This is a genomic window from Pseudomonas sp. Z1-12 (assembly GCF_051132015.1).
GTDB classification, from domain to species: domain Bacteria; phylum Pseudomonadota; class Gammaproteobacteria; order Pseudomonadales; family Pseudomonadaceae; genus Aquipseudomonas; species Aquipseudomonas zanjanensis.
In genome coordinates this window covers 2,582,468-2,640,138 of sequence record NZ_CP071647.1, presented here as the reverse complement: position 1 = coordinate 2,640,138, position 57,671 = coordinate 2,582,468, and the positions used below count along the sequence as shown (strand labels likewise).

Below are 57,671 nucleotides of genomic sequence, written 5' to 3'. Positions count from 1 at the left end.
ATGTGCCGGCGGCACGATCACGCCACCGGCACCTTGCACCGGCTCGGCAATCAACGCGGCAATGGTCTGCGGGCCGAGCAGCGCGATCTGGTCTTCCAGCTGGCGAACGCAGTGAGCGGTCAACTCCTCTGGATCACGGCAATTCCAGGGGTTGCGGTACAACCACGGCGTATCGAGCAGATGACAGCCGGCCAACAGCGGCCCATGGTTGTAGTGATACACGCCGTTGCCACCCACTGAGGTGCCGCCCATATGCACGCCATGGTAGCCATTGCGCAACGACAGGAAACGCGTGCGCCCTGGCTCGCCGCTGGCGATCCAGTACTGGCGGGCCATTTTCAGGGCCGTTTCGACCGCATCGGAACCACCGGAACTGAACAGCACCCGCGCCATGTTTTCCTGGGCGAACATCGACGTCAGCCGCTCGGCCAGGTCGAACACCCGCGGATGGGCAATGCCGTCGAAGGTCTGGTAATAAGCCAGTTCGTCCATCTGCGCGGCGATGGCCGCCTTCACCGAAGGCCGGTTATGGCCCACGTTGACGTTCCACAGGCCACCGACACCGTCGAGCATGCGATGCCCCTCGATATCGGTGATGTAGTTGCCGTCGCCACGGGCGATGATCAACGTCTTGGAGCGGTTGGCGGGCGCCGAAGAACTCATCGGGTGCCAGAACTTCTTCTGTGCTGTCTTGTAGTGCTCGTACATGGTTGCAGTCCTCATTCTGTTTCACGCTTGCGTACGTACAGCAGTTGCTGGCCGGTGAACTCCAGCAACCCTTCAAGGCCGAACTCGACGCCGAACCCGGACATCTTGCTGCCGCCAAACGGCGTATTCGGCTGGATCTGCGCATGGCAGTTGACCCAGGCCATGCCGCATTCCAGGCGGCTGGCCAGCGCCTGGGCCTGCTCGCTGTCGCGGCCCCAGACCGACCCTCCCAGGCCCATGTCGCCGGCATTGGCGCGACGCAGGACGTCCTCGACATCCTGGTAGGCAATCAGCGGCAACACCGGACCGAACTGTTCCTCGTCCACCAGGCGCTGCCCGTCGGTCACATCGGCGACCAACGTCGGCGGGTAGAAAAAGCCCGGGCGGTCCAGACGGGCACCGCCGCACAACACTCGCGCGCCATGGGCACGGGCATCGGCCACCAGCTCCTCAACCAGCTTCAACTGTTCGAGGTTCTGCACCGGGCCAAACGTGACCCCAGGCGCCAAGCCGTCACCCACCACCTGACGCTGGGCGATCCGGGCCAGGGCCTGGGCAAAGGCTTCGTACTGGGATTGGTGGATGTACAAACGCTTGAGGGCCGCGCAGGTCTGGCCCATGTTCAGGAAGGCCGCCTGGAAAATCTCTTCGGCCACCGCCTCCACCGGGGTATCGGGCAGCACGATGGCCGCGTCGTTACCGCCCAGTTCCAGGGTCAGGCGCTTGAGGTTGCCGGCAGCACCGCGCATCACGCTTTGGCCGGTGGCGGTCGAACCGGTGAAGACGATTTTCTGGATACCGGCATGGGCCGTGATCGCGCTGCCAAAACCTTGTTCGCCGGTCACGCTATTGATCACCCCTCGTGGCACATGGCGCGCGATGATCTCCACCAGGCGCAGGGTGCTCAGGGGCGTCAGGCTTGACGGTTTGCTGATCACACAGTTGCCGGCCCGCAACGCTGGCATGATGTGCCAGACGGCGATCATGAACGGCCAGTTCCAGGGCGTGATCGACGCGACGACGCCCAACGGCTTGCGGTGCAGCTCAATGCGCTGGCTCGGGGTTTCTTCCACCAATTCCACAGGGATCTGCTGCTCGGCGGCGTAGCGCGTCCAGGCCACCGCCCCCATCACTTCAGAGAACGCCAGTTCCAGCGGTTTGCCCTGCTCCAGGACTATCAGCCGGGCCAACGACTCGGCGTCCTGCTCGATGTCCGCCGCGACGTCCAACAGGCGTTGGCGGCGATCTTCATGGGTGCTGTGGCGCCACTCGACAAAGGCCGCTTGCGCCGCCTCGACGGCAAGGTCCAGTTGGGCCAGGGAACCGGCCGGACACCGGGCGAACACCGTGGCGGTGGCTGGATTGAGCACATCGAAGTGGCCGTTCTCGCCGTCGACTCGAATCCCATCGATGAGCATTTGATAATCGTGCATGACACCTTCCTTTCGCGCGCTGCCGGACCGTCCCGAACGGCAGCGGATTTATTGTCTGGATAGATTGATGGGGTCGCGCGGTGCCCTAGAGCTTGTGGCTGCCCAACGCCATGAACCGCTCGGACGAGGCCTTGCGCAATCGGGCGGCAAGGTACACGCCGACGATCAGCGCGACGGGAATCACCGCGCAAAGTCCGTAGGACAAAAGTTGGCTGGCGCCGGTCAGCACGTCGAAATGAATCACTGCAAGGGCCAGGACCGCCAACAGGGCCAGGCACGAGAAGCCCGGAAGAATCCGACCGCGCCAGAGCCCCAGCTTCAACTCCGGATGCGCGCGGAAATAAACCAATACCGCCGCCGAGGTCAGGGCCATGAGCAGGATCACGCACAGCGTGGCCAGGTTGGAAAACCAGGCGAACAGTTGCAGGATCGGATCGGCATCCAGCGCGGCGAAGATCAGCACCACCACCGCAGCGATCAGGCTTTGCAGGACCGAGCCCATGTGCGGGCTTTGATGCACGCGATGGGTGGTGCCCAAGCGGCTGTGCAGCAAACCGTCACGCCCGATGGCATAGAAGTAACGGGCCGCGGCGTTGTGGAACGCCAGCAGCCCGGCGTAGATGCTGACCATGAACAGCACGCGGATGATCTGGGTCAGCTGCGGGCCGACAAAGTGGTCGGACATGCCGTAGATGAACGTGGTGGGATCCTGCAGCGCTTGCAGGGTCGGCACGATCTTGTCCGCCCCTACGCCAATCACCATGGCCCAGACCGACAAGGCATAGAAACCACCGATCAACAGCACCGAGCTATAGGTGGCGATGGGAATCGTACGGTGCGGATTCCTGGCCTCCTCGCCGTAGATGGTGGTGGCCTCGAAGCCAATGAACGCCGCGAAGCAGAACAGCAAGCCGATGGATGGCGTACCGCTGAACACATGGCTGCGATCGAACGAATCGAGGTTGATGCCGCTGTCGCCACCGGTCTTGAGGATGGCGAAATCCAGCGTCAGGATCGCCAGGTATTCGGCAATGACCACCACCGACAGCACCCGGGCCGACAGGTCGATCTTGCGATAGCCGAGAATCGCGATGCTCGCCATCGCCAGGAGCGAATAGGTCCACCACGGCAAGTCCAGGCCAAAGACACTGGCCATCGTGCCGCTGACCACGCCGCCGAACATGCCGTACAGGCCGATCTGCAGGATGTTATAGGCAAACATCGCCAGCACCCCTGCCGCGCCTCCGGCCAAGCCCCCCAACCCACGGGAGGTGAACGCATAAAAACCACCGGCATTGGTCATGTGCCGGGACATGGCGGTGTAGCCCGCCGAAAATGCCAACAACACCAACAGCGCCAGGAGCAGCAACGCCGGTGTGCCGGCGCCGTTGCCCAGCATGATGCCAATGGGGAAGCCACCGGCGATGACACTCAAGGGGCTCGCCGCCGAAATCACGAAGAAGATGATGAAGCCGACACCCAGGGCACCGCGTTTCAACTCCGTCGAGCTGCTGATCGGGAAAGATACGCTCATTGTTCTTGACCTTATTGTATGAGGCAGTTGTTGCTGGATTGCAGACGCCAGCTTCGCCGACTTCCAAAAGCTGATTGCTCTGCTTGCACGCTGGATTCGATGCTAGGCCCTGACCAAAACCCTTCGCTATCCCAAAACGGCAGCATCCGAAGCGCTGCCCCAAAACAGGTCAGCCCAGCTGTAACCCTATTCACTTAGGACCAACGACATCCCTGTGGCGAGGGAGCTTGCTCCCGCTGGGTCGCGCAGCGGCCCCTCTTTTTTGGGCCTGCTGCGCAGTCCAGCGGGAGCAAGCTCCCTCGCCACAAGTTTTATGTTTTCTTGGCGGAGTCGCATTGCCCTATGCCGGCGCACAACCGCTGCCGATTCGGGATAACGGGAAAGTGCCCCCTGCCGCAAGATAACCTCGCCCACCGCTCAAACCGTGCTGGGCACAGAACAATAAAAATCCCCACGCGCAGGAAAACCTCAGCATGTCCTTCACTCGTCTCTCTATCCAATGGCGGATCACGCTCCTGAGCGGCCTGTGCCTGCTGGCCGTCGTCGGCGCACTGACCGGTGCCTCGCTGTATCAGAGCCAGCAAAGCGCAACGTTGCTCAAGCAGCAAAGCAGTCAATTGCTGGGGCGCTCGGCCCTGGAAGGTTTGCAGGCACAGGGCTTGGCACACGGTCAGCGGGTGGAACGGTTTTTCAGCGAAACGGCGATCTATGGGGAAGGTTTTGCCCAGCAAGTCCTGCAACTGCGCGCCCAGGCGTGGAAGAGGCGACTGACACCGGGGCAACTGCGTCGGGACTTGATCGCCGCGACTCGCCAGGCCCTTCAGAACCGCGAAAAAGTGCTGGGCTTCTACGTGGTGCTGCTTCCCGACGCGCTGGTCGGTGAAGATGCCGGCTTCACCGGCCAACGGGATCTGGCCGGCAATGAAATAGGTCGCTTTGCCCTGTACTGGTCGCAAAGCCAACCCGGCCATCTGGTGCAAGAAGTGCTCAGCGAAGCCCAGATCAGTGCCAACACCGCGCCACCGGGCAGCGAGCCGGCCAACGCCTGGTACGTCTGCCCCCAGACCCAAGGGCGCACCTGCGTGACCGAGCCCTACGCGATCGAGGTCGAAGGCCAGAAGACGCTGATGAGCAGCATATCCATACCGCTGCTGGACCAGGGCAAAGTCATCGGTGTCGTCGGCATTGACATCAGCCTCGAAACCCTCCAGCAGCTCGCCGCCAGCCTGGCCAACGACCTGTATCCCGGGCACAGCGAAATCAACATCCTTTCCCCATCCGGGCAAATTGCCGGCCACAGCGGCACCGTGGCGGGTACGTCTGTCGATGTGCAGCAAACCGTGCAAACCGCTCCGGCAAACGCCCCCTGGCAATTGCAGATACGCGTGCCGGAAACGCTGGTACAAGCGCCGGCCCTGCACATGCAGGCCCAGTTGGACGACAAGCATCGCCAGGCCAATTGGTTCAATCTCAGCCTGGGCTTGCTGGCTGCCGGCTTGGGCCTGTTGCTCATCTGGCTCACCGCCTACGGCGTGACCCGGCCGCTGCTGAGGGTGGCGCAGATGCTCGATGCGATTGTCGACGGCGACGGCGATCTCACCCAGCGCCTGCCCGACGACCGTCACGATGAATTGGGCCATCTGGCCCAGGGCTTCAATCGTTTTCTCGATAAACTGCAGCCCATCATCCGCGATATCCAGCAAGCCTCCCTCGACACCCGCAACACCGCCGACACCTCGGCGCAGGTGGCCCGGGAAGTCAGCGCGGGCATGCACACGCAGTACCGGGAAGTTGAACTGGCGGCAACCGCCTTGCATGAAATGAGCACCAGCGCCCAGGAAGTGGCGCGCCACTCCCACCAGGCGGCCGATGCCGCCACCGCCGCCGAAAATGCTAGCCGATCAGGGCGGGAACTATTCGCCAACGCGGTCAACAGCATCGACAGCCTCGACCGCTGCCTGGAAACCACCCTCGAGCAAGTGCAGGCACTGGCCGGCAACAGTCAGCACATCGGCCAGGTGTTGGATGTGATTTGTGCGATTGCCCAGCAGACCAACCTGCTGGCATTGAATGCCGCCATCGAGGCCGCCCGCGCTGGCGAACAGGGCCGTGGCTTCGCGGTGGTGGCCGACGAAGTCCGGCATCTGGCGAGCAATACGCAGAATTCGGTCGAACAAATACGCTCGGTGATCGAAGCGTTGCAGCAACTGAGCCAGGACGTCGTGCACAGCACCCAGTCGAGCCGCGAGCTGGCCAGGGACAGCGTCGTTCAAGTCGATCAGACCCAGGCGGCGCTGCAACGCATCACCGATGCCGTGGAAGTGATCGAACACATGAACCAGCAGATCGCCAGCGCGGCCCTGGAGCAAAGCGCTGTCGTGGAAGACATCAGCCATCGCGTCAGTGACATTCGCGGCATCAGTGAAACCTTGACCAGCCGCATGGAGGACGCTTCGCAGGCGAGCCACTCGTTGCATGCCATGGCCAACCACCAGCAGCAGTTGGTGGGGCACTTTCGGATCTGATTACACAATTTCACAGAGCGCCTACAAAGCTTCACCCCTGCCGCAGGCCCCCGTCCCTACCATGGGCGGCTCAATCGTGGGGAAGCACCATGTCCAAGACTCCTTTCGTCACACTGGGCCTGTTGGTCGGCGCACTGCTGCTCAGTGGCTGTGACAGCGCCTCGAACCCGCAAGCCTCCGTCCCGCTGCCCAGCGTGCGTGTCGAAACCGTCCAGGCCCGGCCATTGTCGATCAGCAACGAACTGAGCGGGCGGATCGCCGCGCCACGGGTCGCCGAAGTCCGGGCGCGGGTGGCCGGCGTGGTCTTGCAGCGGGTGTTCCATGAGGGCCGCGACGTCAAGCAGGGCGAGGTGCTGTTTCGCATCGATCCGGCACCGTTCAAGGCCGACCTGGACAGTGCCGAGGCGGCGTTGCGCAAGGCCGAGGCCAATGCGTTCCAGGCCCGCTTGCAAGCCCAGCGTTATGCCCAGTTGATCGATGACAAGGCGATCAGTGGCCAGGACTACGACAACGCCCGGGCCAACGTGCGCCAGACGGCCGCTGACGTCGCCGCCAGCAAGGCTGCGGTGGAACGGGCGAAACTGAACCTGGGGTATGCCACGGTGACCGCACCAATTTCCGGGCGCATCGGCCGCGCCCTGGTGACGGAAGGCGCCTTGGTGGGGCAGAACGAAAGCACGCCGTTGGCGCTGATCCAGCAACTGGACCCGATCCACGCCGACCTCACGCAATCGACCCGCGAACTCAACGACCTGCGCCGCGCCTTTCGCGCAGGGCAGTTGCAAGCAGTCGGCCAGGGCCAGGCCAAGGCCACCTTGATCCAGGACGACGGCAGCCCTTACCCGTTGCCCGGCAAGTTGCTGTTCACCGACCTCAGCGTCGACCCGAGCACCGGCCAGATCACCCTGCGCAGCGAATTTCCCAACCCCGACCTGGACCTGCTGCCGGGCAGTTTCATCCGCGTGCGCCTCGAACAAGCGGTCAACAGCCAAGGCATCACCGTGCCGCAACGGGCCATCCTGCGTGACAGCGCCGGGGTCGCCCAGGTGTTGCTGCTGGACGCCGAGCAAAAGGTCAGCCAGCAACCGGTGCAACTGGGCGCCGCGCAAAACGATCGCTGGGTCGTTACCCACGGCTTGAAACCGGGCGACCGCATCGTCATCGAAGGCCTGCAACACGCCCGTCCCGGCGAGCAAGTCCGGGTCGACGATTCCCCACTTCCCCTCGCCCAGGTTCCCGGGCCACAGGCAGGACACTAAGCCATGCCGCAATTCTTCATCGACCGTCCAGTGTTCGCCTGGGTCGTCGCCTTGTTCATTCTATTGTCCGGTGTCCTGGCCATTCCACAACTGCCGGTGGCCCAATACCCGGTCGTGGCCCCGCCACAAATCGAGATCTACACGGTGTATCCGGGCGCTTCGGCGCAAACCGTGGACGAAAGCGTGGTCAGCCTGATCGAGGAAGAACTCAACGGCGCCGACAACCTGCTGTATTTCGAATCCCAAAGCAGCCTGGGCAGCGCGACCATCACCGCGACTTTCCAGCCCGGGACCAACCCGGAGCTGGCCCAGGTCGATGTGCAGAACCGCCTCAAGGCGGTGGAGTCGCGCCTGCCGCAAGCGGTCACGCAGCAAGGCTTGCAGGTGGACAAAGTCTCCGCCGGCTTCCTGCTGCTGATCACCCTCACCTCCAACGACGGCAAGCTCGACGACGTTGCCCTCAGCGACTACCTGGCGCGCAACGTGATGAACGAGATCAAGCGCCTGGACGGTGTCGGCAAGGCCCAGCTGTACGGCGCCGAGCGGGCCATGCGGATCTGGATCGACCCCCGGAAACTGGTGGGGTTCAACCTGACCCCGGCCGATGTCAATGCCGCCATCGTGGCGCAGAACGCCCAGGTGTCGGCCGGCAGTCTGGGGGATCTGCCGAGCCGCAGCACCCAGGAAATCACCGCGACCATCGTCGTCAAAGGCCAGCTCAATACGCCGCAAGAGTTCGCCGACATTGTGCTCAAGGCCAACCCCGATGGCTCGACGGTGCGCATCGCCGACGTGGCACGGGTGGAAATCGGCAGCCAGGAATACCAGTTTTCCACGCGTCTGAACGGCAAGCCATCCACTGCCGTGGCGGTGCAACTGTCACCGGGAGCCAACGCGCTGAACACCGCGACCCTGGTGCGCAACAAGATGGACGAGCTGTCGCGCTACTTCCCGGCCGGCGTGGAATACAAGATCCCCTACGACACCTCGCCGTTCGTCAAAGTCTCGATCACCAAGGTGATCTATACCCTCGGCGAAGCGATGCTGCTGGTGTTCGCGGTGATGTTCCTGTTCCTGCAGAACATTCGCTACACGCTGATCCCGACATTGGTGGTGCCGGTGGCGTTGATGGGCACCTTCGCGACGATGCTGGCGCTGGGGTTCTCGATCAACGTGCTGACCATGTTCGGCATGGTGCTGGCCATCGGCATCCTGGTGGACGATGCCATCGTGGTGGTGGAGAACGTCGAGCGAATCATGGCCCAGGAAGGCTTGTCGCCCAAGGAAGCCACGCGCAAGGCCATGGGGCAGATCACCGGTGCGATCATCGGCATTACCCTGGTGTTGGTGGCGGTGTTCATTCCCATGGCGTTCATGCAGGGCTCGGTGGGGGTGATTTACCAACAGTTCTCGCTGTCGATGGCGACGTCGATTTTGTTCTCGGCCTTTCTCGCCCTGACCTTGACCCCGGCCCTTTGCGCGACCTTGCTCAAACCGGTCACCCAAGGTGATCACCACGGCAAAAACGGTTTCTTCGGCTGGTTCAACCGTGGTTTCGACCGATTCGGCGACCGCTATCAAGGATGGGTGGCCTACGCGCTGAAACGCAGCGGCCGATACCTGCTGATCTACGGCGTGCTGCTGGTGGGCATGGGCCTGCTGTTCAGTCGCCTGCCCTCCTCGTTCCTGCCGGTGGAAGACCAGGGCTACACCATCACCGACATCCAGCTGCCACCGGGCGCGAGCAAAAACCGGACGGTGCAGGTGGTGGAGCAGATCGAGGCGCACAACGCCGGTGAGCCGGGAGTCGGCGACAGCACGGTCATCCTCGGTTTCAGTTTCTCCGGCAGCGGGCAGAACGCGGCCCTGGCGTTCACCACCCTCAAGGACTGGTCGCAACGCGGCACCAAGGACTCGGCGGCATCCATCGCCGACCGCGCGAACCTGGCACTGAGTCAGGTCAAGGACGCCATGGCGTTCTCGGTGTTGCCGCCGCCCGTGGACGGCCTGGGCACCTCCAGCGGTTTCGAGTTCCGCTTGCAGGACCGTGGCGGCCTCGGCCACGCCACGCTGATGCAGGCCCGCGGCGAATTGCTCGCCGCCGCCGAAAAAAGCCCGATGCTGATCAATGTCCGCGAAAGCGCCCTGGCGGAGGCGCCGCAGGTGCAACTGGAGGTCGACCGCAAGCAGGCCAATGCCCTGGGCATTTCCTTTGCCGACGTCGGCAGTGTGTTGTCCACGGCGGTGGGTTCGGCCTACATCAACGACTTCCCCAACCAGGGGCGGATGCAGCGGGTGGTGGTCCAGGCCGAGGGCGACCAGCGCAGCCAGGTCGAGGACTTGTTGAAGATTCACGTGCGCAACAGCGGCGGGAAAATGGTGCCGTTGTCGGCCTTCGTCCAGGCCCGCTGGACCCAGGGGCCGGCGCAATTGACCCGCTACAACGGCTATCCGGCGGTGAGCATTTCCGGCGAACCGGCACCGGGCTACAGCACCGGGCAAGCCATGGCCGAAATCGAACGGTTGGTGGCCCAAGGGCCGACGGGACTGGGCCAGGAATGGACCGGGTTGTCCTTGCAGGAACGTTTGTCCGGCAGCCAGGCGCCGATCCTGCTGGGCCTGTCGCTGCTGGTGGTGTTCCTGTGCCTGGCGGCGCTGTACGAGAGTTGGTCGATCCCGACCTCGGTGCTGCTGGTGGTGCCGCTGGGTGTGCTCGGCGCGGTGCTTGCCGTGTCGTTGCGCGGCATGCCCAACGATGTGTTCTTCAAGATCGGGCTGATCACCATCATCGGCCTGTCGGCAAAGAACGCGATCCTGATCATCGAGTTCGCCAAGAGCCTGTACGACGATGGGCATGACCTGATCGACGCCACGCTCCAGGCCGCCCGCCTGCGCCTGCGACCGATCATCATGACGTCCCTGGCGTTCATTCTCGGCGTGGTACCCCTGGCAATCGCCACCGGTGCCAGCTCGGCGAGCCAGCAGGCCATTGGCACCGGGGTGATCGGCGGCATGATCACCGCCACCCTGGCGGTGGTGTTCGTGCCGGTGTTTTTCGTGGTGGTGATGAAGCGTGTCAGGCGTGTTGATCCAAAATGAGGCCAGGCCGGGCCGGGCCACCGCTATCGCGAGCAAGCTCGCTCCCACAGGGATTTGAGTTGAACGCCTATCCGGCGCTCACCTCGGACAAACTGTGGGAGCGAGCTTGCTCGCGAAGAGGCCGGCACATTCAACATTTTTATTGACTGTGACGCCGCCTTCGCGAGCAGGCTCGCTCCCACAGGGATTTGAGTTGAACGCCTATCCGGCGATCACCTCGGACAAACTGTGGGAGCGAGCTTGCTCGCGAAGAGGCCAGCACATTCAACATCTTTATTGACTGTGTCGCCGCCTTCGCGAGCAAGCCCGCTCCCACAGGGGATCTTCAGCAGGCACAATATCTGCGTGCATCCGAAGTCCTTCTGTGGGAGCGAGCCTGCTCGCGAAGACGGCCGCAAGCCCAACGATCAGTCCGCCTGCACCGTGACCTGACGCTGTTCACCCAAGCCCTCAATGCCCAAGCGCATGGTCTGGCCCGGGCGCAGGAATACCGGGTTGGGCTTGATGCCCAGCCCAACGCCAGGCGGTGTGCCGGTGGAAATCACATCCCCCGGTTGCAGGCTCATGCAGCGGCTCAGGTAGGCGATCAGTTGCGGCACGCTGAAGATCAGTGTCCGGGTATTGCCGTTTTGATAGCGATGCCCGTCGACTTCCAGCCACAGATCCAGCGTATGGGGGTCGGCGATTTCGTCCCGGGTCACCAACCAGGGTCCTAGAGGGCCGAAGGTGTCGAAGCCCTTGCCCTTGTCCCAGGTGCCGCCGCGCTCCAGTTGCCACTCGCGCTCGGACACATCGTTGATGACGCAATAACCGGCGACATGTTCCATGGCATTGGCTTCGTCGATGTAGCGCCCGCCCTTGCCAATGACCACGCCCAGCTCGACTTCCCAATCGGTCTTGAGCGAGCCACGGGGGATCTGGACGTCGTCGTTCGGCCCGCAAATGGCACTGGTCCATTTGTTGAAGATGATCGGCTCTTTCGGCACGTCCATGTTCGATTCGGCGGCATGGTCGGCGTAGTTCAGGCCAATGCAGATGAATTTGCCGACCTGGCCGACGCAGGCCCCGATGCGCGGCTGGCCGGTAACAAGCGGCAGGCTGCGGGGGTCGAGGGCGGCGAGTCGCGCCAGGCTTTCCGGGCCCAAGGCCTGCCCGGCGATGTCCGCCACGTGGCCCGACAGGTCGCGGATCTGCTTGTCTTCGTCCAACAGCCCGGGTTTTTCCGAACCTTTTTCGCCGTAACGCAACAGTTTCATGAAGTGCTCCTGCTCAAGTGAAAATTCAGAGGCTCATGCCGCCATCAATCACATGCACCGTCCCGGTGGTGTAGGCGGACGCGTCGCTGCCCAGGTACAACGCCATTTGCGCGATTTCCTCGGTGTGGCCAATACGTCCCATGGGCTGGCGGTCGAGAAACTGCCGATAGACCTCTGCTTCTTCGACACCTTGTCGCGCAGCCTGGTCGGCGATGCGCTGGCGTAGCGAAGGCGAGTCCACCGTGCCGGGGCAGATGGCGTTGCAGCGAATGCCCTGGCCGACAAAGTCGATGGCGACGGATTTGGTCAGCCCCACCACCGCCGCCTTGCTGGCAGCATAGGCGAAACGATTAGGCACGCCCTTGATACTGGACGCGACCGACGACATGTTGATGATCGAGCCGCCGCCACGGGCCAGCATGCCCGGCAGGAACGCGCGGATCATGCGGTACATGGCCGTGACATTGAGATCCATCGAACGTGCCCAGGACGCTTCATCGCATTCCAGGATGTTGCCGCTGTGCACATAACCGGCGCAGTTGAACAGCACGTCCAGCCCGCCGATGTGGTCGCGAGCAGCGTCGATGGCATCGGCCGAGGTGACATCGAGGATCATCGGCGTGATGCCTTCGATACCCGCCAATGCGCCAATATCAATGTCGCTGGCGAACACTTCGGCGCCCGCCTGGACGAAGGCAATGGCGCTGGCCAAGCCGATGCCTTGCCCGGCCGCCGTCACCAGGACTCGCTTGTTTTGCAGACTCATGCGGTCTCCAGTTGCGCTGCCGTGGGCGCGGTCTTGGGCGTCCTGCCGAGCATCGAGGCAGGGATCGCGAGGATCAATCCACCGCTGACCAACAGACACAAGGCCAACACGTAAGTACCGTTATTGATATTACCCGTCAGCGTTTCCGCCACGGCGGTGATCATCGAACCGGTGAAGCCCGACAGGTTGCCGATGGCGTTGATCATGCCGATCCCGGCCGCGGCGGCAACGCCCGACAGCACGGTGCCCGGCAGCGTCCAGAAAATCGGCATCAGGCTGAGGATCCCCGAGGCGGAGACACTGAGGAACAGGACCGACAGCACCAGGTTATCGGCGAAAAACGCGCTGAGGATCAGCCCGGCGCCGCCAATGAAGGCCGGGATCGCCGCATGCAGGCGCCGCTCGCCGGTACGGTTGGAATGACGGGCGTTGAGCAGCATCGCCACCACCGCCACCGAGTAAGGAATGGCAGTGAGCAAACCGATATGCAGGCTATTGGTGATGCCGGTGCTCTTGATGATCGACGGCATCCAGAACGCCAGGCCATAGAAACCGGTGTTGAAGGTCAGCAGGATCAACACCAGCAACCACACCCGAGGGTTGAAAAACACTTCGCTCAAGCGCGTGGCCTTGCCCTGGTTGTCGGTTTGCAGATTGGCCTTGAGCAAGGCTTTTTCCGCGACGGAGAGCCATTTGGCCTTGTCGATGTTGTCGGCCAGGCAGACGATCACCACGAACGCCATGATGATCGACGGAATGCCTTCGATGATCAGCATCCATTGCCAACCGGACATGCCGTGGACGCCCTGCATGCTGTTCATCAGCCAGCCGGAGAGGATGCCACCCAGGGTCAGGCTGACCGGCAGCGCCAGCAGGAACCCGGACATCACTCGGCTCTGCCGGTGGGTTGGGAACCAATAGTTGAGGTAGAGGATCACGCCGGGGAAAAAGCCCGCCTCACAGATACCCAACAGGAAACGCAGCACATAGAACATCGTGCTCGATTCGAGATGGAAAAACGCCGCCAGCGGCACGGTGTAGGCCACGGCCATGGAGATCACCGCCCAGCTGAGCATGATCCGGGCGATCCAGAACCGCGCGCCAAAGCGATGCAGCAACAGGTTGCTGGGGACTTCAAAGAGGAAATAGCCCCAGAAAAACATACTGGCGCCCAAGGCATACACGGTGTTACTGAATTGCAGCTCGTTGAGCATGTCGAGTTTGGCGAACCCGATGTTCACCCGATCGAGGTACGCCGCCATGTAGCACAGGAGCAGGACGGGAAGGATGCGCCAGATGACCTTGCGGTAGGTCCGGTCTTCGAAGTCGAGCTCGCCAGCTTGCGCCTGGGCGGGCAACTGCTCGGAGATGGTTTGCATAAGTAACCCCTGATTGTTTTTATTGGGTCACGTCGAATGAGCGAGTCATCCGGCGATTGAACGAGGACTCTACTGTCGGGGATCGATTCTTTCCCAATGGCATTTTTGGATTAGTTGATAACGAGACGTTATCGAGATAGCCGTCGGCTCTCTCCAATGCCGCCAAATCCCCCCGGTCGTGGCAGCATGCTTTAAGTTTGTATGAGTTCTTGTGGCGAGGGAGCTTGCTCCCGCTGGGGCGCGCAGCGGCCCTGAAACCAGGCAACTCGGTGTACCAGGCAAGTTGAGTTCACGGCTTTGGGTCTGCTACGCAGCCCAGCGGGAGCAAGCTCCCTCGCCACAAAGCGACCTTGCCAACCTAAGCCCTCCGCAGGATGGAGTCAGCGCGCCCCCTAAGTGGCCAATATTGCGGCCAGGCGGGCGTTGTCCTTGAGGATCTCGGCGAACTCCAGCGCCGCGCCCACCAACGGCTCATCCTTTCGCGTCAGGATCCCGTAATCCTGTGGGACCAGGTGCAGCGGCGTATCGAGGGTCTTGAGCTGGCCGCTGTCGAGCAGCGGATCGACCATGGCATTGGGCAGCATGCCGATCATGGGGCCGCGTTGCAGGACTTGGAGGAAGGTCTGCATGGAAATGGTGTCGATGGTGTTGCGCGGCATTCCCACCCCGGCTTCGGCGAAGGCCAGTTCCATGCGGGCGCGGATCGGCGTGCCGACCGGGTAGAGAATCCACGGCTGGTCCACCAGTTGCTGCAAAGAGGTCGGCCCGGCGCTCGCCAGGGGGTGACGGTCGTTGACCACGATGCAGAACGGCTCCGGGGCCAGGGGCTGGAAATCGTAGCGCTGTTGCTGGCTTTGCTCGGTAAACCGCGCCACGGCCAGGTCAAGTTTCTTTTCTTCAAGCATCTTCATCAGATGGTTGCTGGTCTGCTCCACCACCTCGATGGACAGCAAGGGCCAGCGTTGCTTGATCTGCAGGATCGCCTCGGGCAAGGCCACCGCCGTCGCGGCAAATATACCGCCGACCTTGAGGTAGCCATGGCCTCCTTCGCGCAGGCTGCTGATTTGCTCGACGAACGAACGGGCGTCGTTCAAGGCGATCTGCGCGTAACGCAGCACATGTTCGCCCAGTGCGGTGGGCGGCATGCTCCGGGGTCGGCGTTCGAACAGGGCAAAGCCGAGCAGGCTTTCGATTTCCTTGAGCATCTTGCTCACGGCCGGCTGGCTGAGGTTCATCTGCTCGGCCGCCAGATGCATGTTGCAGGTGCGCCCCAAGGTATCGATCAGCAGCAGATGGCGAAATTTGAGCCAGCCGCAGAAGCTGGAGAAAGACAGATCGGACATGGGCAATCCTCGACGATGCAATAACCGGACGTTATCAGATACTGAATATATCTCATTGGAGTTCATCAACAGCGCGCCCTAGCTTGAACGCTTTACCCACCAGGAAGACTGCCCATGTCGCTGATGCTGACTCCCGAGAACACCCTGCCCGTCGATGGCGTCGCCGGCACCCTGATTGGTCGTGCCTGGGTGCCAGGCCGGATCGCCGGCCCTTCACCCGTGGTGCTGCGCAGTGACGGGGTGTTCGACCTGTCGGAGCGTTTTGCGACATTGAGCGACTTGCTGGAAACAGAATCCCCCCTGGCGGCCGTCAGGCAGACGCCCGGTACCTTCATCGCCAGCGTCGAAGCGTTGCTGGCCAATACCGGCATTCAGGCCGACCCGACCAAGCCGTTCCTCTTGCCGCCCCTGGACTTGCAAGTGATCAAGGCCGCCGGCGTGACCTTCGCCGCCAGCATGATCGAACGGGTGATCGAGGAACAGGCCGGCGGTGACGCGGCAAAGGCCGAGGCCGTCCGTGCCACCGTGCACAGCGTGATCGGCGACAACCTGCGGGCCATCGTGCCGGGGTCCGAGCAAGCCATGCGCCTGAAAGCCTTGCTCATCGAACAGGGCATGTGGTCGCAATACCTGGAAGTCGGCATCGGCCCGGATGCGGAAATCTTCACCAAGGCACCGGTCCTGGCCGCCGTGGGCAGCGGCAGCCGCATCGGCATTCATCCGATCTCGCAATGGAACAACCCGGAACCGGAAGTGGTGCTGGCGGTGAACAGCCGTGGCCAGATCCACGGCGCTACCCTGGGCAACGATGTCAACCTGCGGGACATCGAAGGCCGCAGTGCGCTGTTGCTGAGCAAGGCCAAGGACAACAACGCGTCTTGCGCCATCGGCCCGTTCATTCGCCTGTTCGACGAACACTTCAGCCTCGATGACGTTCGCGCCTGCGTGGTCGATCTCAAGGTACAAGGCGAAGATGGCTACCGCCTGCACGGTTCGAGCTCCATGAGCCAGATCAGCCGTGACCCGCAGGACCTGGCGGGCCAGACGCTCAACGCCAACCACCAATATCCGGACGGGTTTGTGCTGTTTCTCGGTACGCTGTTCGCCCCCACCGAAGACCGCGATCATCCCGGCAGCGGTTTCACCCACAAGCGCGGGGACGTGGTCAGCATCAGCAGCCCGTTGCTCGGCGGCCTGCATAACCAGGTCGCCCATAGCTGCGACGCCGCCCCCTGGACCTTTGGTGTCGGTGCCCTGATCCGTAACCTCGCCGCCCGAGGACTGCTGGGCCGCTGACGCCACCACCGTGACCGATTCATCCAATTACAAGAGAGACATGAATCATGAGTGACACGCCTAAACGCCGCCTGCGCAGCGAGCAATGGTTCAACGACCCGGCCCACGCGGACATGACCGCGCTGTATGTCGAACGCTACATGAACTACGGCATGACCCGCGAAGAGCTGCAATCGGGACGCCCGATCATCGGCATCGCCCAGACCGGCAGCGACCTGACGCCCTGCAACCGCCATCACCTGGAACTGGCCCAACGGGTCAAGGCCGGCATCCGCGATGCCGGCGGCATCCCCATGGAATTCCCGGTGCACCCGATCGCCGAACAGTCGCGGCGGCCCACGGCGGCGCTGGACCGCAACCTGGCCTACCTGGGGCTGGTGGAAATCCTTCACGGCTACCCGTTGGATGGCGTGGTGCTCACCACCGGTTGCGACAAGACCACGCCCGCCTGCCTGATGGCGGCGGCGACCACCGACTTGCCCGCCATTGTCCTGTCCGGCGGGCCGATGCTCGACGGCCATCACAAGGGCGAACTGATCGGCTCCGGCACCGTGCTCTGGCACGCGCGCAACCTGATGGCCGCCGGCGAGATCGACTACGAAGGCTTCATGGAAATGACCACCGCGGCCTCGCCCTCGGTGGGTCACTGCAACACCATGGGCACCGCCTTGTCGATGAACGCCCTGGCCGAAGCCCTGGGCATGTCGCTGCCCGGTTGCGCGAGCATCCCGGCGCCCTATCGCGAGCGCGGGCAAATGGCCTACGCCACCGGCAAGCGTATCTGCGAATTGGTGCTCCAGGACGTGCGTCCTTCCCAGATCATGACCCGCCAGGCCTTCGAGAACGCCATCGCCGTCGCCTCCGCCCTCGGCGCTTCGAGCAATTGCCCACCGCACTTGATCGCCATCGCCCGGCACATGGGCGTCGAACTGAGCCTGGACGATTGGCAACGGATTGGCGAAGACGTGCCGCTGCTGGTCAATTGCATGCCGGCGGGCAAGTACCTGGGCGAAGGGTTCCATCGGGCCGGCGGCGTGCCCTCGGTCATGCATGAACTGCAAAAAGCCGGACGCCTGCACGAAGACTGCGCCACGGTCAGCGGCAGGACCATCGGCGAAATCGTCAGCAGCAGCCTGACCAGCAACGCCGATGTGATCCATCCCTTCGAGACGCCGCTCAAGCACCGTGCCGGTTTCATTGTCCTCAGCGGCAATTTCTTCGACAGCGCGATCATGAAGATGTCGGTGGTGGGCGAGGCGTTTCGCAAGACCTACCTGTCCGAGCCCGGCGCCGAGAACAGTTTCGAAGCCCGGGCCATCGTCTTCGAAGGACCGGAGGATTACCACGCCCGCATCGACGACCCGGCGCTGGACATCGATGAGCGCTGCATCCTGGTCATTCGCGGTGTCGGCACGGTGGGCTACCCCGGCAGCGCGGAGGTGGTGAACATGGCCCCGCCAGCCGCACTGATCAAACAAGGCATCGACTCCCTGCCCTGCCTGGGCGACGGTCGCCAGAGCGGCACCTCGGCGAGCCCATCGATCCTCAACATGTCCCCTGAAGCAGCCGTCGGTGGCGGCCTGGCGTTGCTGCAAACCAACGACCGGCTGAAAGTGGACCTGAACACCCGCACGGTGAACCTGCTGATCGACGACGAAGAAATGGCCCGGCGCCGACTCGCGTGGACGCCGAACATCCCGCCGTCGCAAACGCCCTGGCAGGAGTTGTACCGGCAACTGGTGGGACAGCTTTCCACCGGGGGCTGCCTGGAGCCGGCGACGTTGCACCTGCGGGTGATTGCTCGCAGTGGTGAGCCGCGTCATTCGCACTGAGTGGCCGATTGTTCAGTTACGTTGAATGCAGATGCCAACCCAGAGGGATTTATTCCACGGACCTAAAGGAGAAAGATGCGCGCCAGGGGCCCTCGCCCCTGCCGAATCCTTCACACCCACGGAGTCGATCCATGCCATTTGCCAACTACAAATTTCCCGAAGGAATCCTGGACCACGCGCGCAAGGAAGAGATCATCCATCGCACCACGGAGATGTTCGTCGAATATTTCGGCGAGGGGGTGCGTCCGTTCACCATGGTCCTGGTGGAAGAGGTGGCAGACGGTGGCTGGGGGCGCGCCGATGAAACGCTGACGCTGGAAAAGATGGGGCTGCCGGCCAAAGGGCAATAGTGCTGTTCACTTAAGACCTGTTTGAACCCCTGTGGCCAGAGATTGCTCCCTCGCCACAGGGCGGGTGTTTGGCTGGAACAGTCAGCTCTATGAGCCTCAGAAAAACCTGTGGGAGCGAGCTTGCTCGCGATGCCGGCCATATATTCAGTACCTTCATCGACTGTCATACCGCTATCGCGAGCAAGCTCGCTCCCACAATTGGATTTGCGGCGAAACGCAGGCCACAGGTTCATCGTTTTTCTTAAGCGAATAGTTTTCACAGGGTGGCCCTTGGCTTGAGCCACCCCTGCCCTGCCTCAGAAATCGACCGTGGCCGACAACTGCAAGGTACGCGGAGAGCCTGGCGAGAAGGCACCGTACGAGGCGACGCCCGACCAGTATTCACGGTCAAAGACGTTCTGGACCGTGGCCCTGAACGTCGTCGGTCGACCCTCGATCCTGGTGGCGTAGCGAGCCCCCGCATCGAAGCGCGTCCAGGCATCCAGCTCCTGGGTGTTGGCCTGGTTCACGTATTGGCTGCTGGTGTAGATCGCACCGCTGGTGAGGGTAAAGCCTTCCACCCACGGGGTGTCCCATTCCGCCCACAGGTTGGCTTGGACGTCTGGCACGCCGACCGGTTTATTGCCACGGTTGGCTGCGGTGGCGGAATCCGTCAGTTCGCCGTCGAGCAGTGTCACGCCACCCATCAAGCGGGTACCGGGAGCCACTTCGCCGAACACACTCAATTCCACACCACGGTTGCGTTGTTCGGCCTGCACCGAGAAGACATCGTTCGCGTCGAGCTCGCCACTGGGTTTCTCGATCTGGAACAGTGCCAGGGTGGTCATGAACGTGCCGTGCTCATACTTGACGCCCATCTCGTGTTGCTTGGAGACATAAGGTGCGAACATTTGCCCGGAATTGGTCGCGTTAGCCGGCGCGGCGTCACCCTTACTCAGGCCCTCGACATAGTTGTAGTAGAGCGATACGTCTTCCCAGGGCTTAACGACGACACCGAACATTGGCGTAGTTTTGCTTTTGTCGTAGGACGGAGTGACAACGGGGGTGTTGTAGTTTTCCGACTTGACGTTTTGCCGGCGCAAACCCAGGGTCAGTTGAACGCGGTCATCCAATGCCGACAACGTGTCACTCAAGGCAAAGCCGGACAACTGCGACTCGGAAACGCGCAGTACTCTGGGCGCATTTATGGCTGGTTTGGGTACGTCCACCGGATGATAAATGTTCGAGGGAATATCTGTCCCTCGGTTGATGCCCCGTGACAGCTCATCCTGATAAGTGCTCGCCATCAGCGTCGTCGTGTGGGTGACAGGGCCGGTGTCGAACACCCCGCGAACTCCCACGTCTGCTGTCGAACGATCCACGTTGAATTTGTAGTACCCCGGCCTGTTGGTGATATCGCCGGCATTATTAATGATTTCTGGCACCTGGTCCGACATCCGCTTGACGTCCGACCGACCGCCACCGGCATGGGCGAACACCGTGACCGCGTCCGTCAGGTCATATTCGCCACCCAGCAATGCCGACTGCTCCTTGGTGTCCGACCAACCCCATTTCTGCGACGCGTTGGTGCGACCGTTGGGGGCAGATGGAACCTCAACATTGCGCGCGACGGTGAAGGGTCGCGAAGCACCTTCGAAGCTTTCTTTCTGGCTGATGAAGTCGAGGTTCAAGCGCAGGCGCTCGCCGCGATAATCGAAGGCGATGGCGCCGATATCGAGCTCGCGCTCCTGGTCATCGACGGCCGTGTCGCCACCCTGGAGGCTGCCGTTGAAGCGCACGCCGAACTGGTTTTCCGAGCCGAATCGGCGGCTGACGTCCAGGTGCCCGCCCACGTAGGAGTCAGACGCATAGCTGCCGGTAAAGCGCGTCAGGTCTTCGTCCAACGGCCGCTTGGGGACGATATTGATCACCCCGCCCACGCCGCTGTTGGGCGACATGCCGTACATCAGCGCACCCGGTCCCTTGAGCACTTCGATCCGTTCGGCATAGTCGGTGAACACCCGGTAGTTGGGCGCCACGCCGTAGACACCGTCGTAGGCCAGCTCGCCAAGGTTGCCCTCGCCGATGGGAAAACCACGGATGAAAAACGAATCGACGATGCCGCCCACCTGGCCCGTCGAGCGCACCGAAGGGTCGCGTTGCAAGGCATCGGCCGCGGTCACGGTTTGCAGGTCGGCCAGCGTCTTGGCGGTGTAGCTGGTCACGCTGAATGGCGTGTCCATCACGTCCTTGTTGCCCATCATCCCCAGGCGCGCGCCACGCGCCACTTGACCACCGGCCAGCTCGGCCGGCAGTGCGCTCGGGTTGTCGTGGGTGCCGGTGATGTTGGTGGCGTCAAGGGTCAAGCCTGGGCCGCTGTCGACCGCAGGGACGTCCGAGGTTTGCTCGGCGGCGGGCTTTTGCCCGGGGGTTGCCGCCCAGGCGGTGGCGCTTCCTGCGACCAGCATGAAACTCAGGGTGGCGGTACGAATCGCGAGGGATAACGCAGACTCACCACAAGGTCGACGTGCAACAGACATGGCTTAAGGATCCTTTCCGACGAGAGAAAATGGTAATCACTCCTATTGCCAGTCGACCTGCGGAAAAGTATCACCCCCCGGCGGTTATTTTTTCAGGCGGCACCCGAACGCTCGGGCACACAGCCGCTGTTGCGCTATCGACGCCTTGCAACCTTTCGTGCAGCCGGGCATCTTGCCGACCGAGTCATCGCCCGCAGCACACCCACCCGCTTGCCAGCGATTAACCACCGAGGTCGAGTCATGTCCCACGCAGGTGCCCTCCAGGGTTCGAACGTCAGAATCCTGGTTTCCCTTCTGTTCGCGATCCAGCTTATCTCCATGGGCGCGATGGAAATGAGCGGGCCGTTCTGGCCGGTGCACCTGCGCGGGCTGACGTCGTCGGAGTCGGTTTTCAGCTTCGCCAGCATCGCCGTGTATGTCGGGCCAATGCTGGGCATCATCCTGACCAGCGCCTTCTGGGGCCGTATCGGTGATCGCTACGGCCATAAGCTGATGATGATCCGCGCCCTGGCGGGCTTGTCGCTGACCCAGCTCGGGCTGGCGCTGAGCAGTGACATCTGGGTCATCCTGATCCTGCGTTTCCTGCAAGGCGCCTTTGCCGGTTACATCGCCCCGGCGCAGGCCTACGGCGTCAGCATCGAAGCCCCGTCACGACGGGCGCGGCTGTTTGCGATCCTGCAGATATCCACCAACGTCGGCTCATTGCTCGGCGCGGTGGTCGGCGGCCTGATCCTCGACTACGCCACGTTCTTCTGGATCAACATCATTGCCTCGGCCTTGTGCGCGGTGTGCACGGTGGTCGCCGCGATGACCTTGCCGGACGTGCCACCGGTGACGAAATCCGCGACCGGCCAAGCCCCGGCGGCGACCCGTCGTACCGACAGCGTCTGGCAAGGCACACCGTTGCTGTCGTTGCTGTGCGTCATGGGCATCCTGCTGTTGGCGCGGATGCTGCCGCAGACGTCATTCTCCTTGTACGTAAGCTCGGTATTCGACGTCAGCAATTCGGTGGTCGGTCTCTGCTACGGCTTGCTGGCGCTGGGTTTCATCCTCTCGGCCACGGCCTGGTCGCGCTATTTCGAGCACCGTACCCAGCAGGACACCTTGCACCGCATTCTCTATGTCGTGCTCGGTTGCATCGCCCTGACCGCCCTGGCAGGGACTACGCGCAACGCCATCGTTTTTGTCGTCGCCTACTTCATCTGGGGGGTGCTGCTGGGCGCCACCACGCCGGTGCTGATGGCGCTGATCTCGAAATCCGCCGACAGCTCGCGACAAGGCCATGTGCTGGGCATTGCCCAGGGCACCGCCCAATTCGCGTCGATCGCGGGCATTTCCGCCGGTGGGTTGCTCAGCCAGGTCTACGGCTTGCAGTACACCTACCTGTTCGTTTGCCTGGCTTATGGGTTGGCACTGATTCCCGTCGTCGCGTTGCGATACTGGCCGATAAACCCGTCGCCTACCTGAAGCAGGGTTGTCGAATGCCGCTTGCGTCCCGGACAAGTTGTCCTTTAGCATTGGGAATACTTCTCAATTGCAAAAAAACGCAGCCATGAGCGAAACCCTGCCCGCGAACAACGACCATCATCTGCGCGTGATCGAAGCGCTGTACGCCGGCCATCATGGCTGGCTGTACGCCACGTTGAAGAAGAAACTGGGCAACGCCATGGATGCAGCAGACTTGGCCCAAGACACCTTCACGCGCATTCTCGCCTCCCAAGTCACCGTCATTGACCAGCCCCGGGCCTACCTGAGCTGCGTCGCCAAGGGCATTCTCATCAACTGGTATCAGCGCAAGGCCCTGGAACGCGCCTACCTGGACGCGCTCGCGCATTTGCCGGCCCAGGAAGTACCGTCTCCTGAATTGCGCTTTTTGGTGCTGGAAACCCTGCACGAAATCGACGCCATGCTCGACACGCTGCCGGCGCCGGTCAAACGGGCCTTCCTGCTGTCGCAGATCGGCGGCCTGAAATACGACGACATCGCCCAACAGCTGGACGTCTCGCTAATCACGGTCAAGCGCTACATGAAGCAGGCGTTCGTGCAGTGCCTGATGCTGGTGGAATGAATGCTCACCCGACGTCATGAGCCGCCGCTCGATCCCAAGGTCCTCGAAGAAGCCGCTGAGTGGCTGATGCGCTTGAGTGAGCGCGACCTCAGCGACAGCGAGCGCGCCGAGTGGGAATGCTGGAGGGCCAGCAGCCCCGAGCGCGGCCGAGCCTGGTCCCGGGCGCAAGTGCTGCAAGGCAAGCTCGGCGGCTTGCCACGCTCGCTGGCGATGTCGGCGCTGGATCGCCCGAGCAGCCCCGAACGACGCACGGCCCTTGGCAAACTGGCGTTGCTGCTGGCCGTGGTGCCTGCCGGTTGGGGCAGTTGGAAACTGGCGCAATCGCAGCAATGGTCCGCCGACTATCGCACCGCCGTGGGCGAGCGTCGCGAGCTGACCCTGGCCGACGGTTCCCACATCACCCTCAATACCGACACGGCCATCGACGTGCTGTTCGACACCCGGCAGCGGCTCATCCAGGTGCGCGAAGGGGAAATCCTGGTGCAGACCGCGCCGGATGCTTCACCCCAGGCGCGACCGTTCCTGGTCAGTACTCGTGAGGGGCGGATGCAGGCCCTGGGCACGCGGTTCACCGTGCGCCAACTGCCATCGACCACCCATCTGGCGGTACTCGAAGGCGCTGTGCGGATTGAATTGGCCGATGCTCGCCAGGCCGCGCCGCTCGTTGTCAACGCCGGGCAGCGCACTGATTTCTCGGCACAGGCCTTCGGCCCGTTGAGCCCGGCAGACCGCAACGTCGGTGCCTGGACCCAAGGCATGCTGATGGCCGACAAGATGCGCCTGGCGGACTTCGTCGCCGAGCTGGCCCGCTATCGCCGGGGCTTCGTGCGTTGCGACCCGGCCATTGCCGGACTGCGGGTTTCCGGTGCCTTTCCCATCAGCGATACCCAGCGCACGCTCAATATGCTGGCGCAAACCTACCCGATCCTGGTCAGCGGCCATTTGAGCGGTTATTGGGTGACGCTCTCCCCTGCCTGACCCCGCAAAAAAAATTGCTGCCCTTGGTGATACTTTTTTTGATCTCAACTGGCAAAGAAAGGAATAACCATTTCATCTCGTCCATAGGGTCATCCATCCATGCTCGTTGCACGGCCCCTGCATTCGGATCGTCCGTCCAAGCTCGTCATGCGCAGTGTGCTGTTGAGCCTTGCCTTGGGCACGGTCACCGGGTCGTTCGCCTTGGCCGCCGTGCCCGCGCAACTGGAAGCCATTGCCCCCCGGGCCTATGACATCGCCCCCGGGCCGCTCGGCGCCGCCCTGTCGAGCTTTGCGATCACCGCTGGCATTGCCTTGTCGTTCCAGCCGTCGATCACCGAGGGGCTGCTCAGCCCGGGACTGTCCGGGACTTATCCGGCCGCGCAAGCGCTCACACGCCTGCTGGGTGACAGCGGCGTGGAGATGATTGCCCGCGACGATGGCAGCTACACCCTGGTGCTGCGCCAAGTGTCCCTGCCGGAGATCAACGTCGGTGCCGCCGGCAGACCCAATACCGACTTGCCACCCACCGACGCCAGCGGCCAGGTCGCCCGCGGCGCACGCCTCGGCCTGCTGGGCAACGCCGATGTGATGGATGCGCCGTTCAGCGTCAGCAGCTACACCTCGACGATGATCAACGATCAACAGGCGGTCACCGTGGGCGATTTGCTGGAGCGCGATGCTTCCGTGCGCGCCACTGGCCAGGCGGGCGGCATTGTCGACTCGTTCTTCATCCGCGGTTTGCCGCTGGGGGAAGGCAATCTCGGTGAGTTGGCGTTCGACGGTGTGTATGGCGTGGCGTCCAACTACCGGGTGTTCACCGATTACGCCGAGCGTATCGAACTGGTCAAGGGGCCTGCCGCCCTGCTGTATGGCATGTCACCCAACAGCGCCGTGGGCGGCGTGATCAACGTGGTCCCCAAGCGCGCCCTCGACGAGGACCTGACCCGATTCACCAGCCGCTACGCCACGGATTCGCAACTGGGCGGCCACCTCGACGTCAGCCGGCGTTTTGGTGAAGAGCGCCGGTTCGGGATCAGGTTCAACGGCAGCCTGCAGCAGGGCGACACGGCCATCGACAAGCAGTCCCGAGAGGTCGGTACTGGCGCCATCTCCCTGGATTATCAAGGGGATCGCCTGCGCACGAGCCTGGACCTGATCAATCAAAAGGAAGCCTTCGACGCCGCATCGCGGCCCTTCAGGATCGCCCCCGGCGTGCAGATTCCCTCGGCCGCCAACGGCCGGACCAGTGTCAGCCAGGATTGGGGCCGCTCCCAAACCCGGGACAAGTCGGCGTTGCTGAGTGGCGAATATGACCTCAGCGACCAACTGATGCTGTTTGCCCACGCCGGCGGCGGAAAATCCGAGGTCGAGCGCATGTCCGACCAGACCCCGACCATCATCAACGCGGCCGGCGACACGTCATCAGATCCCGGCTATTACCAATTCAAGGTCCGGCGCTACACCGTCGACGCCGGCGCGCGCCTGGGCTTCGACACCGGGCCGGTCAGCCACCGTGCGGTGCTGCAAGTCAGCCGTTATCGCGACGAGTTGTCCCGGGGCATTATTTCCGGCCCCGCCATCCTCTCGAACATCTATCACCCGATCGACCGGCCCCGGCCCAACCTCGCCGAACCCAACACCCCGAAAGTCTCCGAGAGCCAATTGTCCGGCGTTGCCCTGGCCGACACCCTGTCAGTGCTCGATGAACGCCTGCAAGTCACCCTCGGGCTGCGCAGGCAGAACGTCCAGTCGGAAAACTTCAGCACCACCGTTGTCATCCCGTCCTACGACAAAAGCAAAACCACGCCGCTGTTCGGTATCGTTGCCAAGCCCTGGGACCATGTCGCGCTGTACTACAACTACATCGAAGGCCTGAGCAAGGGCGACATTCCGCCGTCCGCTGCAACCAATGCGGATGAGGTTTTCTCACCCTACATCTCCCGCCAGCAGGAGATCGGTATCAAGCTCGACTACGACCGTTTCATGGCCACGCTGGCGCTGTTCCAGATCAAGAAGCCCAGCGGTGAATTGTCGAACAGGGTGTTTTCGGTCCAGGCCCAGCAACGCAACCGTGGCGTGGAACTGAACCTGTCCGGCGAGGTGGCCCGAGGCACGCGCCTGCTCGGTGGCGTGACGCTGCTCGATGGGGAGCTGACCCGCACTGCCGTGGCCGCCAATCGCGGCAACACACCGGTGGGCGTGCCCAAGGTCCAGGCCAACCTCTGGGCCGAGTGGGACACTCCGGGCATCGAAGGGCTGACGTGGACCAGTGGCGCGATCTTCACCGCCAGCCAGTACGTCGACCAGGCCAACACCCAGGCACTGGATGCCTGGACCCGCTTCGATGTCGGCGCCCGCTATGCCACGCGCATCGCCGAGCGGCCCACGACTTTTCGCGCCACGGTGCAGAACGTGTTTGACCGCGCCTACTGGTCAGGGGTCGCCTCCTATGGTGCGTTTTCCCAAGGCGCACCGCGCACGCTGCTGTTGTCCGCCACCGTTGATTTCTGAAACCCGCGGGCCGGGCTGGCGGTTTGCGCCGTTGTCCCGGTCGGCTTCTGTAAAGGCCTGAACCATGGTTACCGTTTTGCGTCATCACACGCTCGCCACCCTGCTGTTCGCCGGGTGGCTCGGCTTGTCGTTGTTTTCCCTGGCGCCACGCAACGCTGTCGCCGCCGAGACGGATCCGGCCCTGGGCAGTGTGACCGATCTGCTCGGGCGCCAGGTCAAGGTGCACCTCCCGGTCCGGCGGGTGATCCTCGGCGAAGGTCGCCAGTTGTACCTGGTGGCGGCGCTGGACACGCAAAACCCCATCGAACGTATCGTTGGTTGGCGCAAGGACCTGATCCAGTCCGATCCGGACACCTACGGCGCCTACCTGCGCAAATATCCCGACATCGCCAAGATCCCGACCTTCGGCGGATTCGAGGACGGCACCTTCGACATCGAGCAGGCGATTTCCCAGCGTCCGGATGTGATCATCCTCAATATCGAAGCCCAGCACGCCACCGAGGACGCGCGTTACATCGAAAAGCTCGACGCCTTGGGCATCCCGGTGGTCTATGTCGACTTTCGCAACAACCCGATGCAGAACACCGAGCCGACCATGCGCCTGTTCGGCCAATTGTTCGGTAAGCAAGCCCGGGCCGAGGCGTTCATCGACTTTCGCAACCAGCAGATTCGACGCGTCACCGACGTCATCGAGGCGCGCCACCCGGCCCGGCCAAAGGTCTTCATCGAACGCATCGGCGGCTACACCGATGATTGCTGCCTGAGCTTCGGCAACGAGAACTTCGGCCTGTTCGTCGAAATGGCCGGTGGCGACAACATTGCCAAAGGCATCATCCCCACCACGTTCGGCCAGTTGAACGCCGAACAAGTGGTGGTCGCCAACCCGGCGCAGGTGGTGGTCACCAGTGCCAACTGGGAAGCCTTTGCCCCTGGCGGCCATTGGGTCGGCGTCGGCCCGGGGGCGGACATGGCCCAAGCCAGGCAAAAACTGGCGTGGTACACCCAGCGGCCGGCCTATGCCGGCATCAAGGCTCAGGACGACCAGGCGTTCCACGCCATCTGGCACCAGTTCTACAACAGCCCCTATCAGTTCGTCGCCATCCAGCAATTGGCCAAATGGTTTCACCCGACGTTGTTTGCCGACCTGGACCCGGACGCCTCGTTCCGCCAATTGCACGAGCAGTTCCTGCCGGTCCCTTATGAACCGGGCTACGCCGTCAGCCTGCGCCAGGCCGAGGACAAGCCATGACCACGCTGAACGAAACCCTGGTGATGCAACGTGACACCTACCGACGCCTGGTGCTGCGCAAGCGCCTTATCCTTGGTGGCCTCGCGCTGCTGCTGATCTGCAGCGTGCTGCTTGACCTGGCCCTCGGGCCGGCGCGCTACAGCCTCGACGAAGTGCTCGGCGCGCTGTTTTCACCGGACAGCGCATCGCCCCAGGTCCGCGTGGTGATGTGGGATATCCGCCTGCCCGTGGCGCTGATGGCCGTTGCGGTCGGTGCGGCGTTGTCCCTGGCCGGCGCGCAGATGCAGACGATCCTCAACAACCCGCTGGCCAGTCCGTTCACCCTGGGCATTTCCGCCGCCGCCAGTTTCGGTGCGGCCATGGGCCTGGCGTTTGGCGTGGCCTTGTTCCCGTTGGCGGCGCAGTACATGGTGCCGCTGAACGCGTTCATCATGGCCATGCTGTCGGCCTTGCTGATCCACTTCCTGAGCCTGCGCCGCGGTGTCACCGCCGAGACCATCGTGCTGCTCGGCATCGCCCTGGTGTTCACCTTCAACGCGCTGCTGGCGCTGGTGCAGTTCTTTGCCACCGAGCAAGCCGTGGCCGCCGTGGTGTTCTGGACGATGGGCAGCCTGACCAAAGCCACCTGGCCCAAGCTCGGGGTGATCTGCCTGGTGATCCTGGTCACCCTGCCGATTTTCGCCCGGCGTGCCTGGGCCTTGACCGCGCTACGCCTGGGAGACGACAAGGCCGCGAGTTTCGGCATCAACGTGCGCAGCCTGCGTTTTCAGACGCTGATCATGGTCAGCCTGCTCGCCTCGTTCCCGGTGGCCTTTGTCGGCACCATCGGCTTCATCGGCCTGGTCGGACCGCACATCGCACGAATGCTGATCGGTGAAGACCAACGGTTCTTCCTGCCGGCGTCCCTGCTGACCGGCGCACTGATTCTGTCCGCCAGTTCGGTGATCAGCAAAACCCTGATCCCCGGGGCCATTTTCCCCATCGGCGTGGTGACGTCGCTGATCGGCGTGCCCTTCTTCATATCCTTGATTCTCGGCGGAAAGAAAAACTCATGGTAACGATCCGGCTGGAGAATCTCGGCGCACGCTACGGCCAGCGCACGGTCATTCGCGGCGTGACCACGGCAGCCTTTGTCGGCGGCCAGGTGGTGGCGGTGGTCGGCCCCAACGCGGCGGGCAAATCCACTTTGTTCAAGCGCATGGCTGGCTTGATCGACGGCCCCGGGCAAGTGGTATTGGAGGACTCGAAAAAGGGACCGCAGGGCATCAGCTACATGCCCCAGGGCTTGAACGCCAGCGCCCGATTGACGGTGTACGAGTCGGTGCTGCTGGCGCGCAAGCAGCTTACGCCGGGCTGGGTCGTCCACGATGATGAGCTCGAGTTGGTGGATGACATTCTCGCCGCGCTGGGCATCACCGAACTGTCGTTCCGTAATCTCGGCGAGCTCAGCGGCGGACAGCAGCAACTGGTGTCGATCGCCCAGACCCTGGTGCGCGAACCGGAAATCCTGTTGATGGATGAACCGACCAGCGCCCTGGACATGCACCGGCAAGTCCAGGTGCTGAACTTCATGCGGGCCCTGGCGCGCAAACGCCAGGTCATTGTGTTCATCGCCATCCATGACCTGAACCAGGCCCTGCGCTTTGCCGACCAGGTGCTGGTCATCGCCGACGGCACTGCCCAGGGCAGCGGCCCGAGCGCCGAGGTGATCAGCGAATCGATGCTGCGCAAGGTCTACAAGGTCGAGGCGCGGATCGAGCAATGCAGCCGCGGCGAGCGCCATATCCTGATCGACGATATCGTCTGAGCGCACACCCGGGCCATGCGTCGAAGGCCCGAGGTTGCAAGACCTAGGCGACCTTGAAGCGATTGACCAACTGTTGCTGGTGCTCGGCCAGGCGCGCCAGTTCCTGGCTGGTGATGGCCGTCTGCTCGGCGCCGGCACTCACCTGGATCACCAGGTCGTTGATCTCGTTCACGTTGCGATTGATGTCTTCGGACACCGCGCTCTGCTCTTCGGCCGCGGAGGCGATCTGGATGTTACGGTCGCTGATCGTCGCCACCCCCTCGGCGATCTCCACCAGCAACGCCCCCGCGCGCTCGACTTTGCTCGCCCCGTCCTGGGCCTTGTCCAGGGTCTGCCGCATGGACAAGGCCGCGCGATCCGAACCGGCCTGCAGGTTGCTGATCATCTGTTGAATGTTGCCCGTGGACTCCTGGGTCTTTTGCGCCAGGGTGCGCACTTCGGACGCGACCACCGCAAACCCGCGACCATGGTCACCGGCCCGCGCCGCTTCAATCGCCGCATTGAGCGCCAACAGATTGGTCTGTTCGGCAATGCCGCGAATCACATCGAGCACCGAGGAAATGGCATCGCTTTCCAGCTTGAGATCACCAATGATTTGCGCGGTCTCCTCGGCCTGCCCGGACAATTGGCGGATCAGCCCGATGGTGCTTTCGATTTCCACGCGCCCTTGAGCCGTGCTGAGGTTGACCTGTTGCGACATGTGCGCCGCATCGTTGGTACTTTGCGCCACCTCGCGCACCGTGGCACTCATCTGATTGATCGCCGTGGCCACCAGCTCGGTGCCTTGGCGCTGTTGCTCGACACTCATGCTGGTCTGGACCGTCACCGTGGAAGACTCTTGCGCGGCGGTGGCCACTTGCGCCGTGGCGTTGCCGATTTCCTGCACGATCTCGCTGATCTCCTGCGCCATGCGATTGAGGTTGCGCGAGATCTGGCCGAACTCATCGCGGCCTTCATAGGTGGCCCTGGCGGTGAGGTCACGCTGTGCCAGGCCGTTCAGGGCCTGGTTCACATCGCGCACCGCCAGATCGATCAGGCGGATGATCACATACGACAACGCCGTCACCGCCAGCAGCGCCACGACGACCGCAGCGACGGTCAGCCACAACGCACGACTTGCTTCATCGCGGCCGTGAATCGCCAAGCGGCTGATGCTTTGGCCGAGGGCGTCTTCCACCTGGCTCATCATATCGATGCGCTGAGTGGAGAGTTCAAACCAGGCCTCTGGCTTGATGCCCAGGGACTGGCCCAATGGCACTTCGAAAGCCAGGCGCTGCAACTTACCGACTTCGACCGCAGCGGGCTTGAGCATCTGCTCGGTGAACTGTTGAAGCAAGACGGGTTGGGCCTGTCGGCGGAACGCGTCGGAATACGCAGAGAACTCACCAAGATTGCGGCTAAAGCGCGACAACAAGGTCTCATCGAAACGATCCTGGCTGAATACCAGGCCCAGCACGACCCGTTCGCGTCCGGCCCGCTCTTTCATCTCGATAAACTGATTGAGGGCATTGAGCGCATGAACAATGGCGGCGTTGTTGATCGTCGCTTCCAAAGAGTGGGTATAGCCCATGAGCGCTTGAATGATCTCGGTATAACGAACACCGGATTCGGTGCTGCTGATACCCAACTTATCCACTTGCCCACGAATGACGGGCAACTGGTCCAGTGCCTGGAGAACATTGTCCAATTGCGCACTGTCCGACCCAGACAACCCGCGCACCACCTTGGCCGAGGCATTGGAATCCTGGCGCGCCAGGGCCATCCGTTCGCCCATGGACTTGCCGCCGCTGCCCAGGAAAACCCCGCTGGCGCCGCGCTCGCGCTGCAATACCGTGATCAGTTGACTCAACTTCTGTGCCGTGGCGCTGGCGGCGACCGTGGCGTCCATATCGCGCAGGGTCTTGTAGTTGTCCACGATAAAGACGCCGGCCAAGGACAAGAATCCCAACAGGGGAAGTAGCAGGATCAATAAAAGTTTCAGACGCAGCGGTGCATTCCTGAGCATTTCCGTTCAAGCCTCATTTCATATTGAATTAGTGACGCGTGAACTTGTTGTAGGAAGGCTTTTATACACGCTGACTTGGCGCGATCTTAGCGCAATACCAAATAGCCATCACCCCTGATAGAGCGCTGCCTGGCACTTATAACGGCAATGACGCGGGCATTTCGATTTGCCTTGATCAGGGTCAGGCTTTCGACAAATAACGGTAAGCATCCGGTAAGGGAAAGTGCTCAACGATAGGCGCGTATTTCATCCTGTCCCGTTGGAGCACTCCATGCATTTGCTGCGCTTAGCCGTTTCAACAATCCCGAGTGTGGTCCTGCTCGCCGTAGCCAGTTCGGCGATCGCCGCACAGGCCGCTGAACCTGAAACCGCCGAACCGTCTTCGTCCTGGGGGCTGGGAGTCGGCGCAATCAGCAGCCAGCAGCCCTATACCGGCATCGATCGTGACAACAAGGCGATCCCGCTGATCTACTTCGAGAACGAATACTTGCGGGTGTTCGGCCCAAACGCCGAGGTCAAGCTGACACAGCTCGAACTCAACGACACCCAGCACATCGATTTCAGCCTCGTGGGCCAGTACGACTTCAGTGGTTATGATGCCGATGACTCACGGGTCTTCGATGGCATGAGCGACCGTAAAAGCGGCTTCTGGGCCGGCGCCAAAGTGCAGTGGCGCACCGACTGGGTGGACGTGCACGCCGAGTGGCTGGCGGATGCATCGGGCCATAGCGACGGCCAACGTTTCAACCTGGGTCTGGAGCGATCCTGGCGGCTCGGCGACCACATCACCCTCACGCCCCATGCAACGGCGATGTGGCAGGAAAAAAAATACGTCGATTATTATTTTGGCGTGCGTGACAGTGAAGCGCGCATTGATCGCGCGGCCTATGATGGCAAGTCTGCCCTCAATACCGAGTTTGGCGTCCGGGGAAACTATATGTTCGATCAGCACCACTCTGTGTTCCTCGACCTGAAGGCGACGCGCCTGGACAGCGAAATCAAGGACAGTCCGCTGGTAGACCGTTCTACCGAAAACAGCGCGCTGTTCGGCTACCTGTACCGCTTCTGATGAGCCGCATTCTGCTGGTCGAGGACCACGAACGCTTGGCACAGCTGGTCTGCACGGGACTGACGAACGCCGGGATTGCCGTCGATGTGATCAACCGCATGGATGGCGCGTGGGCGGCCATCCAACGGGTGCCCTACCAGGCGTTGATCCTTGATCGCGGCTTGCCAGACGGTGACGGGCTCGTCTTGTTGAAGCGTCTGCGCAGCGCCGGGCTTGGCCTGCCTTGTCTGGTGCTGACGGCACGGGATGCCTTGCATGATCGGGTACAGGGGCTCGATGCCGGTGCCGATGACTACCTGCCCAAGCCGTTCGCCATGGATGAAATGATCGCCCGTGTACGGGCCTTGCTACGAAGGCCCGTGGACTGTCGTCCTCTCGCACCCAGCCATGGTGACCTGAGCCTGCAACCCGATACAGGCCTGCTGTACTGCGCGGACGAGAGCATCGCCCTGGCACCGGCGGAAATGCAGATCATGTTGCTGCTGTTGCGCAAGCCCGGTGAAATCGTCCGCCGCCCCCACATCGAGGCGGCAGGCTGGGGCTTGAGCGAAGCAGTCACGCCGAACGCCCTGGACGTGGCCCTGCACCGTATCCGCCGCAAGCTGCTGGCCATCGGCTCGCGCCAACGCATTGTCAACGTGCGAGGTCTTGGTTATGCGCTGCGCCAGGTCGACGTGGTTGAATAGCCTCAGGTTCAAGGTGCTGCTGGCTTACATTGCCGGCGTGGCGCTGAGCATCCTGCTGATCGTGTCGGCGGTGTTGGCCCTGGCCACCTCACAGAGCGACATCCTGTCGGTCACGAACATGGCCGAACGCACCCAGGAGCTGGCGGAAAAACTCCAGTTCGATGCTGGCGGGCGCCCGGTGGGATTCGATCACAGTGAGGCCGATCGGGCCTGGACCTATGAAAGCATGCGGCAGGAGATCGGCTACCGCGTGCTGGACCTTTCGGCAAACGTGGCCCTGACGTCCACCGATGCGACTTTCTGGCCTGCGAGCACCTCGGTGCGTCCGGAAGAGCTGGGACAATTCAAGTTCGAGCGCCAGGGCATCCTGATGTATGGCGCCACCGCGCCGGTCGAACACGACGGCCAGACCTGGTTCCTGCAACTGGCCGCCAGCGAACGGCTGATGGACCTCTTCCATGGGGCCTTCGCGTTGCCCTTCATGGGCGCCGGCATCGTCCTGTTCAGCCTGCTACTGCTCTTCGTCTTTGGCGCCTGCGCCTATGTCATCCTCGGCTACACGCTCAAGCCCTTGCGCGAGGTGTCCGAGTCAGCCGCGGCCATCTCGCCACGCTCCCTGCATTCACGGCTGCAGGTCGACCGCGTGCCGTCCGAAGTCGTGCCACTGGTGGACAGCTTCAATCGGGTCCTCCAGCGCCTGGAAAATGGCTACCGGATCCAGCAGGAATTCCTGGCGACCGCGGCGCACGAACTGAAGACGCCGCTAGCACTGATACGGGCGCAGATCGAATTGATGGAAGACAGCCAAGGTCGCAATGCGCTCCTCAACGATGTGGCCCACATGACCCGTCAAACCCAGCAACTGCTGCTCCTGACCGAAGCCAGTGAAGCCCAGAACTACATTTTTGCCGCCGTCGAACTGACAGACGTCGCCAAGGAGGCCATCGAATATTTGCAGCGCATGGCCGAAGCCGTCGACGTACGCCTGGTGCTGGCCGAGGATTGCACGGGCGTTGGCCCTTGGCAGGCTGATCGCAGCGCCCTCTTCACGTTGCTGAAGAACCTGCTGGAAAACGCCCTCCAACATGCTCCTCGAGGCACCGAGGTTCGACTGGAGATCGGCAGGGATTACCTGCGCGTACGCGATTGGGGCCCCGGGGTTGATCGGGAGCAACTGCCCCAACTGTTCGTGCGCTTCTGGCGCGGGGCCCATCGCCGCGACCATGGCGCCGGCCTGGGTTTGACGATCTGCCAGGAAATCGCCCAGGCCCATGGCTGGACGCTCTCGGCCACGAGAGCCGAGCCAGGTTTGCTGCTGCAGCTGTCCCGACGGGAACCTTGATCTACCAGCCGAGCTGCTTGTTGAAACCCAGGGCGTCATAGTAGTCGTGCTGCGTGAGAATCTTGCCCTCCTTGAGCCGGATGAAACTAACCCCCTTGAAGCTGAGGGGGCGCTGGGTGGCCGGCGTCTCGGTGCTCCAAGGCCCGGTATTGTGCCCCTTGAACTCCCATTCGAAGGCAATGCTGTCACCGTTGACGATCGGCTCGCCCAGCATCGTCCATTGCAGATCCGGCACTGCGCGCATGAACACTTCGATCACCTGGGTCTTGGCATTTTCCCGGCCCACCTGCGGTGTTCCCACCGAGGCGTCGAGAAACTCACCGTCCTCGGCGAAGTACTTCGCCGCAGCCTCCGCATCACGGGCGTTCCAAGCCTTCATGTAGTCATGGATCACGCCCAGGGTATCGTTTTGACTGGCCGCCATAACCCCATGGCTGGCCAGCATCAGGAGCAACCCAAACAGCATCGAGTGGATTCGAGACGTCATAAAATGTTCACCTTTTCTCATCAGAGGAATTTGCCTGCCGCGCCCGGCGGCAGGCCGTGATGTTCCTAGGCTTTTTTCCAGGCATCGGACGCCGGAGCGGTACCCTTCTCGTAGGGACGAAACACGACCATGTAGACGAGGCCGACGAGAATCACGATGGCGCCGACCAACACGATGCCGTAGTTCACGTACCAAGGCGCATCTGGCGTACGCGGCCAGGACATATTGACGATGGCGAACAAGCCATAGCAGAGCGCAGCGATGTTCACCGGCCAGCCCCAACGTCCCAAGGTGAACTGGCCCTTGGGTGTCCAGCCCCGGAGACGGGCATACATCACTCCCCCGACGATCATCTGGAACGCCAGGTAGATACCGATGGCGGCAAAACTCACCACCAGCGCGATGGCGTTCTGAAGATAAAAGCCGACACACACGATGATTGCCGGCAGCACCCCGCAGACCATCAGGGCGGCAGTCGGCACATGGGTCGTCGGGGAGAGTTTCTTCAGCACACCACTGCCCATGAGCATTTCGTCTCGAGCGTAGGCATACAACAAGCGGCTGGCAGATGCCTGCAAGCTCAGCACACAGGAAACGAACGAGACCGTGATCACCGCCATGACCACACGGGACATGACCGGACCGAACGCCGCGCCAAATATCGTGGCCATGGGATCCTTGTCCTGCCCGGAAACAACGGCGGCAATATCAGGCACGGCCAGGATCAAGGCCAGGGCGGCGAAGATCGAAGCAGCACCGCCGATCCAGATCGTCATTCGCATGGCCTTGGGGACCTGGCGGCTAGGATTGGGCGTTTCCTCGGCGACATCGCCGCAGGCTTCAAAACCATAGTAGAGGAACATTCCCGCCAGTGACGCGGCCAGGAAGGCCGGCCAGTACTCCCCATCGATGGAAATATCGAACGTGTCGAACAACACGCTCAAGGGCTGGTGGCGCTCGAAAACCAGCAAATAGCCGCCGATCAGCAAAGCCCCGACCAGCTCACACAGAAAACCGAACATCGCCACCCGCGCCAGCAGCTTGGTGCCGCTCAGGTTCAGGACCGTCGCGGCGGCGGTCAGGACCAGCGCAACCAAGGTATTAGTGACCGGCGACGACTCGAAACCCAGCAGGTTGGCAATGTAGGGACCAGCGCCCAAGGCTACGGCAGCAATGGTCACGCACAAAGAGATGGCGTAGATCCAGCCGACCATCCAGGCCCATTTTTTCCCCACCAGGCGGCGAGCCCACGGATAGACACCGCCGGAAATGGGGTACTGGGACACCACTTCGCAAAAAATCAGACACACCAGCATTTGCCCGAACCCCACCAGCAGGTAGGACCAGAACATCGGCGGCCCGCCCGCTGCCAGGCACAGGCCGAACAACGTATAGACGCCGACCACTGGCGATAAGTAAGTAAACCCGAGGGCAAAGTTCTGCCAGAGGCTCATGCTACGTTCGAAATTCGAGGTGTACCCCAGGGCACGGAGTTGCTCCGCGTCCTGGTCCACGGCTGCCGTGGAGCTTATCGAGCTGTTCATTGCGCCATCCTTCAAAAAGGAATTCGTTTGAGTAAGCGTCAAGCAGGCAGAGCCATCCCGCCCGTAACGTGGTTCACCGGAAATGCCTCAGAGCTGAATCCAGGTGGCCTTGATCTCGGTATATTTATCAAAAGCATGCAGGGATTTGTCGCGGCCATTGCCGGACTGTTTGTAGCCACCGAACGGCGCCATCATGTCGCCGCCGTCATACAGGTTGACCCAGACACTTCCGGCGCGAAGAGCCCGGGCCATGGTGTGGGCGCGCGACAGGTTGGCCGTCCAGACGGCCGCCGCCAGCCCATAAGGCGTGTCGTTGGCGATGCGCACCGCATCCTCGGCTTCGTCGAACTCGATCACCGACAGCACCGGGCCAAAAATCTCTTCCCGGGCAATGTTCATCCAATTGCTGACGTTATCGAATAGCGTCGGCTCCACGTAGCTGCCACCGCTGTCCTCCAGCGCCACGCGTCCTCCCAGCAACAACTGGGCGCCTTGATCCTGTCCTTGCCGAATGTGGTGCAACACTCCTTCCAGGTGACGTGCGTCCACCAGCGCACCGACATTGGTGTCGGGGTCCAATGGATGGCCTGGCTTCCAGCTTTTCATGGCCTCGACCACCATCGGCACGAAACGCGCCTTGATGGAAGCCTGGACGAGCAAACGTGAACCGGCGGTGCACACCTCGCCCTGATTGAAAGCTATGGCGGCCGCTGCCGCTTCGGCGGCTACCTGTAGATCAGGGGCATCGGCGAAGACAATGTTCGGACTCTTCCCCCCCGCCTCCAGCCAGACCCGCTTCATGTTCGACTCGCCTGCATATACGAGAAGTTGCTTGGCCACTCGGGTGGAACCGGTAAACGCCAGCACATCAACGTCACCGTGCAAGGCCAGGGCCTTGCCCACCGTGTGCCCATAGCCTGGCAGCACATTGAGCACACCGGCCGGCAACCCTGCTTCCAGGGCAAGCTGCGCGATACGAATGGCCGTCAGCGGCGAACGCTCCGAAGGCTTGAGAATCACCGAATTACCACTCGCCAATGCCGGCCCCAATTTCCAGGACGCCATCATCAATGGGAAATTCCACGGCACGATGGCAGCGACCACCCCGACCGGCTCCCGCGTCACCAGCCCGAGCTGATCAACCGCCGTCGCGGCCACCTCATCGTAGATCTTGTCGATGGCTTCACCGCACCAGCGAATGCTGTCGATGGCGCCGGGCAGGTCGACCGCCAGCGAGTCGGCGATCGGTTTGCCCATGTCCAGCGTTTCCAGCAGTGCCAGCTCTTCGGCATGGGACTGCAAGAGGTCGGAAAAACGCAGCATGACCGCCTTGCGCACTGCCGGTGCCTGACGCGACCAAGCGCCGGAGTCGAATGCCGCCCGGGCGCTGGTCACGGCCAGCTCGGCGTCCGCGGCATCGCAACTTGCAACCAGGCCCAACAATCGCCCATCCACAGGACTCACGCATTCGAAGGTTGCGCCTGAACTGGCAGGCCTGTACTGCCCGTCGATAAAGGCACGGCCCTCGATGTCCAGCGCCTTGGCTCTGGCTTCCCACTCTACTCGGGTCAAGTGACTCATGATTGAAGTGCTCCTGGGTTCGGATGAATGCGATCTCGGTTTGCTTAAACATATGGAACCATATCTTTTAATCCATGAGAACCCCAGGAAAACCAAATTCCGGCAGGTTGTTTTGACTTCAACGCCTTTTCATCCCTAGAATTCCGCGCCAATGGCCGCTGAAAATGCCTTTGAACTATGAAATAGAATTTTTTTGAGTCCAGGCGTCGACGGCGCCGCCAATGAATGAAACGACCATGAGCCCTACATCGAGCCTCATACGCCTCAATCAGGAAGGGAAAACGGAATCGGTCACCCGCCGCCTGGTTGAAATGATTGACCTGGGGTTGCTGGTCGAAGGTGAACAGCTCCCCAGCGAAAGTACCCTGGCCACCCAACTCGGCGTCGCCACGGTCACCCTGCGCGATGCGTTGGCTGCCTTGCGAGAACGCGGGGTCATCGAAACCCGTCGTGGGCGCAACGGCGGCAGCTTTATCTGCGCCGCCCCACAAACCACCGATCAAGCCTTGTTCGATCAACTGCGTGAAATGAGCACGCTTGAATTGCGTGACTTGGCCGATGAGCACGCAGCCATTTCCGGCGCAGCCGCCCGCTTGGCAGCCCAACGTGCCGGGCCCGAGCAACATGCGCGGCTGGGTGGCTACATCGACGCGCTGGCCAAGGCACAAGAACGGCTGGAGCGCCGACGTGCCGACGCCAGGTTCCACATCGAAATTGCCGTGGCGTCGCAGTCGGTGCGGCTGACCCACAGCGAGGCCCGCTTACAGGCGGAACTGGGGGAGTTGTTATGGTTGCCATTTGATGAGCAACCGGATCCCCAGGTGATCGAGCGGGAACACCGGGCGATTCTGGAGGCCATTATTGCGAACGATGCCAATCTGGCCGGGGCCCTGGCCGAAGCCCATGTCGCTCGCGGCGTCCGGCGCTTGACCGCCATACGCTTGCAGCAGATGGCGCAGGATGCCTGATGACTGGAACAGAACTTGCTGAACAACTGACTCCAAACACCACCCGACAGCCTGTTCGTGTCGCCAGCCAACACCGCACTGTCCCTTCCGGGGCATGAGTTAGAGCCATGGATAACGAAATGTCAGCAAATGGGTTATCCCAATGCGCAACGTTGATCAACGCTTCCATTGGTAACGTCTTCAAGGGTCTCAACGACCTGGGCGCCCAGGTATCGAGCATTTGGGAACGGCAACGGTGCAAGACCAAGCGACCCAATCAACGCGACCTCAAGCCATTGCTGGCTGGCGTCCGACAGATTCTCGATTCCGAAAGCCTCAAGTTTCATGGCGCCGGCGTGGTCTTCGCCCCCGGTGAACTGGAAGATTGCGAGATGCACCTGCAGTGGTGGTGCCGGACCCAGAACGAACACATCCAGCCTTTGCAGCTGAATCTCGATAGCCGTAGCGATCGTTTCTACGATTACTTGCACATGCCGTGGTACACCCGTCCGCAGCAGACTCGCCAGCCTTCCATAGACGGTCCTTTCGTCGACTTGTACGGCACCGAGCAGTACATCGTCGCCTTTTCCGTGCCGATTTTTTTCGATGATCGCTTCATTGGCGTCGCCGCCGCCGACATCTCCCTGCACTCATTGGAACCTTTGCTCGTTCGCAGCCTGATGAGAGTCAGCAATGAAGCACTGTTGCTCAATGCCGAGGGTCGAGTACTGGCCGCCAATACGGCGAGTTGGTTGGCCGGCGATCTGACCCGGGGCGTGCTGAACCAGGACATGGAACAAGGGCGCGTGTTGAGCCTCATCGACACGTCGTCCTATTGGAGCGTGGTGGAGCGGCCGGTACCCAGGCTCTGATTGCCGGGCGTTTCGATTTCCCCTGTGGTAAGCAAGTCCTCCTGTGGGAGCGGGCTTGCTCGCGAAAGCGGTGGGTCAGCTTGCATCCACTTTGATTGGGCCAAGCTCACTCCACAGGGGTGATACGCGGTCTCAGGCAATCCCGCCGTCAGGCACCGCAAGCGTGCCGGGCTGTGAAGCGCGGCTTGGCCGGAAAGTCTCGGGCATCGCCAGCAACAGGCCGAACGCCAAGGCGGCAATCGCTGCCAGGGTCAGGAATGCAGCGCTGTAGCCAGCCCCCTGCACGACGAAGCCGGCCAAGCTGTTGCTCAACGCGGCGCCCAGCCCGAACACCGTCGACAACACCCCGAGGCTGACGTTGAAACGCCCGGTGCCCTGGGTCAGGTCCTTCACCACCAAGGGAAACAGCGCGCCAAACAGTCCGGCACCGATACCGTCCAGCAGTTGCACCGCCACCAACCAGTAGGGGTCGTCCGAAAGCACATACAGCACACCGCGGATGGGCAGGATCAGGAAGCCGGCCAGCAACAACGGCTTGCGGCCCCAGGCATCGGCCTTGACCCCCACCAGCCACGCCATGGGCACCATGACCAGCTGCGCCGCAACGATACAGGCCGACGTCAGCGGCGTGGCCAGGTGCACGTTGGCCTGGGCCAGCTTCTGGCTGACCAAGGGGAGCATCGCCGCGTTCGCCAGGTGGAACAGCCCGCAGCACATGGCGAACAACAGCAGCGTGCGGTTATCCAGCAACACCCGCAGCGCCGAAGGTACCGGGCCGTGGACCACCTGCCCCGCCTCCAGCCCTCGGGCCACGTCATGGTCGATGGCCTCGGCGGACACGCAACTGACCGCCACGATGCTGGCCAAGGCCATGGCGGCCATCAGGTAGAACACCGCGATGGGACCGAACAGCCAGGCGAACCCACCCGCCAGAAGCGCTGCGCAGGCATTGCCGGCGTGGTTGAATGTTTCGTTGCGCCCGGTGCGCCGGGTAAAGGCCTTGGCGCCGGTAATGCCCAGGGAAATCGCCGCGATCGCCGGCGCGAAGACCGACGCCGCCACCGCGCCGAGTGCCTGGGTCAACGCCACCAGGCCGAAGGACGACGTGAACGGCAGCACCAGGCAACCGAGCGTCACCAACAAGGCCGCCACGGCCACCACGGCACGTTTGCTGCGCACCCGGTCGATCAACGCGCCAGCCGGCGCTTGGGCAACGAGCCCGGCCATCGCCGCCACCGTCATCACCACGCCGATACTGGCCGGGTCCCAGCGATGCACCGCCAACAGGTAGATCGCCAGGTACGGGCCCAAACCATCGCGCACATCCGCGAGGAAGAAATTCAGGCCATCCAGGGAAAGGTTGTTGCGTCGGTCTTGGTTTCGATCCACAGCGGCCTCGACGAGGGCTTTGCCCAAAGATAATTGGCGCCAAGGTGTACGGTCACACGAGACGACGGTTTGCGCCCTGCGTCACCAACGCTGCGTGACGGGGCGCGCGAAGCATCCTACCAAAAGGTTGTACTGTTCACTTAAGAGCGCTGATAAATCCGTGGCGAGGGAGCTTGCTCCCGCTGGGTCGCGAAGCGGCCCCAAAACCTGCCGAACGCGTAACACAGACACACCTCACCCGCCGGCTCACGGCTGCTTCGCAGCCGAGCGGGAGCAAGCTCCCTCGCCACAGGTCCGTCGTTGTTTCTTGAGTGAACTGCACGCCCTACCAAAGCGCGATGTCGTAGGTGAAGTAGATCCGATTACTGTCACGCCCCCGTGAAAAGTCCGAGCGATAGACGTAGTTTCGCACCTTCACCCCCAGTCCCCTGAACGTGCCCTGCTGCACCACATAAGCGATCTCCGCGTCACGTTCCCACTCTTTGACCGTGGTGTTGGACTTGCCGTCGTTACCGCTCAGGTAGCGGGTGGAGAATGTCAGGCCCGGCACACCGAGGCGCGCGAAGTCGTAGCCGTAACCGAGCATCCAGGTCTTCTCGTCTTCCTCGATGAACTTGCCGATCCCGACGTTGCTGAAGGAATACACCGTGGCGCCACTGATGTAAGGCAGGCCCGCCTCGCCGCTGAGGGTCTGGTAACCGGCACTCAACGTGTGGCCGACAACGGCGTAGGACAGCGACCCGCTGAGCATGTCGTTGTCGATCTTGCCGCCGTAGGCCGAACCCGAATCGACGCTGTTGAAATAGCGCAGGTCGCTGGTCAGTACCCCGGCGCCCAAAGGCAGATCATGCTGGATGCCAGCAAAATTCTGTCGATAGAAATTCTCCAGCTCGCCATAGAAGTAGCTCAGGCGGACGTTCTTGCCCAGCTTGTAATCGGCGCCAGCATAGCTGAAGTCACCGGACTCATCGCCGCCGTAGCCATCGGGCACGATGGGCATGCTGTCGCTCGAATCCCGCAGCTTGAAACGCTCCAGATGCCCGCCGGTGAGGGTGAGGTTATCGATGTCATTGCTGCTGATCTGGGTGCCTTGGTAGGTCTGGGGCAACAGCCGCGCATCGTTGTAGATCAGCACTGGGGTCTTGGGCAGCAAGGTGCCGTGCTTGAGCGTGGTCTTGGCGAACCGGGCCTTGGCGGCTATACCCGCGCTGGCAAACTCGTCGGCGGCGCGACCGTCGTCATGCACTGGCAACAGGCCGGTGCCGCTGCGGCCACGCCCGGAGTCGAGCTTGACCCCGAGCAGGCCCAGGGCATCGACGCCGAAACCGATCGTGCCCGGTGTAAAGCCTGACTGGTAATCCAGCAGGAAACCCTGGGCCCATTCGGTGCGCTCACTCTTGGCCGCCCTCGCCGCCCGTGCGCTCATGCCGTGCTCATCGCGGAAATTTTCGTTGAAATAGACGTTGCGCAATTGCAGCTTGAGCTTGCTGTCGTCGATGAAACCTTCGGCGCTGGCCGAGGCCAGGGGCAACAGGCCAAGGAGTGGAAACAAAGCCCCGCGGGTAAGCAAAGTGGTCATGTCGAGCTACTCGTTGTTGTTATTGGGCGTGCAGGCCGGCGCACACCCCTTGCGGGGCGTATCAGGCAGACAGCTAAAAGTGCGGGTGAATCAGGAGAACAGCGTCAGCGCCCCGGTCAGCAGGGCCAATGCAGTAATGACCAGAGAGGTGAGCACCGCCCATTTGATGGTGGCCTTCTGGAAGTCGCCCAGGTCGCGGTCGACCATGCCCACCAGCAACAGGGTCGAGGCCACCAGTGGGCTCATCAGGTGCACCGGCTGGCCAAGAATGGACGCCCGGGCAATTTCCACCGGATCGATCCCGTAGGCCGCCGCGGCGTTAGCCAGGATCGGCACGACACCGAAGTAGTAGGCATCGTTGGACAACACGAACGTCAGCGGCATGCTGGTAATCGCCACCACCAATGGGAACAGATGGCCCCAGGACGGCGGAATCCAGTCCACCAGGGTTTGCGCCAACGCATCGACCATTTTCGTCCCGGAGAAAATCCCGGCGAAAATGCCCGCGGCAAACACCAGCAGGACCACGGTCATGGCATTGCCCGAATGGGCGAGAATGCGTTCCTTCTGAATATCCAGCTGCGGATAGTTGATCATCAGCGCCAGGACAAAACCGATCAGGAACAGGATCGCCGAGTGCATGAGCCCCATCACCAGCGCGACCATCACCGCGACCACCAACAGCAGGTTGACGTAGGCCAGTTTCGGACGTTTGTGAGGCGTGTCTTCCATGATCGCGTTGATGTAGCAGTTACCGCCGCCGCTTTGCAGTTGGACATTGCCGATGCGCTTGCGCTCGGCACGGCCCAACAGGAACGCCGTGAACACCACCCATGCGGCCCCACCGATCATGGTCGGCAGCAACGGCACGAAGTACTCTCCGGCATCCAGGCCCAGGGCTGCGATGGCACGGGTCGCCGGGCCGCCCCAAGGGGTCATGCCGCTCATGATGCTCAAGGAGAGCATGGAAACGGTCGCCAGAATCATCGGGTTCATGCCGATGCGCTTATACAGCGGCAGCATCGCGGCACAGGTGATCATGTACGTCGTCGTGCCGTCACCGTCCAGCGCCACCAACAGCGACAACAGCGCAGTGCCCACGGCGATCTTCATCGGGTCGCCATTGACCCGCTTGAGGATCTTGCGGATCAGCGGGTCGAACAGACCGGCGTCAATCATCAAGCCGAAAAACAGGATCGCGAACAACAGCAGTGCCGCTGACGGAGCGACCATCTTCAGGCCATCCAGCATCATCTTGCCGGTGGTCCCGCCAAAGCCGCCAAGCACGGCAAAGACGATCGGCACCACCGTCAGGGCGACGATGGGCGACAGCCGTTTGGTCATTATCAGGAAGGTGAAGACCACCACCATGGCCAAGCCAAGTAAAGCGAGCATATGTCAGATCTCTTGTTGTTATTGAGTCGCTGATGCAATGACGAGGTCTGCCTGGCTAACCGGCCAGGCGCCGGGAAACCGTGGCGTATACAAAACCTGAAAAAAGGCGGCGGGCGGTGCGTACTACCGAGGCTCGAATGGTCTCACCCGTTTCGCCGGTGTAGGACAACACGACATCGATACCGCCGCTAGGGTGCTCGATGCGAACCTGCTCCAAACGAGGCGCGCTGCCGCCACCGATCAGGTTGGCCGCGACACTGCCGTGGGTCACGCAAGCCGTCGCCAGGCCGATGGAGCCGGTGATTGCCAAGGCACGGTGACAGCTGTGGGGCATGAAGTAGCGCACCTGGAGGGTCCCGCCAGACTTGGCCGGCGACACCAGGACTGGCTTGGGGATCACCATGTCGCTGACGTCACCCAGGCCCATCGCCCGGCCGGCTTTGAGCCGCAAGGATTCCAGGCGCTGCATGAATGCCTTGTCGGCATCCAGTTCAGCGGGGCTTTCGTCACCGCGCTTGCCCAGTTGGCTGGCCTCGACGATCAGCATCGGCATGGCCATGTCGATGCAGGTCACCGCAATGCCGTCGATCATGTCCAGGGGTTGCCCGGTCGGGAAGAGCTTCCCCGTCTTGCTGCCCGCGGCATCGAGGAAGGTCAGTTGCACCGGGGCGGCCGTGCCGGGCACGCCATCGATGGCGGTGTCGCCTTCGTAGCTGACCTTGCCTTTCGGGGTTTGCACGTCGGAATTCACGAAAGTCCCGGTATTGAGGTTGCGAATGCGCACCCGGGTCAGCTCGCCGGTAGCCTTGACCAGCCCCTGCTCGATGGCGAACGGGCCGACGGCGCAGAGCATGTTGCCGCAGTTGGGCGCGGTGTCGACCCGACGTTGGGAAACCATGACTTGAACGAACAGATAATCGACGTCGGCTTCCGGGTGCAGCGATGGACTGACGATCGCCACCTTGCTGGTCTGTGGGCTGCCGCCGCCGATGCCGTCGATTTCCAGTTCGTGGCCGGAACCCATCAGGTTGATCAGCAACTCGTCACGTTCGGCGATGGCGACCGGCAGATCCCAGGCGAGAAACACCGGGCCTTTTGACGTACCGCCGCGCATCAGCACACAAGGAATTCGCTTCATGAACATTAACTCTTGTTGATCAATCTGGATAATTGATGTTCTGGACACAAGAGTGGCAGGGTTTAAAAAGTGTTTCCAATGCAAAGATCGTCACAATTATTGCGTTTCACAAAAGAATTATTCTAGGATTCGCCCAGGGCTCACCGCCCTTCCCCAGCGAGAGAAAACATGGAATATGAACTGCAGGACATACGATCTTTCGTGAAAATCGCCGAACTGGGCAGTTTCCACGAGGCCGCCGATGCGTTGCACTTGTCCCAACCCGCCTTGAGTCGGCGGATGAAGAAACTCGAGGAAGGCTTGGGGACCGCTTTGCTCGATCGCACCACCCGCAAGGTCAGCCTGACGAGCGTCGGCCGTGACTTCCTGCCCAAGGCGCGGCGCCTGCTGGATGATTTCGACGACTCGATCCTCAATATCCGCGAGCTGGCGGAGCGACAGATCGGCCGGGTGACCTTGGCCTGCATCCCCACGGCGGCGTTCTATTTCCTGCCTTCGGTGATCCGCCTCTATAACGAGCGCTACCCGAAAATCCGCATCCGCCTGCTCGACCTCAGCGCCAATGAAGGGCTCGAAGCGGTGTTGCGCGGCGAAGCCGATTTCGGCATCAACATGATGAGCGGCCAGCACCCGGACATCGAGTTCGTGCCCCTGGTCAACGAACCCTTTGTGCTGGCCTGCCGGCGCGACCATGAGTTGGCCGAACGCAGCGCGGTCACTTGGTCGGAACTCAGCGATTACCGGTTGATCGGCGTTGGCCGCCTGAGCGGCAACCGCATGCTCCTGGACCACGCGCTGTCGGGCCTGAGCTGGCGCCCGCAGTGGTTTTACGAAGTGCAGCACCTGTCCACGTCGTTGGGACTGGTGGAGGCTGGCCTGGGCGTGTCGGCGATGCCCAGCCTGGCAATGCCGGCCGGGGACCATCCAACGCTGGTCAGCGTGCCGCTGATCGAGCCGGTGGTAAACCGCTCGCTGGGCCTGGTCTATCGCCGGGGCGCATCGCTCTCCCCGGCCGCGGAGAAATTCGTCTCGATCCTGCTTGAACAGTGGCCGCAATGAAGCGAGAGCCGCCACACCACCAGCGCGGCGAGGCTGATCGAGGCGCCCAGCAGGCTGACCGCCATCCAGCCCCATAGCGCGAAGACCTGGGTTGCGGCAACGGCGCCCAGTGCACTGCCCACCGAGTAGAAACACATGTAGGCGCCGACCATGCGGCTTTGGGCGTCAGGCCGTGCAGCGAAAATCAGGCCCTGGTTAGTGACGTGCACGGCTTGCACCGCGAAGTCGAGCAACACCACACCGCAGACCAGCGCAATCAGGGAGGTCTCGGTCAACGCGATGGGCAGCCAGGAAAGCGTCAGGAGCCCCAGCGACCAGCCGGTCACCCGTTGTCCAAAGCCTTGGTCAGCCCAACGTCCGGCGCTTCTGGCCGCCAGGGCTCCTGCGACGCCGGCCAGGCCAAACAGGCCGATGGTGGTGTGGGAAAGCGCCAGCGGCGCGGCGCTCAACGGCAGCACCATGGCCGTCCATAACACCGAAAAAGCGGCAAAGACCAGCAAGGCCAGCAGCCCCCTGGTCCGTAGCACCGGCTCGGTCACGAACAGCATGAACAGCGAGCGAATGAGCGCCAGGTATGGCTCCCGGTTGCGGGGCGACACGGCGGCAGGCACCACGGCCCAGAACACCGCCGCGATGATCAGCATCAAGGCCGAGGAAACGAAATAAACCCCGCGCCAGCCCGCCAGATCGGCGATCACTCCAGAGATGAACCGCGCCAGGAGAATCCCCAGGACGACGCCACTGGTGACGGTTCCCACGGCCTGTCCCCGCTGGGAGGGCGAGGACAGCGCGGCGGCATAGGCCACCAGCACCTGGACGACCACCGCCAGCAGCCCCATCACGATCAGGGCGCCCAGCAACGCCAACCAATGCTGGGCTGCGCCGACGGCCGCCAGCACCATCGCAGACACCACCAATTGCGCCAATACCAGCCGTTTACGGTTGACCCTGTCCCCCAGCGGGACGATGAACAGCAACCCCAGCGCGTAACCGACCTGGGTGGCCGTCACCACGACCCCGATCCGTCCCGAAGCGACACCCAGACTCTCGGCCATCGACGCGAGCAAGGGCTGGGCAAAGTAGACGTTGGCGACGGCCAGTGCGCAGGTCACGGAGAACAATAACGTGAGCGACGGCGAAAGGCCTGGGCACTGCTGCGCACTCAAGGAACCCGATGCCCTCCTATAGGAGCTGCCGAAGGCTGCGATCTTCTGATCTTTCGCTTGAGATTCAAGCGTCTCAGGAAAGATCGCAGCCTCGCTTCGCTCGGCAGCTCCTACACGGGAGCAAGCTCCCTCACCACGCTGGTTTTCCGAAGACTGCGAGGTGAAACCATCGGCCTCTGCTGTCATGCATGTCTCCTTGGCGCTAAACTAGTTTCAATTAAAAACCTGATTGAATTGTTGCCCGATCAGGTTTTTATTTGCAACCACAAATGCCGGCCAACTTGGCATTGCTTTTCCAAAGGGTCAAAAAATGGAAACCGCTTCAACGCAAAACAACGAATGCCCGGTCGCCAGGGCACTCGGCGTGATAGGCGATCGTTGGTCGCTGATGATCATCCGCGACGCCTTCGACGACATCCGCCGCTTCAGTGAATTTCAAAAAAGCCTGGGCGTGGCCAAGAACATCCTGGCATCGAGGCTCAAAGCCTTGGTCGAGGTCGGTGTGTTCGACGTTCGCCCCGCCTCGGATGGAAGCGCCTACAAGGAATACGTCCTGACAGAGAAAGGACGGGAGATCTTTCCGGTGGTGGTCAGCCTGCGGCAATGGGGCGAACGCTTCCTGTTCGAGCCGGGAGAAACGCGCTCCGTGCTGCTGGACAACGCCTCCGGCCAGGCGCTCATGCCGATGGAAGTTCGTTCCTCAAGTGGCCAGAAACTCGGCCCGACCGACTGTCACAGGGTGAGGCTCATGGCCGACAACCCAACGTGAGCGCCTTTATCCCTGCAACACCAGCGACAGGTCCGGATACCGGGCGCACATGAAATCGACAAAGGCCCGCACCTTCGGCGCAGCCAGCCGCCGGGACGTGTGCAGGACCCAGAGTTCGGCTTCCTTGCCCGTTACCGTGCCCCACTGGACCAACTCGCCACTGGCCAACGGGTTCCAGGCGATCGACTGTGGGAGAAGGGCCGCCCCACCACCGGCGATGGCCGCATCGCGGATCATCAGGAACGAAGAGAAGCGCAGCCTGGGGATCGGCTCCAGGACCAGGTGACCGCCATCGAGTGCCCAATGGGTAGGCTCGAAACTCGACACCACAATGCCGGGAACCGAACGGAGGGCGCCGGGCGCAGGCTTCGGTACTTCAGGCGCAGCCACGACTACCAGCCGGTCCTTGGCGAAGCAGCGGCCGACCAGATCGCTGTCCGGGCTCGGGTTGATCCGGATCGCCACGTCAAATTGTTCCTCGACGAGATCGACCACACGGTCCTCGGCAATGGCCTCGATCGTGACGTCAGGATAGGCCGCGCAAAACTCGGCGCCGATGCGTCCCATCGCGAGCTGCGAGAACAGGACCGGGGCAGCGACACGCAAGCGTCCGCGCGGCGTCGAGACGCCCTCCTTCGCCGCCGCCATGGCTTCCGCCACCTCGGCCAATGGCCCCTCGGCCCGGGCCAGCAGCAGCGCGCCGGCCTCGGTGAGCTTCAGGCCGCGGGCGCTGCGCTCGATCAGCCGGACACCCAATTGTTCCTCAAGGTCGGCGATACGACGCGACAAGGTGGCCTTGGATATGCCGCTGGCACGGCTGGCCTTGCCCAACCCTTCGTTGATGGCCACGAGGGTGAAATCGATCAACGCGTTCAGGTTCATGGTGTTCCACTTATGCAACGGAGTGTCTACATCCTGGCATCTTCGTTTTACTCCTGCAACACCATATCGTTTGTCCATCGCAGCGGACCGACAAGGTCGTAGCGAACTTTTCTGACCCCACCCTACCCTTTGCAGGAGATTCAAAATGAGCATTCTTGTTACCGGCGCCACGGGCACCCTCGGCTCACTCATCGTTCAACGCCTCGCCGGCGCAGGCGCCGAGGTCAACGCCCTCGTGCGCCAGCCCGGCAAAGGCACGTTCCCGGCGGGCGTCGCTGAAGTCGTTGCCGACCTCACCGACGTCCCTTCGTTGCGCAATGCGCTGGCGTCGGCACGGACGCTGTTCCTGCTCAACGCCGTGACCCCCGACGAGGTGTCGCAAGCCCTCATCACCTTGAACCTCGCTCGCGAAGCGGGCATCGAGCGCATCGTCTACCTGTCGGTGATCCATGCCGACAAGTTCACCCAGGTACCGCACTTCACCGGCAAGCACACGGTCGAGCGCATGATCGAAAGCCTCGACATCCCGGCAACCATCCTGCGGCCGGCTTACTTCATGCAAAACGAAGCGATGGTCCAGCAGACGATCCGGGACTACTCGGTGTACCCGATGCCGATCGGCTCGGTGGGCGTGTCGATGATCGATGCCCGCGACATCGCCGACATCGCCGTCGCCGAGCTGCTGCGCCGCGACAGGGCGCCTTCGGCCCTGGGTCGGGTCACCCTGGACCTGGTCGGCCCGCAAGTACTGACCGGTGCCGCCGTGGCGAAAATCTGGAGTGCCGCCCTGGGTCGCGAGGTCGCCTATGGCGGTGACGATGTGGCCGCCTTCGAAGCGCAATTGGCCGCGTACGGCCCGGCGTGGCTGGCTTATGACATGCGCCTGATGATGGCTGGCATCCAGACGTTTGGCATGCAGGCGGCCGAAGGAACCGTGGAACGGTTGCAGGCGATCCTCGGACGCCCGCTGCGGACCTACGAAGACTTCGTCCGCGAGGCCGTCGCCGGGGTTTGAACAGCGCAGGGCACTACTTCCCGATCGCTACCCGCGAGTCGAACAGCCGTTGCGCGACTGGAGGCAGTGCCCGACCACGCCGCGATATCAACCCCAGGGTCCTGGGTTGTCGCTGCTGACAGGCGCGATCACCCTGTTCACTTGAGAGCAGACTAAGCCAACTGGCGAATCCCTAGAGACAGAATCAAACCACCGCACAGTCGATCAATTGCTTTTCTCCTCCCTTGATAGGCGCACGCAATCCTGGGCTGGGAAAGAGCAAGGGCGACCATTCCATACCAGGCCATTGAAACCACCACGACCACCGCCAGCATCGACAAAAACGTGCCTGGCGACACGTGGGCAGGCGCCGCGGCTGAGAAAACAGCGGCATAAAACGCCATGGACTTGGGGTTGCCGATGTTGGTCACCACACCCTGGATAAAGGATTGGCGGCAACTACCGGCGACGGCATCGTTTAACAGGCCAGGCGCATGCTTGCCCGCATTGATCAGCAGTCGGAGCCCGAACCACATCAGGTAGGCTGCCCCCAGGACCTTTATCAACAGCGCAGCCCAGGGGAGTGCAGCAAATACAACCCCGAGGCCCGCAATCGCGCAGGTAGACCAGAACAGGTTGACCAATACGATTCCCCCGACCAGGGCCAGCGCTTCAGACCGTGTAGCAGCCACCGCCTTATGGACTACCGCGACAAAATTCGGCCCAGGAATCACCACACCGGCCAGGTAGACCAAAAAAACTGTCAAGACAGCGGAACCGTCGATCATGTGCGTCCTCGCGAACTTTGTAGGCGGTGGTCGTCATCCAAAATGCCGTATGGCTGCCCTGTGCACGGGGCAATGCCACTATTCCTCGGCAGGCCTCATATGAAAAATCGTATAGGGCAGGATCAACGTATCGGCGACGATACTGAAAGGCAGGTCAATGATTGCAAACGGCGCCAGCGCGCGTGAGTAAACGTCGTTGTCGTTCGTCGCGCCCTTGATGATCTCGATATCGGTGGCCGCACCGCAGTATGGCTGGCGGCCGCAGAGCTGCCCCATGCCGAAGGTTTCGTTGGCCGTGGCACAGCCTGCCAGCAGCGCCATGATCAAAGTCATTATTACGATCCGCATGACGCTCGCTCTCCCTGAAAGGCTGGACTGTAGCACCGATGGCGGACGACCTATAGGGCATGTTGGAAGACTGCAGCGGCGACGCCAGGTTCTCCTGTAGGATGCTCACCCTGTCAATCAGTCGCGAATGTGAACAATGGAACTGCACTCGATTCTCGCCTTTACCCTGGTCGCGGCCATCGCTATCGCCAGTCCTGGACCTGCCACCTTGATGGCGATCAATAACAGCCTGGCCTACGGCCCGCGCTACGCAGTGTGGTCATCGGTGGGCAACGCCAGCGGGCTGTTCTGCCTGTCGGCCGCCGCCATGTTGGGCCTCGGCGCGTTGCTCGCCAGCTCCGAATGGCTGTTCAATGCGGTGAAAGTCCTGGGGGCCGGTTATCTGTTCTACCTGGGTGCCAAGCAGTTGTTCAAGAAGAGCCCGATACTTGCGCCGGATGTGCAAGTGGATGGCACGACCCGCAAGCCATCGCGTTCAAAACTGTACAAGTCGGCGTTCCTGACGGCCATCACCAACCCAAAGGCGACGATGTTTTTCACCGCCCTGTTCCCGCAATTCATCGACCAGAGCGCCGCGCTGCTGCCGCAGTTCCTGATTCTGACATCGATATTCGCCGGCTTGTCGCTGGTGTCCTTGAGCCTGTATGCAGCCATTGCCGCCCAGGCCAAAGGCGTGTTGAAACGGCCCGAATTTTCCGTGTGGATCAGCCGGCTCGTCGGCTCGACCTTCATCGGCTTCGGTGCGGCCATCCTGGCGATGCGTCGGCCAGCCGCTTAGGAGGGGGCTTGCTGCGCGAAATCCAGGTGACTGAACCACCGTCATCGCGAGCAAGCTCGCTCCCACAGGGATTTTCGGCGGCCACAAAATACATATACGCCGCATAACCCTCTGTGGGAGCGAGCTTGCTCGCGATGAGGCCGGCCCATCCAACATCACCGCAAACTGACTTCAAGGACGTCTGTGGTGAAGCGCCGGGACGTGTGCGCCGATGGATCTAAACCTCAAGCACCAACGGCTCGCTCCCTAGGGCCGGCACGGCGCAGCAGATCAGCACTTCACCTTCGCCCACCGGTTCGGCCGGCTGGCTCAGGTAATGCACCTGGCCGCGGCTCAAGCGGGTTTTGCAGGTGCCGCAGGAACCGCCGCGGCAACTGAATTCCGGAGTCAGGCCGCGCGCTTCGGCCAGTTCCAGCAGCGTTCCACTGCCAGGCTCCCAATGCGCTTCCTTGCCGGAACTGGCGAACAACACCTTCACCGCCTCGCTCGCGGCCGGTACTTGCTGGGGCGCCGGGACACTGACTTCGATATCCCGCACAAGGGTGGAAGGCCCGAAGGTTTCCGCATGGATGCGGTCGTCAGGAATGCGCAATTTACGCAGCCCGTCATACAGCGCCTGGGTAAAGCTGCCCGGCCCGCACAAATAGAAATCGTAGTCGTTGAGCGGCAGCAGCCGCTTGAGCAGTTCCACATCGATCCGGCCCGCCAGGTCGTAGCCTTCACCTGCCCCCGCCTCGGTGGGCGGTTGGCTGACCATGCGCAGCACCTGCAGCTTGTCGCCGGCACGGGCGGCCAACTCGTCGATCTCTTCACGGAACGCCAGGTCGGCCACCGAGCGGGCGCTTTGCACCAGCCAGACCGGGCGCATGCGGCTGATACGCTGGCCCTGGTAAACCACTTCGCGCAACATCGACAACAGCGGCGTGATGCCCACCCCCGCGGCCAACAACACCAACGGACGGCGCTCGGTGGGCTGGACCGTGAAGTGGCCCTGGGGCGCCCGCGCTTCGATCTCATGCAGCGCCCGCACCTGCTCATGCAGATGGGACGACACCGATCCATCGCGCTTGACGCTGATGCGCAGGAAATCATCCGACGGTGCGCTGGAGACGCTATAGGTCCGGATCGACGGGGCTTTGTGCCCCTCCAACAGAATCCGCACCGGCACATGTTGCCCGGCTTCAAACCGGGGCAAACCCAAGCCATCGCTCGCCTGTAGGTAGAACGAGCGAATGTCGGGGCTCTCGTCCACCACCCGCGTGACCTGCAACGAACGCCAACGGCTGCGCAGCGCCTCGGCCTGCAAGCGCTCGGCGGCCTGCTCCCAACTGCCGGTCATCAATGAATTGGGCGAGTCGCCCTCGTCCTGGTCCTTCCAACGCAGCGCGATGGCGGCCGGGCGATGGACGATGCGCTGCGGCGTGAAGCGCAGCAGCCGCTCGGCGCCCTGGAAGGCACTGATCTCGGGATCGTCCAGCAGCACTTGCGCCGAACCGCTCATTTGCAGCAGATCGCCGGTCTGGAAATCGACGAACACCAGCCCGGCCCGTGGGTTGAGCAGGATATTGCCCAGGGTGTTGAAGAACAGATTGCCGGAAAAGTCCGGGATGGTCAGCGATCCGTCTTCGTCCATGCGCACGAAGCCCGGCTTGCCGCCGCGATGCGAGGCATCGACCTGCCGCTCGCCGTCACGCACCACATAGGTGGCGATATAAAACGAATCGGCCGCCGTCACCAGGCGCCGCACCAGCGGGTCCGAGACGGTCAATTGACGCGGCGCAACAACCTGCGCATCGACAAAATGATACTGGCGCAGATTGATGTAGCGAGGGCAGTTGCCGTAGGCCTGGCTTACGGCAATCTCCAGCCCTGGGGCAAGCTGACGGCGCACGACGCCGTTCATGCGATTACGTCGCCGAGTGTGCAATTCGATCCCCAGCATGCCGATGGCATCACCCTCGCCCATGCCTTCCTGGGCCGGGTCGTTCGGCTCGGGGTCGAGGTTGATGTGCAGGGTCTGCGGATCGGGCGAGTTCATGAAGCCCGGCTGCCCCGCGCGCAGGGTCGCCCAAACGTCGCCTTGGCGATCCACCGCACCCAGCACCACGAACGGCAGCTGGGCGTAGAACGCCCGGTGCTGGTCCGGCATCCACGTGCGGGCCAGTTGCCGTTGGCCGACACCGGCCATCATGTCGACGGCCCCGACGGCGCGCTGCAAGGTCAGCTCGCCTTCGTGCCAGGGCGAGGTTTTGGCTTTCACGACTTCGTCCATCAGCGACTCCTCGCACTCGCAGCATGAATGCCTGCGCCAGTGCGCTACGGTTAGGGATTCTCCGCTACTGCACGGGCGTGCAAGTGGCTGGCGTCATCTTCTGCCCAAAGCGGCTGCGCAGGAATATGCACAAACTGCAATCCACCGTTTCATAAAATGGAAAGATGGACTCAGGTCCTGGCACGGGCGAAATGCTTGGTCAATTCGAGCAGGGTCACCCGCAACTCCGGAGGTCGCACGGGCTTGGCCAGGATTGAAATGTTCATGTGGTGCAGCGAATGACGAATTCTTTCGATGTCATGGCCGGTCATGATCATGGCGGGGACTTCCCAGCCCCGTTGCTCGCGAATCGCAGCGATGCATTCGGAACCGGAGACCTTCGTACCCAGGTCGAAGTCGGCAATGATGATGTCGCAGTCACTGGTCACCCCGACCCCATCGCTGTGGGTTTCCACTTCGCAGCCCCATTTTTCCAGTAGCGCTGACGTTGCCATCAGCACGTTGGCGTCGTCCTCCACCAGGCACACCCGCAAACCTTGCAAACGGCCTTGCGTGGGCACCGGCCTGTGCGCCGCAACCCTTGGCGCGACCGTTTCCAGCCCCTGGATCATCGCGCGTGTCCCCTTGCCCAGGCGGGAGTCCAACCGGATCTCCAGGTTGATCAACTGGCTGATTCGCTTGACGATGGACAACCCCAGGCCCAGCCCTTCGACGTCCTTGTCCCGGACGTGGCGTACCCGATAAAACTCCTTGAACACCTCGGGCAGATGCTCGGCGGCAATGCCCCGGCCCTTGTCGTAAATAACAATGGCCAAGCCACCGCCTTTCGGACGCACGCCGATCAACACCGGTTGGCCGGGGGCGTATTTGAGCGTATTGGAGATCAGGTTCTGCACCATGGTCGCCAATAGGCCGGCGTTGACACTGACCCAATGCCGACAAGGCCGCAGGCGCAACTCGACACCGGCCCAGCGAGCGGCTTCGGTGTTTTGCTTGACCACGTCCTGGAGCAACGTGCCCAGGTGCACGGGTTCGGCCTGCGGTTCAAGTTGGCCGTTATCGAGGGTGTAGATGTCCAGGATCGAACGAAACAGCTGCGACACGATGTGCAACGAGCGGTCGATATTGTCCACCAGTCGCAACTCTTCCTGCCCCAGCCGGGCATCGCGCAGGCAAGCGGTAAACAAACCGATCGAGTGAATCGGCTGGCGCAAGTCATGGCTGGCCTGGGCCAGGAAGCGGGATTTTTCCTGGTTCGCGGCAATCGCCTCTTCCGAAGCGATGCGGGTACGGGTCAGCAGGATATGCGCGTAGGCAGGCACCACGATGGTGGTGACGATCAGCATCAGGAACAGGTAGGGCTGGCCACGCCAGAACGGCGTGAGCAGGAAAATCACCACCAGGGTCGACAGCGCGATAGCGGTCGCCAGCGCCAGGTAGCGCGAGCCGAAACGCATGCCATTGCCCAACGTGACCCAGAGCAATGCCGCGTACACCGGTAGCAGTCCCTCCCCACCCACGATCAAGGCGAAGGCGAGGCTTGCATAATCCAGGGTCATCGCAAAAAGACGACGCAGGAAGAAGTGCCCGGGCCAACGCTTGATCGCCATCCGCAGCGGGACCGCGGCGCCAAAGAAAAAGGCCATGTACCACAGGATCGGTACATAGGTTTCGAAATCACTGGCCAGACAGGCCACCACAATGATGTAGAGCGCCGTACAGGCCCCGACCGTCAATCTCAACGTCGCTTGATCAAGTTCGCTATTCTTTTCCGTCATAACCACAGGATTATTCCACACGAAAGGTTGTTTCAAACTTGAAACCCGAGGGAGCAGTTTAGGTTACGATGCGCGAACTTGAATTCAGAAGGATCTGAAGCATGACCTGCCGAGTTATTGTGGCCGACGACCATCCTTTGTTTCGTGAAGGTATGTTGAGAACCATCGAACGGCTTCTGCCGACGGCCACCATAGAACAAGCCGGTAATCTGGACGAAGTGTTGGCCCTGGCGCGGTCCGGCGTGGAAGTGGACTCCTTGGTGCTGGACTTGCGCTTCCCCGGTATTAAATCGCTGCAGGTCATAAGCCAGTTGCGGCATGAGTTCAAACGCACCTCGATCATTGTGGTTTCGATGGTGGATGACAGGGATGTTATTTCCCAGGTAATGGCACTGGGTGCCGACGGTTTCATTGGCAAGAATATCGACCCCGCCGATATCGCCGACGCCATCATGGCGATTCGCGAAGGCGAAGTAGTGGTCAAGTATCAGGCGGAAAACGCCATCCTGGATGATGCACTTTCGCAACTGACCGCTCGTCAGCGACAAGTGCTTGGTTTGATCGCCGCCGGCAAGACCAACAAGGAAATAGCCCGGGCGCTGGGCATTTCCCCCTTCACGGTACGCATCCATGTCTCAAGCCTGCTCAAATCCCTGGGTGTTCCCACACGTTCAGCGGCTGCGGCGCAATTTCCCAACGTTCCAGGCGATGACGGGTGGTTGGGCAAACCGCAGACGTGAAGGTATGACGTCGCGAATAATCATTGAGCGTTATCCCCCCTGCCCGCCGCCAAGGCCATAGCACACTTGTACTATAGCTTCGCTCCGTACTCTCCCCCTAAGCTGAAGACGCTCTGAAAAAAAGCGGCTCGAACAGCCAAACATAAAACAA

At 62.2% G+C, this 57,671-nt stretch carries 45 protein-coding genes and 1 pseudogene (1 of these 46 cut by a window edge); 24 read left to right on the top strand and 22 right to left on the bottom strand.

Annotated features, from left to right (window positions below; all coding sequences use genetic code 11):
* The 3 genes from J3P85_RS11705 to J3P85_RS11695 all read right to left on the bottom strand — a co-directional run.
* Positions 1-708, bottom strand: partial view of an aminotransferase class III-fold pyridoxal phosphate-dependent enzyme gene (locus J3P85_RS11705; RefSeq protein ID WP_434705898.1) — the 5' portion only. Its footprint begins 642 nt before the window's first position; the window shows 708 of its 1,350 coding nt (coding positions 1-708); the start codon lies at positions 706-708; its stop codon lies beyond the left edge, outside the window.
* 11 nt (positions 709-719) lie between these two features.
* Positions 720-2,141, bottom strand: a complete 1,422-nt coding sequence (locus J3P85_RS11700) for an aldehyde dehydrogenase family protein (protein ID WP_434705897.1) — start codon at positions 2,139-2,141, stop codon at positions 720-722.
* An 85-nt stretch (positions 2,142-2,226) separates the two neighbouring features.
* Positions 2,227-3,675 (bottom strand): APC family permease, encoded by a 1,449-nt coding sequence (locus J3P85_RS11695; RefSeq protein ID WP_434705896.1) that lies wholly within the window; start codon positions 3,673-3,675, stop codon positions 2,227-2,229.
* Positions 3,676-4,148: 473 nt separating this feature from the next.
* Between J3P85_RS11695 and J3P85_RS11690 the strand changes: the two are divergent.
* From J3P85_RS11690 to J3P85_RS11675, 4 genes and pseudogenes are all read left to right on the top strand, one after another.
* Positions 4,149-5,294: pseudogene (locus J3P85_RS11690) on the top strand (PDC sensor domain-containing protein); the annotation flags it as partial.
* A gap of 150 nt (positions 5,295-5,444) precedes the next feature.
* Positions 5,445-6,200 carry a methyl-accepting chemotaxis protein gene (locus J3P85_RS11685; RefSeq protein ID WP_434706358.1) on the top strand — a complete coding sequence of 252 codons (756 nt, stop codon included), beginning with the start codon at positions 5,445-5,447 and terminating at the stop codon, positions 6,198-6,200.
* Positions 6,201-6,289: 89 nt separating this feature from the next.
* Positions 6,290-7,459, top strand: coding sequence for an efflux RND transporter periplasmic adaptor subunit (locus J3P85_RS11680; RefSeq protein WP_434705895.1), 1,170 nt, complete (start codon positions 6,290-6,292; stop codon positions 7,457-7,459).
* Positions 7,460-7,462: 3 nt separating this feature from the next.
* Positions 7,463-10,558, top strand: coding sequence for a multidrug efflux RND transporter permease subunit (locus tag J3P85_RS11675; protein ID WP_434705894.1), 3,096 nt, complete (start codon positions 7,463-7,465; stop codon positions 10,556-10,558).
* A gap of 407 nt (positions 10,559-10,965) precedes the next feature.
* Here the strand turns inward: J3P85_RS11675 and J3P85_RS11670 are convergent, their stop codons facing one another.
* The 4 genes from J3P85_RS11670 to J3P85_RS11655 form a co-directional block, all read right to left on the bottom strand.
* Positions 10,966-11,814 carry an ureidoglycolate lyase gene (locus J3P85_RS11670; RefSeq protein ID WP_434705893.1) on the bottom strand — a complete coding sequence of 283 codons (849 nt, stop codon included), beginning with the start codon at positions 11,812-11,814 and terminating at the stop codon, positions 10,966-10,968.
* Positions 11,815-11,839: 25 nt separating this feature from the next.
* A complete protein-coding gene (locus J3P85_RS11665) occupies positions 11,840-12,580 on the bottom strand; it encodes an SDR family oxidoreductase (RefSeq protein WP_434705892.1) in 741 nt (246 codons plus the stop codon).
* Positions 12,577-13,959: an MFS transporter gene (locus tag J3P85_RS11660; RefSeq protein WP_434705891.1), complete on the bottom strand. Its 1,383-nt coding sequence runs from the start codon at positions 13,957-13,959 to the stop codon at positions 12,577-12,579. The genes J3P85_RS11665 and J3P85_RS11660 overlap by 4 nt, the downstream gene beginning before the upstream one ends.
* A gap of 392 nt (positions 13,960-14,351) precedes the next feature.
* On the bottom strand, positions 14,352-15,302 hold the full coding sequence (locus J3P85_RS11655; RefSeq protein WP_434705890.1) for a LysR family transcriptional regulator: 951 nt from the start codon (positions 15,300-15,302) through the stop codon (positions 14,352-14,354).
* Positions 15,303-15,416: 114 nt separating this feature from the next.
* On the opposite strand from J3P85_RS11655, the gene J3P85_RS11650 reads away from it, so the two are divergent.
* The 3 genes from J3P85_RS11650 to J3P85_RS11640 all read left to right on the top strand — a co-directional run bounded on the left by J3P85_RS11650 (position 15,417) and on the right by J3P85_RS11640 (position 18,780).
* Entirely contained in the window at positions 15,417-16,598 is a 1,182-nt protein-coding gene (locus J3P85_RS11650) for a fumarylacetoacetate hydrolase family protein (protein WP_434705889.1), read from the top strand.
* A 47-nt stretch (positions 16,599-16,645) separates the two neighbouring features.
* Positions 16,646-18,430, top strand: coding sequence for an IlvD/Edd family dehydratase (locus J3P85_RS11645; RefSeq protein ID WP_434705888.1), 1,785 nt, complete (start codon positions 16,646-16,648; stop codon positions 18,428-18,430).
* Positions 18,431-18,561: 131 nt separating this feature from the next.
* A complete protein-coding gene (locus J3P85_RS11640; protein ID WP_186705852.1) occupies positions 18,562-18,780 on the top strand; it encodes a tautomerase family protein in 219 nt (72 codons plus the stop codon).
* Between the two features lie 296 nt (positions 18,781-19,076).
* On the opposite strand, the gene J3P85_RS11635 is transcribed toward J3P85_RS11640, so the two are convergent.
* The gene (locus tag J3P85_RS11635) at positions 19,077-21,299 is read right to left on the bottom strand and encodes a TonB-dependent receptor (protein WP_434705887.1); all 2,223 of its coding nucleotides are present in this window, start codon (positions 21,297-21,299) and stop codon (positions 19,077-19,079) included.
* A gap of 240 nt (positions 21,300-21,539) precedes the next feature.
* Here J3P85_RS11635 and J3P85_RS11630 point away from each other — a divergent pair, with 240 nt between their 5' ends.
* The 7 genes from J3P85_RS11630 to J3P85_RS11600 all read left to right on the top strand — a co-directional run bounded on the left by J3P85_RS11630 (position 21,540) and on the right by J3P85_RS11600 (position 29,912).
* Complete coding sequence (locus tag J3P85_RS11630) at positions 21,540-22,766, top strand: MFS transporter (protein ID WP_434705886.1); 1,227 nt, start codon at positions 21,540-21,542, stop codon at positions 22,764-22,766.
* A gap of 85 nt (positions 22,767-22,851) precedes the next feature.
* Positions 22,852-23,367: a sigma-70 family RNA polymerase sigma factor gene (locus tag J3P85_RS11625; protein ID WP_434705885.1), complete on the top strand. Its 516-nt coding sequence runs from the start codon at positions 22,852-22,854 to the stop codon at positions 23,365-23,367.
* Positions 23,368-24,345, top strand: a complete 978-nt coding sequence (locus J3P85_RS11620) for a FecR domain-containing protein (protein WP_434705884.1) — start codon at positions 23,368-23,370, stop codon at positions 24,343-24,345.
* Between the two features lie 99 nt (positions 24,346-24,444).
* Positions 24,445-26,856, top strand: a complete 2,412-nt coding sequence (locus J3P85_RS11615; RefSeq protein WP_434705883.1) for a TonB-dependent siderophore receptor — start codon at positions 24,445-24,447, stop codon at positions 26,854-26,856.
* Positions 26,857-26,920: 64 nt separating this feature from the next.
* Entirely contained in the window at positions 26,921-28,105 is a 1,185-nt protein-coding gene (locus J3P85_RS11610) for an ABC transporter substrate-binding protein (protein WP_186705846.1), read from the top strand.
* On the top strand, positions 28,102-29,163 hold the full coding sequence (locus tag J3P85_RS11605) for a FecCD family ABC transporter permease (protein ID WP_411384946.1): 1,062 nt from the start codon (positions 28,102-28,104) through the stop codon (positions 29,161-29,163). The genes J3P85_RS11610 and J3P85_RS11605 overlap by 4 nt, the downstream gene beginning before the upstream one ends.
* Entirely contained in the window at positions 29,157-29,912 is a 756-nt protein-coding gene (locus J3P85_RS11600; protein WP_434705882.1) for an ABC transporter ATP-binding protein, read from the top strand. The genes J3P85_RS11605 and J3P85_RS11600 overlap by 7 nt, the downstream gene beginning before the upstream one ends.
* Positions 29,913-29,955: 43 nt before the next feature.
* On the opposite strand, the gene J3P85_RS11595 is transcribed toward J3P85_RS11600, so the two are convergent.
* Positions 29,956-31,917 (bottom strand): methyl-accepting chemotaxis protein, encoded by a 1,962-nt coding sequence (locus J3P85_RS11595; protein WP_434705881.1) that lies wholly within the window; start codon positions 31,915-31,917, stop codon positions 29,956-29,958.
* 271 nt (positions 31,918-32,188) lie between these two features.
* Here J3P85_RS11595 and J3P85_RS11590 point away from each other — a divergent pair, with 271 nt between their 5' ends.
* Genes J3P85_RS11590 through J3P85_RS11580 form a run of 3 tightly spaced genes read left to right on the top strand, consistent with a single transcriptional unit; the run spans position 32,189 to position 35,014 of the window.
* Entirely contained in the window at positions 32,189-32,986 is a 798-nt protein-coding gene (locus J3P85_RS11590) for a MipA/OmpV family protein (RefSeq protein WP_434705880.1), read from the top strand.
* Positions 32,986-33,672 carry a response regulator transcription factor gene (locus J3P85_RS11585; RefSeq protein ID WP_186705841.1) on the top strand — a complete coding sequence of 229 codons (687 nt, stop codon included), beginning with the start codon at positions 32,986-32,988 and terminating at the stop codon, positions 33,670-33,672. The genes J3P85_RS11590 and J3P85_RS11585 overlap by 1 nt, the downstream gene beginning before the upstream one ends.
* A complete protein-coding gene (locus J3P85_RS11580) occupies positions 33,665-35,014 on the top strand; it encodes a sensor histidine kinase (protein WP_434705879.1) in 1,350 nt (449 codons plus the stop codon). The genes J3P85_RS11585 and J3P85_RS11580 overlap by 8 nt, the downstream gene beginning before the upstream one ends.
* Position 35,015: 1 nt before the next feature.
* On the opposite strand, the gene J3P85_RS11575 is transcribed toward J3P85_RS11580, so the two are convergent.
* The 3 genes from J3P85_RS11575 to J3P85_RS11565 form a co-directional block, all read right to left on the bottom strand.
* A complete protein-coding gene (locus J3P85_RS11575) occupies positions 35,016-35,480 on the bottom strand; it encodes an ester cyclase (RefSeq protein ID WP_434706357.1) in 465 nt (154 codons plus the stop codon).
* A gap of 86 nt (positions 35,481-35,566) precedes the next feature.
* Positions 35,567-37,045 carry an APC family permease gene (locus J3P85_RS11570; protein WP_434705878.1) on the bottom strand — a complete coding sequence of 493 codons (1,479 nt, stop codon included), beginning with the start codon at positions 37,043-37,045 and terminating at the stop codon, positions 35,567-35,569.
* An 87-nt stretch (positions 37,046-37,132) separates the two neighbouring features.
* Positions 37,133-38,626: an aldehyde dehydrogenase gene (locus tag J3P85_RS11565; protein WP_434705877.1), complete on the bottom strand. Its 1,494-nt coding sequence runs from the start codon at positions 38,624-38,626 to the stop codon at positions 37,133-37,135.
* A gap of 236 nt (positions 38,627-38,862) precedes the next feature.
* Between J3P85_RS11565 and J3P85_RS11560 the strand changes: the two genes are divergently transcribed.
* Together J3P85_RS11560 and J3P85_RS11555 are read left to right on the top strand one after the other, a co-directional pair.
* Positions 38,863-39,594: a FadR/GntR family transcriptional regulator gene (locus tag J3P85_RS11560; RefSeq protein WP_186705837.1), complete on the top strand. Its 732-nt coding sequence runs from the start codon at positions 38,863-38,865 to the stop codon at positions 39,592-39,594.
* Positions 39,595-39,701: 107 nt separating this feature from the next.
* Positions 39,702-40,445 (top strand): PDC sensor domain-containing protein, encoded by a 744-nt coding sequence (locus tag J3P85_RS11555; protein ID WP_434705876.1) that lies wholly within the window; start codon positions 39,702-39,704, stop codon positions 40,443-40,445.
* A 132-nt stretch (positions 40,446-40,577) separates the two neighbouring features.
* On the opposite strand, the gene J3P85_RS11550 is transcribed toward J3P85_RS11555, so the two are convergent.
* The 4 genes from J3P85_RS11550 to J3P85_RS11535 form a co-directional block, all read right to left on the bottom strand.
* Positions 40,578-41,834, bottom strand: a complete 1,257-nt coding sequence (locus tag J3P85_RS11550; protein ID WP_434705875.1) for an MFS transporter — start codon at positions 41,832-41,834, stop codon at positions 40,578-40,580.
* Positions 41,835-42,159: 325 nt separating this feature from the next.
* The gene (locus J3P85_RS11545) at positions 42,160-43,413 is read right to left on the bottom strand and encodes an OprD family porin (RefSeq protein ID WP_434705874.1); all 1,254 of its coding nucleotides are present in this window, start codon (positions 43,411-43,413) and stop codon (positions 42,160-42,162) included.
* 90 nt (positions 43,414-43,503) lie between these two features.
* Positions 43,504-44,808 carry a CitMHS family transporter gene (locus J3P85_RS11540; protein WP_186705833.1) on the bottom strand — a complete coding sequence of 435 codons (1,305 nt, stop codon included), beginning with the start codon at positions 44,806-44,808 and terminating at the stop codon, positions 43,504-43,506.
* A gap of 55 nt (positions 44,809-44,863) precedes the next feature.
* On the bottom strand, positions 44,864-45,946 hold the full coding sequence (locus J3P85_RS11535; protein ID WP_434705873.1) for a 4-oxalomesaconate tautomerase: 1,083 nt from the start codon (positions 45,944-45,946) through the stop codon (positions 44,864-44,866).
* Between the two features lie 168 nt (positions 45,947-46,114).
* On the opposite strand from J3P85_RS11535, the gene J3P85_RS11530 reads away from it, so the two are divergent.
* Positions 46,115-47,005, top strand: a complete 891-nt coding sequence (locus J3P85_RS11530) for a LysR family transcriptional regulator (protein WP_003200706.1) — start codon at positions 46,115-46,117, stop codon at positions 47,003-47,005.
* Here the strand turns inward: J3P85_RS11530 and J3P85_RS11525 are convergent.
* Complete coding sequence (locus J3P85_RS11525; RefSeq protein WP_434705872.1) at positions 46,930-48,171, bottom strand: MFS transporter; 1,242 nt, start codon at positions 48,169-48,171, stop codon at positions 46,930-46,932. The genes J3P85_RS11530 and J3P85_RS11525 overlap by 76 nt on opposite strands.
* Positions 48,172-48,481: 310 nt before the next feature.
* Here J3P85_RS11525 and J3P85_RS11520 point away from each other — a divergent pair, with 310 nt between their 5' ends.
* On the top strand, positions 48,482-48,940 hold the full coding sequence (locus J3P85_RS11520) for a winged helix-turn-helix transcriptional regulator (protein ID WP_434705871.1): 459 nt from the start codon (positions 48,482-48,484) through the stop codon (positions 48,938-48,940).
* Between the two features lie 6 nt (positions 48,941-48,946).
* On the opposite strand, the gene J3P85_RS11515 is transcribed toward J3P85_RS11520, so the two are convergent.
* A complete protein-coding gene (locus tag J3P85_RS11515) occupies positions 48,947-49,822 on the bottom strand; it encodes a LysR family transcriptional regulator (RefSeq protein WP_434706356.1) in 876 nt (291 codons plus the stop codon).
* A 145-nt stretch (positions 49,823-49,967) separates the two neighbouring features.
* Here J3P85_RS11515 and J3P85_RS11510 point away from each other — a divergent pair, with 145 nt between their 5' ends.
* Positions 49,968-50,837 carry an SDR family oxidoreductase gene (locus J3P85_RS11510; protein ID WP_434705870.1) on the top strand — a complete coding sequence of 290 codons (870 nt, stop codon included), beginning with the start codon at positions 49,968-49,970 and terminating at the stop codon, positions 50,835-50,837.
* Between the two features lie 152 nt (positions 50,838-50,989).
* Here the strand turns inward: J3P85_RS11510 and J3P85_RS11505 are convergent, their stop codons facing one another.
* Positions 50,990-51,604 carry a LysE family translocator gene (locus J3P85_RS11505; RefSeq protein ID WP_186729304.1) on the bottom strand — a complete coding sequence of 205 codons (615 nt, stop codon included), beginning with the start codon at positions 51,602-51,604 and terminating at the stop codon, positions 50,990-50,992.
* A gap of 78 nt (positions 51,605-51,682) precedes the next feature.
* Complete coding sequence (locus J3P85_RS11500) at positions 51,683-51,937, bottom strand: YceK/YidQ family lipoprotein (RefSeq protein ID WP_225917585.1); 255 nt, start codon at positions 51,935-51,937, stop codon at positions 51,683-51,685.
* 151 nt (positions 51,938-52,088) lie between these two features.
* Here J3P85_RS11500 and J3P85_RS11495 point away from each other — a divergent pair, with 151 nt between their 5' ends.
* A complete protein-coding gene (locus J3P85_RS11495; protein WP_434705869.1) occupies positions 52,089-52,730 on the top strand; it encodes a LysE family translocator in 642 nt (213 codons plus the stop codon).
* 217 nt (positions 52,731-52,947) lie between these two features.
* On the opposite strand, the gene J3P85_RS11490 is transcribed toward J3P85_RS11495, so the two are convergent.
* Both J3P85_RS11490 and J3P85_RS11485 read right to left on the bottom strand, forming a co-directional pair.
* Entirely contained in the window at positions 52,948-55,002 is a 2,055-nt protein-coding gene (locus tag J3P85_RS11490; protein ID WP_434705868.1) for a 2Fe-2S iron-sulfur cluster-binding protein, read from the bottom strand.
* Positions 55,003-55,172: 170 nt separating this feature from the next.
* Positions 55,173-56,780 (bottom strand): ATP-binding response regulator, encoded by a 1,608-nt coding sequence (locus J3P85_RS11485; RefSeq protein WP_434705867.1) that lies wholly within the window; start codon positions 56,778-56,780, stop codon positions 55,173-55,175.
* 101 nt (positions 56,781-56,881) lie between these two features.
* Between J3P85_RS11485 and J3P85_RS11480 the strand changes: the two genes are divergently transcribed.
* Positions 56,882-57,520: a response regulator gene (locus tag J3P85_RS11480; RefSeq protein WP_434705866.1), complete on the top strand. Its 639-nt coding sequence runs from the start codon at positions 56,882-56,884 to the stop codon at positions 57,518-57,520.
* Positions 57,521-57,671 lie beyond the last annotated feature (151 nt).

Excerpts from the sequence above, each read along its gene's own strand:
- J3P85_RS11490 (WP_434705868.1), bottom strand. The coding sequence starts at position 55,002 with ATGGACGAAGTCGTGAAAGCCAAAACCTCGCCCTGGCACGAAGGCGAG.
- J3P85_RS11520 (WP_434705871.1), top strand. The coding sequence starts at position 48,482 with ATGGAAACCGCTTCAACGCAAAACAACGAATGCCCGGTCGCCAGGGCA.
- J3P85_RS11495 (WP_434705869.1), top strand. The coding sequence starts at position 52,089 with ATGGAACTGCACTCGATTCTCGCCTTTACCCTGGTCGCGGCCATCGCT.
- J3P85_RS11530 (WP_003200706.1), top strand. The coding sequence starts at position 46,115 with ATGGAATATGAACTGCAGGACATACGATCTTTCGTGAAAATCGCCGAA.
- J3P85_RS11640 (WP_186705852.1), top strand. The coding sequence starts at position 18,562 with ATGCCATTTGCCAACTACAAATTTCCCGAAGGAATCCTGGACCACGCG.
- J3P85_RS11685 (WP_434706358.1), top strand. The coding sequence starts at position 5,445 with ATGCACACGCAGTACCGGGAAGTTGAACTGGCGGCAACCGCCTTGCAT.
- J3P85_RS11695 (WP_434705896.1), bottom strand. The coding sequence starts at position 3,675 with ATGAGCGTATCTTTCCCGATCAGCAGCTCGACGGAGTTGAAACGCGGT.
- J3P85_RS11600 (WP_434705882.1), top strand. The coding sequence starts at position 29,157 with ATGGTAACGATCCGGCTGGAGAATCTCGGCGCACGCTACGGCCAGCGC.
- J3P85_RS11660 (WP_434705891.1), bottom strand. The coding sequence starts at position 13,959 with ATGCAAACCATCTCCGAGCAGTTGCCCGCCCAGGCGCAAGCTGGCGAG.
- J3P85_RS11645 (WP_434705888.1), top strand. The coding sequence starts at position 16,646 with ATGAGTGACACGCCTAAACGCCGCCTGCGCAGCGAGCAATGGTTCAAC.
- J3P85_RS11650 (WP_434705889.1), top strand. The coding sequence starts at position 15,417 with ATGTCGCTGATGCTGACTCCCGAGAACACCCTGCCCGTCGATGGCGTC.
- J3P85_RS11545 (WP_434705874.1), bottom strand. The coding sequence starts at position 43,413 with ATGACCACTTTGCTTACCCGCGGGGCTTTGTTTCCACTCCTTGGCCTG.
- J3P85_RS11625 (WP_434705885.1), top strand. The coding sequence starts at position 22,852 with ATGAGCGAAACCCTGCCCGCGAACAACGACCATCATCTGCGCGTGATC.
- J3P85_RS11595 (WP_434705881.1), bottom strand. The coding sequence starts at position 31,917 with ATGCTCAGGAATGCACCGCTGCGTCTGAAACTTTTATTGATCCTGCTA.
- J3P85_RS11565 (WP_434705877.1), bottom strand. The coding sequence starts at position 38,626 with ATGAGTCACTTGACCCGAGTAGAGTGGGAAGCCAGAGCCAAGGCGCTG.
- J3P85_RS11505 (WP_186729304.1), bottom strand. The coding sequence starts at position 51,604 with ATGATCGACGGTTCCGCTGTCTTGACAGTTTTTTTGGTCTACCTGGCC.
- J3P85_RS11700 (WP_434705897.1), bottom strand. The coding sequence starts at position 2,141 with ATGCACGATTATCAAATGCTCATCGATGGGATTCGAGTCGACGGCGAG.
- J3P85_RS11630 (WP_434705886.1), top strand. The coding sequence starts at position 21,540 with ATGTCCCACGCAGGTGCCCTCCAGGGTTCGAACGTCAGAATCCTGGTT.
- J3P85_RS11610 (WP_186705846.1), top strand. The coding sequence starts at position 26,921 with ATGGTTACCGTTTTGCGTCATCACACGCTCGCCACCCTGCTGTTCGCC.
- J3P85_RS11510 (WP_434705870.1), top strand. The coding sequence starts at position 49,968 with ATGAGCATTCTTGTTACCGGCGCCACGGGCACCCTCGGCTCACTCATC.
- J3P85_RS11605 (WP_411384946.1), top strand. The coding sequence starts at position 28,102 with ATGACCACGCTGAACGAAACCCTGGTGATGCAACGTGACACCTACCGA.
- J3P85_RS11540 (WP_186705833.1), bottom strand. The coding sequence starts at position 44,808 with ATGCTCGCTTTACTTGGCTTGGCCATGGTGGTGGTCTTCACCTTCCTG.
- J3P85_RS11675 (WP_434705894.1), top strand. The coding sequence starts at position 7,463 with ATGCCGCAATTCTTCATCGACCGTCCAGTGTTCGCCTGGGTCGTCGCC.
- J3P85_RS11575 (WP_434706357.1), bottom strand. The coding sequence starts at position 35,480 with ATGCTGTTTGGGTTGCTCCTGATGCTGGCCAGCCATGGGGTTATGGCG.
- J3P85_RS11560 (WP_186705837.1), top strand. The coding sequence starts at position 38,863 with ATGAGCCCTACATCGAGCCTCATACGCCTCAATCAGGAAGGGAAAACG.
- J3P85_RS11515 (WP_434706356.1), bottom strand. The coding sequence starts at position 49,822 with ATGAACCTGAACGCGTTGATCGATTTCACCCTCGTGGCCATCAACGAA.
- J3P85_RS11590 (WP_434705880.1), top strand. The coding sequence starts at position 32,189 with ATGCATTTGCTGCGCTTAGCCGTTTCAACAATCCCGAGTGTGGTCCTG.
- J3P85_RS11670 (WP_434705893.1), bottom strand. The coding sequence starts at position 11,814 with ATGAAACTGTTGCGTTACGGCGAAAAAGGTTCGGAAAAACCCGGGCTG.
- J3P85_RS11535 (WP_434705873.1), bottom strand. The coding sequence starts at position 45,946 with ATGAAGCGAATTCCTTGTGTGCTGATGCGCGGCGGTACGTCAAAAGGC.
- J3P85_RS11615 (WP_434705883.1), top strand. The coding sequence starts at position 24,445 with ATGCTCGTTGCACGGCCCCTGCATTCGGATCGTCCGTCCAAGCTCGTC.
- J3P85_RS11500 (WP_225917585.1), bottom strand. The coding sequence starts at position 51,937 with ATGACTTTGATCATGGCGCTGCTGGCAGGCTGTGCCACGGCCAACGAA.
- J3P85_RS11585 (WP_186705841.1), top strand. The coding sequence starts at position 32,986 with ATGAGCCGCATTCTGCTGGTCGAGGACCACGAACGCTTGGCACAGCTG.
- J3P85_RS11680 (WP_434705895.1), top strand. The coding sequence starts at position 6,290 with ATGTCCAAGACTCCTTTCGTCACACTGGGCCTGTTGGTCGGCGCACTG.
- J3P85_RS11655 (WP_434705890.1), bottom strand. The coding sequence starts at position 15,302 with ATGTCCGATCTGTCTTTCTCCAGCTTCTGCGGCTGGCTCAAATTTCGC.
- J3P85_RS11635 (WP_434705887.1), bottom strand. The coding sequence starts at position 21,299 with ATGTCTGTTGCACGTCGACCTTGTGGTGAGTCTGCGTTATCCCTCGCG.
- J3P85_RS11480 (WP_434705866.1), top strand. The coding sequence starts at position 56,882 with ATGACCTGCCGAGTTATTGTGGCCGACGACCATCCTTTGTTTCGTGAA.
- J3P85_RS11555 (WP_434705876.1), top strand. The coding sequence starts at position 39,702 with ATGGATAACGAAATGTCAGCAAATGGGTTATCCCAATGCGCAACGTTG.
- J3P85_RS11570 (WP_434705878.1), bottom strand. The coding sequence starts at position 37,045 with ATGAACAGCTCGATAAGCTCCACGGCAGCCGTGGACCAGGACGCGGAG.
- J3P85_RS11485 (WP_434705867.1), bottom strand. The coding sequence starts at position 56,780 with ATGACGGAAAAGAATAGCGAACTTGATCAAGCGACGTTGAGATTGACG.
- J3P85_RS11620 (WP_434705884.1), top strand. The coding sequence starts at position 23,368 with ATGCTCACCCGACGTCATGAGCCGCCGCTCGATCCCAAGGTCCTCGAA.
- J3P85_RS11665 (WP_434705892.1), bottom strand. The coding sequence starts at position 12,580 with ATGAGTCTGCAAAACAAGCGAGTCCTGGTGACGGCGGCCGGGCAAGGC.